This window comes from Brevundimonas sp. UYEF29 (assembly GCF_040546195.1).
Lineage (GTDB): Bacteria > Pseudomonadota > Alphaproteobacteria > Caulobacterales > Caulobacteraceae > Brevundimonas > Brevundimonas huaxiensis.
Map to the genome: position 1 here is coordinate 113,104 of NZ_JBEPNH010000006.1, position 55,386 is coordinate 168,489.

Annotated in this window: 58 protein-coding genes (2 of these 58 cut by a window edge); 23 read left to right on the forward strand and 35 right to left on the reverse strand. The window is 67.8% G+C overall.

Going from position 1 to position 55,386, the window contains the following annotated elements; all coding sequences use genetic code 11:
• The 6 genes in view from ABIB58_RS11130 to ABIB58_RS11155 are tightly spaced (at most 53 nt apart) and all read right to left on the reverse strand, a layout consistent with a single transcriptional unit that may run on beyond the window.
• Positions 1-340, reverse strand: partial view of a hypothetical protein gene (locus tag ABIB58_RS11130; RefSeq protein ID WP_354040912.1) — the 5' portion only. The gene continues 155 nt to the left of window position 1, outside the view; 340 of the gene's 495 nt are visible here — the first part of the coding sequence; the start codon lies at positions 338-340; its stop codon lies beyond the left edge, outside the window.
• On the reverse strand, positions 337-1,575 hold the full coding sequence (trpB, locus tag ABIB58_RS11135; protein WP_354040914.1) for a tryptophan synthase subunit beta: 1,239 nt from the start codon (positions 1,573-1,575) through the stop codon (positions 337-339). The genes ABIB58_RS11130 and trpB overlap by 4 nt, the downstream gene beginning before the upstream one ends.
• A gap of 53 nt (positions 1,576-1,628) precedes the next feature.
• Positions 1,629-2,270 (reverse strand): phosphoribosylanthranilate isomerase, encoded by a 642-nt coding sequence (locus ABIB58_RS11140; protein ID WP_354040916.1) that lies wholly within the window; start codon positions 2,268-2,270, stop codon positions 1,629-1,631.
• A gap of 40 nt (positions 2,271-2,310) precedes the next feature.
• Positions 2,311-3,063, reverse strand: coding sequence for a pseudouridine synthase (locus tag ABIB58_RS11145; protein ID WP_354040919.1), 753 nt, complete (start codon positions 3,061-3,063; stop codon positions 2,311-2,313).
• A 32-nt stretch (positions 3,064-3,095) separates the two neighbouring features.
• Entirely contained in the window at positions 3,096-3,995 is a 900-nt protein-coding gene (locus tag ABIB58_RS11150) for a class I SAM-dependent methyltransferase (protein ID WP_354040921.1), read from the reverse strand.
• Positions 3,996-3,999: 4 nt separating this feature from the next.
• A complete protein-coding gene (locus ABIB58_RS11155) occupies positions 4,000-4,800 on the reverse strand; it encodes an undecaprenyl-diphosphate phosphatase (RefSeq protein WP_112863434.1) in 801 nt (266 codons plus the stop codon).
• Positions 4,801-4,938: 138 nt separating this feature from the next.
• Here ABIB58_RS11155 and ABIB58_RS11160 point away from each other — a divergent pair, with 138 nt between their 5' ends.
• The 4 genes from ABIB58_RS11160 (at position 4,939) to queG (ending at position 8,694) form a co-directional block, all read left to right on the forward strand.
• Positions 4,939-5,931, forward strand: coding sequence for a cation diffusion facilitator family transporter (locus tag ABIB58_RS11160; protein WP_354040924.1), 993 nt, complete (start codon positions 4,939-4,941; stop codon positions 5,929-5,931).
• 61 nt (positions 5,932-5,992) lie between these two features.
• Positions 5,993-6,679 (forward strand): FtsZ-binding protein FzlA, encoded by a 687-nt coding sequence (gene fzlA, locus ABIB58_RS11165; protein WP_045810619.1) that lies wholly within the window; start codon positions 5,993-5,995, stop codon positions 6,677-6,679.
• Positions 6,680-6,801: 122 nt separating this feature from the next.
• The gene (locus ABIB58_RS11170) at positions 6,802-7,479 is read left to right on the forward strand and encodes a DUF6624 domain-containing protein (RefSeq protein WP_045810620.1); all 678 of its coding nucleotides are present in this window, start codon (positions 6,802-6,804) and stop codon (positions 7,477-7,479) included.
• A gap of 105 nt (positions 7,480-7,584) precedes the next feature.
• Entirely contained in the window at positions 7,585-8,694 is a 1,110-nt protein-coding gene (queG, locus tag ABIB58_RS11175; RefSeq protein WP_354040927.1) for a tRNA epoxyqueuosine(34) reductase QueG, read from the forward strand.
• 165 nt (positions 8,695-8,859) lie between these two features.
• Here the strand turns inward: queG and bamJ are convergent, their stop codons facing one another.
• Complete coding sequence (gene bamJ, locus ABIB58_RS11180; protein ID WP_354040929.1) at positions 8,860-9,375, reverse strand: BamJ family beta-barrel-assembly machinery protein; 516 nt, start codon at positions 9,373-9,375, stop codon at positions 8,860-8,862.
• Positions 9,356-10,558, reverse strand: a complete 1,203-nt coding sequence (locus ABIB58_RS11185) for a threonine ammonia-lyase (RefSeq protein WP_354040931.1) — start codon at positions 10,556-10,558, stop codon at positions 9,356-9,358. The genes bamJ and ABIB58_RS11185 overlap by 20 nt, the downstream gene beginning before the upstream one ends.
• Before the next feature lie 174 nt (positions 10,559-10,732).
• Here ABIB58_RS11185 and ABIB58_RS11190 point away from each other — a divergent pair, with 174 nt between their 5' ends.
• Together ABIB58_RS11190 and ABIB58_RS11195 are read left to right on the forward strand one after the other, a co-directional pair.
• On the forward strand, positions 10,733-11,248 hold the full coding sequence (locus ABIB58_RS11190) for a hypothetical protein (RefSeq protein WP_055807750.1): 516 nt from the start codon (positions 10,733-10,735) through the stop codon (positions 11,246-11,248).
• A 115-nt stretch (positions 11,249-11,363) separates the two neighbouring features.
• A complete protein-coding gene (locus ABIB58_RS11195; protein WP_039244035.1) occupies positions 11,364-11,561 on the forward strand; it encodes a hypothetical protein in 198 nt (65 codons plus the stop codon).
• A 15-nt stretch (positions 11,562-11,576) separates the two neighbouring features.
• On the opposite strand, the gene ABIB58_RS11200 is transcribed toward ABIB58_RS11195, so the two are convergent.
• The 5 genes from ABIB58_RS11200 to ABIB58_RS11220 all read right to left on the reverse strand — a co-directional run bounded on the left by ABIB58_RS11200 (position 11,577) and on the right by ABIB58_RS11220 (position 14,841).
• Positions 11,577-12,110: a GNAT family N-acetyltransferase gene (locus ABIB58_RS11200; protein WP_354040934.1), complete on the reverse strand. Its 534-nt coding sequence runs from the start codon at positions 12,108-12,110 to the stop codon at positions 11,577-11,579.
• Between the two features lie 167 nt (positions 12,111-12,277).
• Entirely contained in the window at positions 12,278-12,565 is a 288-nt protein-coding gene (rpmA, locus tag ABIB58_RS11205) for a 50S ribosomal protein L27 (RefSeq protein WP_039244031.1), read from the reverse strand.
• A 99-nt stretch (positions 12,566-12,664) separates the two neighbouring features.
• Complete coding sequence (gene rplU / locus ABIB58_RS11210; protein WP_045810626.1) at positions 12,665-13,219, reverse strand: 50S ribosomal protein L21; 555 nt, start codon at positions 13,217-13,219, stop codon at positions 12,665-12,667.
• 160 nt (positions 13,220-13,379) lie between these two features.
• Positions 13,380-13,913, reverse strand: coding sequence for a phosphoribosyltransferase (locus ABIB58_RS11215; protein WP_045810627.1), 534 nt, complete (start codon positions 13,911-13,913; stop codon positions 13,380-13,382).
• Positions 13,906-14,841: an MJ0042-type zinc finger domain-containing protein gene (locus ABIB58_RS11220; protein WP_045810628.1), complete on the reverse strand. Its 936-nt coding sequence runs from the start codon at positions 14,839-14,841 to the stop codon at positions 13,906-13,908. The genes ABIB58_RS11215 and ABIB58_RS11220 overlap by 8 nt, the downstream gene beginning before the upstream one ends.
• A 71-nt stretch (positions 14,842-14,912) precedes the next feature.
• Here ABIB58_RS11220 and ABIB58_RS11225 point away from each other — a divergent pair, with 71 nt between their 5' ends.
• Genes ABIB58_RS11225 through ABIB58_RS11245 form a run of 5 tightly spaced genes read left to right on the forward strand, consistent with a single transcriptional unit; the run spans position 14,913 to position 18,729 of the window.
• Complete coding sequence (locus ABIB58_RS11225; protein WP_354040938.1) at positions 14,913-15,623, forward strand: cell division ATP-binding protein FtsE; 711 nt, start codon at positions 14,913-14,915, stop codon at positions 15,621-15,623.
• Complete coding sequence (locus tag ABIB58_RS11230; RefSeq protein ID WP_354040940.1) at positions 15,620-16,534, forward strand: cell division protein FtsX; 915 nt, start codon at positions 15,620-15,622, stop codon at positions 16,532-16,534. Before ABIB58_RS11225 ends, ABIB58_RS11230 begins: the two co-directional genes overlap by 4 nt.
• Positions 16,531-17,175, forward strand: coding sequence for a YdcF family protein (locus ABIB58_RS11235; protein WP_354040941.1), 645 nt, complete (start codon positions 16,531-16,533; stop codon positions 17,173-17,175). Before ABIB58_RS11230 ends, ABIB58_RS11235 begins: the two co-directional genes overlap by 4 nt.
• Complete coding sequence (locus ABIB58_RS11240; RefSeq protein ID WP_354040943.1) at positions 17,176-17,913, forward strand: lysophospholipid acyltransferase family protein; 738 nt, start codon at positions 17,176-17,178, stop codon at positions 17,911-17,913.
• Between the two features lie 36 nt (positions 17,914-17,949).
• Positions 17,950-18,729: a MipA/OmpV family protein gene (locus ABIB58_RS11245; RefSeq protein ID WP_354040945.1), complete on the forward strand. Its 780-nt coding sequence runs from the start codon at positions 17,950-17,952 to the stop codon at positions 18,727-18,729.
• 275 nt (positions 18,730-19,004) lie between these two features.
• Here the strand turns inward: ABIB58_RS11245 and hisC are convergent, their stop codons facing one another.
• From hisC to ABIB58_RS11270, 5 genes are read right to left on the reverse strand one after another with little or no spacing between them, the layout of a single operon-like run.
• Positions 19,005-20,108, reverse strand: coding sequence for a histidinol-phosphate transaminase (gene hisC, locus ABIB58_RS11250; protein WP_354040947.1), 1,104 nt, complete (start codon positions 20,106-20,108; stop codon positions 19,005-19,007).
• A gap of 14 nt (positions 20,109-20,122) precedes the next feature.
• Positions 20,123-20,809: a hypothetical protein gene (locus ABIB58_RS11255; RefSeq protein ID WP_045810634.1), complete on the reverse strand. Its 687-nt coding sequence runs from the start codon at positions 20,807-20,809 to the stop codon at positions 20,123-20,125.
• The gene (locus tag ABIB58_RS11260; protein ID WP_045810635.1) at positions 20,809-21,867 is read right to left on the reverse strand and encodes a DUF2125 domain-containing protein; all 1,059 of its coding nucleotides are present in this window, start codon (positions 21,865-21,867) and stop codon (positions 20,809-20,811) included. The genes ABIB58_RS11255 and ABIB58_RS11260 overlap by 1 nt, the downstream gene beginning before the upstream one ends.
• A 32-nt stretch (positions 21,868-21,899) precedes the next feature.
• Entirely contained in the window at positions 21,900-22,373 is a 474-nt protein-coding gene (ybaK, locus tag ABIB58_RS11265; RefSeq protein WP_045810636.1) for a Cys-tRNA(Pro) deacylase, read from the reverse strand.
• A gap of 1 nt (position 22,374) precedes the next feature.
• Positions 22,375-25,230: an ATP-dependent DNA helicase gene (locus ABIB58_RS11270; RefSeq protein ID WP_045810637.1), complete on the reverse strand. Its 2,856-nt coding sequence runs from the start codon at positions 25,228-25,230 to the stop codon at positions 22,375-22,377.
• Between the two features lie 58 nt (positions 25,231-25,288).
• Between ABIB58_RS11270 and ABIB58_RS11275 the strand changes: the two genes are divergently transcribed.
• The 3 genes from ABIB58_RS11275 to ABIB58_RS11285 all read left to right on the forward strand — a co-directional run bounded on the left by ABIB58_RS11275 (position 25,289) and on the right by ABIB58_RS11285 (position 29,127).
• Positions 25,289-27,811, forward strand: a complete 2,523-nt coding sequence (locus tag ABIB58_RS11275) for a ligase-associated DNA damage response DEXH box helicase (protein ID WP_045810638.1) — start codon at positions 25,289-25,291, stop codon at positions 27,809-27,811.
• Positions 27,808-28,572 (forward strand): ligase-associated DNA damage response endonuclease PdeM, encoded by a 765-nt coding sequence (pdeM, locus tag ABIB58_RS11280; protein ID WP_354040951.1) that lies wholly within the window; start codon positions 27,808-27,810, stop codon positions 28,570-28,572. The genes ABIB58_RS11275 and pdeM overlap by 4 nt, the downstream gene beginning before the upstream one ends.
• A 93-nt stretch (positions 28,573-28,665) precedes the next feature.
• On the forward strand, positions 28,666-29,127 hold the full coding sequence (locus tag ABIB58_RS11285; protein WP_354040953.1) for a VanZ family protein: 462 nt from the start codon (positions 28,666-28,668) through the stop codon (positions 29,125-29,127).
• Here ABIB58_RS11285 and ABIB58_RS11290 read toward each other — a convergent pair.
• From ABIB58_RS11290 to ABIB58_RS11300, 3 genes are all read right to left on the reverse strand, one after another.
• Entirely contained in the window at positions 29,124-29,684 is a 561-nt protein-coding gene (locus ABIB58_RS11290) for an HNH endonuclease (protein WP_026108602.1), read from the reverse strand. The two genes, ABIB58_RS11285 and ABIB58_RS11290, sit on opposite strands and share 4 nt — an antisense overlap.
• A gap of 153 nt (positions 29,685-29,837) precedes the next feature.
• A complete protein-coding gene (locus tag ABIB58_RS11295; protein WP_502909748.1) occupies positions 29,838-30,497 on the reverse strand; it encodes a trimeric intracellular cation channel family protein in 660 nt (219 codons plus the stop codon).
• Positions 30,494-31,144, reverse strand: coding sequence for a DNA glycosylase family protein (locus tag ABIB58_RS11300; protein WP_161640020.1), 651 nt, complete (start codon positions 31,142-31,144; stop codon positions 30,494-30,496). The genes ABIB58_RS11295 and ABIB58_RS11300 overlap by 4 nt, the downstream gene beginning before the upstream one ends.
• Before the next feature lie 78 nt (positions 31,145-31,222).
• Between ABIB58_RS11300 and gluQRS the strand changes: the two genes are divergently transcribed.
• Positions 31,223-32,086, forward strand: a complete 864-nt coding sequence (gluQRS, locus tag ABIB58_RS11305; protein ID WP_354040956.1) for a tRNA glutamyl-Q(34) synthetase GluQRS — start codon at positions 31,223-31,225, stop codon at positions 32,084-32,086.
• On the opposite strand, the gene ABIB58_RS11310 is transcribed toward gluQRS, so the two are convergent.
• From ABIB58_RS11310 to ABIB58_RS11320, 3 genes are all read right to left on the reverse strand, one after another.
• On the reverse strand, positions 32,070-32,879 hold the full coding sequence (locus ABIB58_RS11310; RefSeq protein ID WP_039244008.1) for a TIGR02186 family protein: 810 nt from the start codon (positions 32,877-32,879) through the stop codon (positions 32,070-32,072). The two genes, gluQRS and ABIB58_RS11310, sit on opposite strands and share 17 nt — an antisense overlap.
• Positions 32,879-33,802, reverse strand: a complete 924-nt coding sequence (locus ABIB58_RS11315; protein ID WP_017506607.1) for a sulfite exporter TauE/SafE family protein — start codon at positions 33,800-33,802, stop codon at positions 32,879-32,881. The genes ABIB58_RS11310 and ABIB58_RS11315 overlap by 1 nt, the downstream gene beginning before the upstream one ends.
• A 97-nt stretch (positions 33,803-33,899) precedes the next feature.
• On the reverse strand, positions 33,900-36,758 hold the full coding sequence (locus ABIB58_RS11320; RefSeq protein ID WP_354040959.1) for an SEL1-like repeat protein: 2,859 nt from the start codon (positions 36,756-36,758) through the stop codon (positions 33,900-33,902).
• A gap of 216 nt (positions 36,759-36,974) precedes the next feature.
• Between ABIB58_RS11320 and ABIB58_RS11325 the strand changes: the two genes are divergently transcribed.
• The 3 genes from ABIB58_RS11325 (at position 36,975) to ABIB58_RS11335 (ending at position 38,631) form a co-directional block, all read left to right on the forward strand.
• Positions 36,975-37,193, forward strand: a complete 219-nt coding sequence (locus ABIB58_RS11325; RefSeq protein WP_045810644.1) for a hypothetical protein — start codon at positions 36,975-36,977, stop codon at positions 37,191-37,193.
• 61 nt (positions 37,194-37,254) lie between these two features.
• Positions 37,255-37,752: a pyridoxamine 5'-phosphate oxidase family protein gene (locus ABIB58_RS11330; protein ID WP_045810645.1), complete on the forward strand. Its 498-nt coding sequence runs from the start codon at positions 37,255-37,257 to the stop codon at positions 37,750-37,752.
• Between the two features lie 93 nt (positions 37,753-37,845).
• Positions 37,846-38,631 (forward strand): TraB/GumN family protein, encoded by a 786-nt coding sequence (locus ABIB58_RS11335; protein WP_045810646.1) that lies wholly within the window; start codon positions 37,846-37,848, stop codon positions 38,629-38,631.
• Positions 38,632-38,638: 7 nt separating this feature from the next.
• Here the strand turns inward: ABIB58_RS11335 and argF are convergent, their stop codons facing one another.
• From argF to ABIB58_RS11355, 4 genes are all read right to left on the reverse strand, one after another.
• Complete coding sequence (gene argF, locus ABIB58_RS11340) at positions 38,639-39,553, reverse strand: ornithine carbamoyltransferase (RefSeq protein ID WP_045810647.1); 915 nt, start codon at positions 39,551-39,553, stop codon at positions 38,639-38,641.
• 140 nt (positions 39,554-39,693) lie between these two features.
• Positions 39,694-40,887: an aspartate aminotransferase family protein gene (locus ABIB58_RS11345; RefSeq protein ID WP_255360404.1), complete on the reverse strand. Its 1,194-nt coding sequence runs from the start codon at positions 40,885-40,887 to the stop codon at positions 39,694-39,696.
• Between the two features lie 117 nt (positions 40,888-41,004).
• Entirely contained in the window at positions 41,005-42,030 is a 1,026-nt protein-coding gene (locus ABIB58_RS11350) for a M28 family metallopeptidase (protein ID WP_045810649.1), read from the reverse strand.
• A gap of 42 nt (positions 42,031-42,072) precedes the next feature.
• Entirely contained in the window at positions 42,073-42,903 is an 831-nt protein-coding gene (locus tag ABIB58_RS11355) for an ABC transporter permease (RefSeq protein WP_045810698.1), read from the reverse strand.
• Positions 42,904-43,176: 273 nt separating this feature from the next.
• Between ABIB58_RS11355 and gcrA the strand changes: the two genes are divergently transcribed.
• Positions 43,177-43,713 carry a cell cycle sigma 70 cofactor GcrA gene (gcrA, locus tag ABIB58_RS11360; protein WP_017506617.1) on the forward strand — a complete coding sequence of 179 codons (537 nt, stop codon included), beginning with the start codon at positions 43,177-43,179 and terminating at the stop codon, positions 43,711-43,713.
• Positions 43,714-43,899: 186 nt separating this feature from the next.
• On the opposite strand, the gene apaG is transcribed toward gcrA, so the two are convergent.
• Entirely contained in the window at positions 43,900-44,307 is a 408-nt protein-coding gene (apaG, locus tag ABIB58_RS11365; RefSeq protein ID WP_045810651.1) for a Co2+/Mg2+ efflux facilitator ApaG/CorD, read from the reverse strand.
• Positions 44,308-44,388: 81 nt separating this feature from the next.
• On the opposite strand from apaG, the gene ABIB58_RS11370 reads away from it, so the two are divergent.
• The gene (locus ABIB58_RS11370) at positions 44,389-45,414 is read left to right on the forward strand and encodes a 2'-deoxycytidine 5'-triphosphate deaminase (RefSeq protein WP_045810652.1); all 1,026 of its coding nucleotides are present in this window, start codon (positions 44,389-44,391) and stop codon (positions 45,412-45,414) included.
• 63 nt (positions 45,415-45,477) lie between these two features.
• Here ABIB58_RS11370 and ABIB58_RS11375 read toward each other — a convergent pair whose 3' ends face one another.
• On the reverse strand, positions 45,478-46,761 hold the full coding sequence (locus ABIB58_RS11375; protein WP_354040967.1) for an MFS transporter: 1,284 nt from the start codon (positions 46,759-46,761) through the stop codon (positions 45,478-45,480).
• A 66-nt stretch (positions 46,762-46,827) separates the two neighbouring features.
• Between ABIB58_RS11375 and dapE the strand changes: the two genes are divergently transcribed.
• Complete coding sequence (gene dapE / locus ABIB58_RS11380; protein WP_354040969.1) at positions 46,828-48,015, forward strand: succinyl-diaminopimelate desuccinylase; 1,188 nt, start codon at positions 46,828-46,830, stop codon at positions 48,013-48,015.
• Positions 48,016-48,405: 390 nt separating this feature from the next.
• Here dapE and ABIB58_RS11385 read toward each other — a convergent pair whose 3' ends face one another.
• A complete protein-coding gene (locus ABIB58_RS11385) occupies positions 48,406-49,707 on the reverse strand; it encodes an amidohydrolase (RefSeq protein ID WP_354040971.1) in 1,302 nt (433 codons plus the stop codon).
• A gap of 90 nt (positions 49,708-49,797) precedes the next feature.
• Here ABIB58_RS11385 and ABIB58_RS11390 point away from each other — a divergent pair, with 90 nt between their 5' ends.
• Positions 49,798-50,154, forward strand: coding sequence for a hypothetical protein (locus ABIB58_RS11390; protein WP_354040973.1), 357 nt, complete (start codon positions 49,798-49,800; stop codon positions 50,152-50,154).
• Between the two features lie 46 nt (positions 50,155-50,200).
• Positions 50,201-50,635, forward strand: a complete 435-nt coding sequence (locus ABIB58_RS11395) for an SRPBCC family protein (RefSeq protein ID WP_354040975.1) — start codon at positions 50,201-50,203, stop codon at positions 50,633-50,635.
• Here the strand turns inward: ABIB58_RS11395 and ABIB58_RS11400 are convergent.
• The 4 genes in view from ABIB58_RS11400 to ABIB58_RS11415 are tightly spaced (at most 10 nt apart) and all read right to left on the reverse strand, a layout consistent with a single transcriptional unit that may run on beyond the window.
• Positions 50,632-51,612, reverse strand: coding sequence for a type II secretion system F family protein (locus ABIB58_RS11400; RefSeq protein ID WP_354040977.1), 981 nt, complete (start codon positions 51,610-51,612; stop codon positions 50,632-50,634). The two genes, ABIB58_RS11395 and ABIB58_RS11400, sit on opposite strands and share 4 nt — an antisense overlap.
• Positions 51,613-51,622: 10 nt before the next feature.
• Positions 51,623-52,600 carry a type II secretion system F family protein gene (locus ABIB58_RS11405; RefSeq protein ID WP_354040979.1) on the reverse strand — a complete coding sequence of 326 codons (978 nt, stop codon included), beginning with the start codon at positions 52,598-52,600 and terminating at the stop codon, positions 51,623-51,625.
• Between the two features lie 4 nt (positions 52,601-52,604).
• Positions 52,605-54,272 carry a TadA family conjugal transfer-associated ATPase gene (locus ABIB58_RS11410; RefSeq protein WP_354040980.1) on the reverse strand — a complete coding sequence of 556 codons (1,668 nt, stop codon included), beginning with the start codon at positions 54,270-54,272 and terminating at the stop codon, positions 52,605-52,607.
• Between the two features lie 3 nt (positions 54,273-54,275).
• Positions 54,276-55,386: the 3' portion of a CpaE/TadZ family protein gene (locus ABIB58_RS11415; RefSeq protein ID WP_354040982.1), read on the reverse strand. Its footprint extends 485 nt past the window's final position; the window shows 1,111 of its 1,596 coding nt (coding positions 486-1,596); its start codon lies beyond the right edge, outside the window; it ends in the stop codon at positions 54,276-54,278.

Consider the following 55,386-nt stretch of genomic DNA (forward strand, 5'->3'; position numbering starts at 1 on the left):
CGCAGCCGCCGGCCTCGCGGCGCTTGATGAAGACGACGCGGTTGTCGTCGCCGCCGGCGGCCAGCCAGTTCTTGGTCTCCAGATCGGCGATATAGGCGTCGGCCAAGGCGCCGATCTGGCCCAGCTGTGCGGTCACGCACCAGGCCCGCCCCGTCAGATTGTTCAGCCCCCCGCAATCGGGCGACAGCTCCGCGCCGGGCAGCAGGCCGACGTCGGCCGGACCGCCCTGCTGCGCCGACTGCGGCGCAGCGGGGGCCGGCGTCTGGCTAGGCGTCTGGGCCTGCGCAACGGCGGCGGACAGGCTCAGAACGGCGGTCGCCGCAAGAAGGGTACGGATCACAGGTTCACTCCCAGATGTTTGGCGACCTGGAAGATGTCCTTGTCGCCGCGCCCCGACATCAGCAGGACGACGTCGCCGCCCTTGCCGACTTCGCGCGCCACTTCGCCCGTCCGCGCCAGGGCGTGGGCCGGTTCCAGCGCCGGAATGATGCCTTCCAGCTTCGAGCATAGCTGGAAGGCTTCCAGCGCCTCATTGTCAGTCGCCGAGCGGTATTCGGCCCGGCCGATGTCGTGCAGCCAGGCGTGTTCCGGCCCGATGCCGGGATAGTCCAGCCCGGCCGAGATCGAGTGCCCCTCGACGATGTTGCCGTCCTCGTCCTGAAGCAAATAGGTCCGGTTGCCGTGCAGCACGCCCGACCGCCCGCCCTTCAGCGAGGCCGCGTGATCCGGCGTATCCAGACCATGGCCGGCCGCTTCGACGCCGATCAGGCGCACGCCCTCGTCCTCGATGAAGGGGTGGAAAGCGCCGATGGCGTTCGACCCGCCGCCGATGCAGGCGACCACCGCTTCGGGCAGCTTGCCCATCCGGGCCATCGACTGGCTCTTGATCTCCTTGCCGATCACCGACTGGAAATCGCGGACCATTGCCGGATAGGGGTGCGGACCCGCCGCCGTGCCGATGATGTAATAGGTGTCCGAGACGTTGGTGACCCAGTCGCGCATCGCCTCGTTCATCGCATCCTTCAGGGTCGCGGCGCCGGCCGTGACCGAGAAGACTTCCGAACCCAGTAGACGCATGCGGAAGACGTTCGGCTGCTGCCGCTCCACGTCCACCGCGCCCATATAGACGGTGCAGGGCAGGCCGAACCGCGCCGACACGGTCGCCGAGGCCACGCCGTGCTGCCCCGCGCCGGTCTCGGCGATGATGCGCGTCTTGCCCATGCGACGGGCCAGCAGGATCTGGCCCATGCAGTTGTTGATCTTGTGCGCGCCCGTATGGTTCAGGTCCTCGCGCTTCAGCCAGATGTTCGCCCCGCCGAAATGTTCGGTCAGGCGTTCGGCGAAATACAGCGGGCTCTCGCGACCGACGTAATGCTCCAGATAACCGTCCAGTTCGGCCTGGAAACCGGGGTCCGCCTTGGCCGCCTTGTAGGCCGCGTCCAGCTCATGTATCAGCGGCATCAGGGTCTCGGCCACGAACTGACCGCCATACGGACCGAAGCGACCCTGCGCGTCCGGCCAGGCATAGGCGTTCGACAGCGGCTGGGTGGAATCGGCGGCTTGGATTGGGGCCATGATGGGAGTCTGGGCGTTCACGGTTTCGACTTTCACGCGGAGAGGCGTCGCAATTACGACCGGCGCGCATTTTGGATGAAGGCCGCGATCCGGTCGGCGTCCTTAACACCCGGCGCGCTTTCCACGCCAGAGGACACATCGACCATGGGCGCGCCCGTCATCCTCAGCGCCTCGGCCACATTGTCCGGGTTCAGCCCCCCGGCCAGGAACCACGGATGGCGAAAGGCGCGGCCGGCCAACAGGGTCCAGTCGAAGCTGTGCCCCACCCCGCCGGGCAGGGCCGACCCCTCCGGCGGCTTGGCGTCGAACATCAGATGATCGGCATGATCATCCCACGCATCGGCGGCGGCGAAGTCGTCCGCCTGGCGGATGGGCAAGGCTTTGATCACCCCCGTCCCCGTCAGCGCCCGCACCTGTTCCGCCCGCTGCGCCGTCTCAGACCCGTGCAACTGGATGAAGTCGGGCCTCAGCGTCCGGGCGATCTGTTGCAGCAGGGCGTCGTCGGGATCGACCGTCACCGCCACGATCTTCGCCCGCCCCCGCGCCCGCTCGAACAAAGCGGTGGCGGCTTCGGGCTCCAGATGGCGCGGGCTTTTTGGAAACACCACCGCCCCCACGAAATCCGCCCCGCCCTCCAGCGCAGCGTCCAGCGTTTCCGGCATGGTCAGGCCGCAGATCTTGATCTTGGTGGTCATCCCTCGACCTGCGCGTCCGATCCCGCGGGCGTCAAGAGCTTCAACCCACGCGCTCGGGCGCCGAAAAAATCGAGGCGACCTCGTCCATCGTCGCGAGGCGCCACTGACCGGGCGCCAGATCGGCAGGCAGGACCAGTCCGCCCAGCCGTTCGCGATGCAGGGTCTCGACATGGTTTCCGGCGGCGGCGAACATGCGCCGCACCTGGTGATAGCGGCCTTCCGTCACGGTCAGCAGGGCCTCGGTCGGCGAAACCACCTCCAGCACCGCCGGCGCCAATGGCTTGTCCTCGCCCTCCAGCACCAGCTCGCCCGAAGCGAACAGCGCGCCTTCCGTGCCCGTCAGCGGTCGCGCCAGACCCGCCCGGTAAACCTTGGCCACATGACGTTTGGGACTGATCACCCGGTGCAGCAGGTCGCCGTCGTCCGTCAGCAGCAGCAGACCCGTCGTCTGCTTGTCCAGCCGTCCGATGGTCGAGATGGCAGGATCGCGCGCCCGCCAGCGCCCCGGCAGGATGTCATAGACCAGGGCCCCCTCTTCCTTGTGGGAACAGGTCATGCCCAGCGGCTTGTTCAGCAGGATCACCAGCCCCTGCACGGGGTCCAGAGGCTCGCCGTCGATCTCCATCCGGCTCGGCAGGTCCGGCGTCACGGGGATGCGTTTGGACACGTCCGTCAGGTCCGCCCCATCCAGCACGATGCCGCCCGCCTTGGCCATCCGCGCCATCTCGGCGCGTGATCCATAGCCCATCGAGCCCAGCAGGCGGTCGACCCTCGACGTCGGGACCTTATTCATGCGCTACCGCCCTTCGGACTGTTTGAGCGCAGTCACTTCACCGCCTCGAACAGTTTGTAGCCGCCCGCCTCGGCGACCAGCCGGACCCGCTTGAACGCCGCGTTCAGCTCGGCCTCATACGGCAGGTGCCGGTTGGCCACGACCCAGGCGACGCCGCCCTTTTTCAGAAGCTCGGCCGCCTTGCGGATAAAGGCCTGACCCAGCCGCCGGTCCTCGGCCCCGCCGTCGTGGAAGGGCGGATTGCTGACCACGAAATCCTTGTCGCCCTCGGCCTCCAAGGTGCGGGCGTCAGACCACCACACCTTGGCGCGGTCGTCCTCGATATTGCGGCGAGCGGCCTGGATGGCGCGGCGATCCAGATCGACCATCTTCAGCTTGGTCACGGCGGGCGAGCGCAGCACCACGATCGACAGCGCGCCATAGCCGCAGCCCAGATCGACCCCCTCGCCCTTCATCGCCGGCAGATGTTCGGCCAGCAGCGCCGAACCCGGATCGATCCGGTCCCAGGCGAATACGCCGGGCTGCGACCAGGCTTCCAGTCCCGGCACGATCTGCGGCCCGCCGGCGGCGATGGCCTCGTCCAGCCCCTCGACCGTTTCGGGTCGAATGACGACGCAGCGGCGATGATGCGCCTTGGCGGTCTCGGCGACCTCCAGGCCGAACGTCTTCAGTTCCTTGCCCAGGCGTGATCCGCCCTTGTCCTTGGGCGCCATCACGTCCAGCCGTCCGCCGACCTTCAGCGCCCTCAGCGCCAGGGCCAGCACATAGCGCCGCTCCAGCACGCCGGGCGGGGCGTAGATCATGACGCTGTCGGCCGAGCCGGGGTCCTGCGCCTCCAGCGCCGCCGAGTCGGGGATCAGGGGCGAGGTCTGGATCGCATCGCCGGGCGGATCGAAGATGACCGGAGGGCGGCCATACAGAAGCGTGGTCATGGTCTCAGAACCCCGCCTGCAACAGCGCCAGACCCACGACCCCGACCACGATCCGCCACCAGGCGAAGACGCCGAAGCCCCGCTTGGATACGAAATCCAGCAGGAACCGCACCACAGCCAGGGCCGAGATGAAGGCCACGACAAAGCCCACGACGATCAGGCCGATGTCGCTGAAATCCAGCGTCTTGTGGTTCTTCAGCAGGTCATAGGCCACCGCCGCCCCCATGGTGGGCAGGGCCAGAAAGAAGCTGAACTCGGCTGCCGACCGCTTGTCGGTTTTCAGCAGCAGGCCGCCGGCGATGGTGGCGCCGGACCGCGACACGCCGGGGATCATGGCCAGGCACTGGAACAGGCCGATCAGGAAATAGATGCGCATCGGATAGGCCTCGGCGTCCAGCCACCTGGGCTTTTTGTCCATCCGGTCCAGCAGCAGCAGGATCACCCCGCCGACGATAAGGGCGATGCACACCACCTGCGGCGTCTCGAACAGCACCGTCTTGATGAAGTCATAGGCCAGGAAACCGATCACGACGGCCGGCGCGAAGGCGACCAGCAGCCCGATCAGGAACCGGCGCGCCTCGGCGTCGAAGGGCCAGCGCGTCGCCAGGGTCCATAGCTTTTTGAAATAGACGCTGACGATGGCCAGCAATGCGCCCAGCTGGATCACGATCTCGAAGGTCTTGCCCGCGCTCTCGAAGCCCATGAAGTGGCCCAAGAGCAGCATATGGCCGGTGGACGAAACGGGAATGAACTCGGTCAGCCCCTCGACCAGACCCAGAATGATGGCGGCAAGCCAGTCCGACATGAGACCCTCGAAAACCAATGCGCCCGGAACGCGCCGCGCCCGGATGCCTTCCCCCTAGAGCATGATCGTTTCGGACGGAACGACCCGTTTGGGCCAGCGGTTGGCTTTCAGCCACGATTGCGCGAGAAGAAGCCGACAATGACGACCCCCGCCCCCGCCCCCGCCTCGCTTGACGACGCCCATCTGGCCACGCGCCGCATCACCCGCCTGTCGGTCGGGGTCGCGGTGGCGCTGATCGCGATGAAGGCCTTTGCGCTCGGCGCTTCAGGCTCGGTCTCCATCCTGGCGACCCTGGCGGATTCGGTGCTGGATCTGGCGGCGTCCCTGACCACCTTCTTCGCCGTGCGCTGGGCCGCCGCCCCGGCCGACGAAAACCATCGCTATGGCCATGGCAAGGGCGAGGCCCTGTCCGCCCTGGTCCAGGCCGGACTGGTCTTCGCCTCGGCCCTCTTCATCGCGTGGGAGGGTGTGCAGCGCATCTTCGATCCCCGTCCCGTCACCGCCGGCCTTTGGGCCACGGGGGTCATGGTCGCGGCCATCGCCATCACCGCCTGGCTGGTGTGGATGCAGACCCAGACGCTGAAGAAGACCGGCTCCCTCGCCGTCGCCGGCGACCGCGCCCACTATGCGGCGGACCTCGCCGCCAACGTCATGGTGCTGATCGGCGTGATTTCGGGCGCCTTCCTGGGCGCGCCGGGACTGGATGCGGCCGCCGGCATCGTCGTCGCCGTCTGGCTGTTCTGGGGCGCGACGGGGATGTTGAAGGCCGCCGCCGATCACCTGCTGGATCGCGCCGTGCCCGAGGCCGACCGCGCCGCCATCACCAAGGCCGTCCTGGCCGACCCCCAGGTCTTTGGCGTGCACCAGCTGCGCACCCGCATGTCCGGTCAGGTGATGATGATCCAGATGCATGTCGACCTGGACGCGCACCAGACGCTGGACGCCGCCCACGCCATCGTCGTCGCCGCCGAAAACCGGGTGCTGGCCCAGTATCCCGCCGCCGACATCCTGATCCACGCCGACCCGCGCGGCCACGCCCGTCCGCAGCCCGCGCTCCCGGCCGCCGCTCCAGCCGAGCCGCAAGCCGCCCCCGCCTCGACCGGCCCCGCGCCCAAGGGGCCGTGGTCCTGACCTTGCGTCCAATTTCAATGCAGTAAACGCGCATTAACGGGTCCGGGCGCATCAACCCCTGATGGCCGACCCTTGCGTTCTCTTCCACTTCGCCTTCCAGCCCGCCTCGCGCGCCGCGCGACTGGCGCTGGGAGAGGCGCGGATCGAATGGACGGATGCGCCGGTCCGTCCGTGGGAAGACGATTGCCCGGTCAATGACTTCAACCCGTCCGGTCTGCCGCCGGTGATCCAGACGATGGATCGCGGCCGTCCGTTGGTGCTGTGCGAACTGCCCGCCATCCTGGGCTGGATAGAGGATCAGCAGAAGGGCCCTCTGCTGCTGCCCGCCGACCTCGCCGAACGGGCCGAGGCGCGCCGACTGACCGGCTGGTTCGAGCGCCGCTTCATGGACGAGGTCGACGCCGTCCTGCTGCACGAGCGGATGGAAAAACCCCTGCTCAAGCTGGGCCCGCCCGAAGCCCGCGCCCTGCGTGACGGCCGCGACGCCCTGAAATCCCACCTCGCCATGCTGGAGGACCTGGTCGCCGCGCGCGACTGGCTGGCCGGCCGCCGCCTGTCCCAGGCCGATCTGATCGCCGCCGCCCACCTGTCGGTGCTGGACTATTTCGGCGAGATCCAGTGGAAGACCTGGCCCGGCCTGAAGACCTGGTACTCCAAGGTCAAATCCCGCCCCTGCTTCCGCCCCCTGCTCGCCGACCGCTTCGTCGGCGTGCCGCCGTCGGCGTGGTATGCGGACCTGGATTTCTAGACTCAAAGCCGACGTGCTTGATGACCGCTTAGGGTGGGAAGCGGACATTACCAAACGCAGTTTTACAATCCTTGACTGCTCATCCTAAGCACCATCTGATTGGGTGTTCTAAGGAGGGCGTCATGATCCATAATCTTGCAGCGCTTACGCTTGTGGTCGCGCAGGCGACGGCGCCCGATCCCCTAACTGAAGCGGCCCTGAACGCGCTACGCGCCAGCATCGCGGAGGCAAAAGAAGCACAGAGCGCATTGCCTCCGCCACAGACGGATCAAGAACGCCTGGAGCGCATGGGGGCTATCGACCAGGCCGCTCGACAAGGTCTTTGGAAGGCTCTGGCGAACGTGCCGCCGCCCGAACGCGCGCGAGTTCGACGCGCGCTTTGGCCCGAGGTACGGGCGGTCGATGTCGAAAACCAGCAGCAGTTGTTGGCGATGGTGCCCGAGGACGGCTGGTTCAGAAAAAGTCGCTACGGCGACAACGCAGCCGCGTCGGCGTTCCTCGTTGTGCAGCATGGCGATGAGACGCTGTGGGAGCGCTTTCTGCCTATTCTCGCCGACCTTGTGCCTAGCGGGGAAGTCGCAGGTTCGGAGTACGCCATGATGTATGACCGGCTGCAGATGACGAGGGATCAACCTCAGAGATACGGGACACAGATGACCTGCCCTTACGGCACCGGTCAGTGGACGCTTTGGCGGCTTGAGGATGCGGAGCGCGTCGACGAATTTCGAGCTTTGGTCGGTCTCGGGCCGGTTGCAGAATATGTCGACAGCTTCAAAACGCGGGCTCCTCCGACCTGCTGATAAGCTCGCCGACGAAGGTCCTCTAAGGGTCGAAGGCAGACTCGAGCACAGTCTTCAAGTCGCTCCTCTCAAGACGCGTCCGCGCTCTCATGCTATCCCCGCCCCGTGTCCGACCGCCTGAAAACCTTCATCCGCCAGCGCGCGACCGAGCTGGGCTTCGATGTCTGCCGGTTCGCCTCGGCCGCCGACGCCTGGCCGGCGGGCGAGCGGCTGCGGCGCTTCGTGGACGAGGGCCGGCACGGCGACATGGAATGGATGGAGACGACGCTGGATCGCCGCCAGCATCCCACCGCCATGTGGGACGAGGCGCGGACCGCCATCGTCCTGGGCATGAACTACGGCCCCGAGGAGAACCCGCTGGACCAGCTGGCCGACCGTTCGGCCGGATACATCTCGGTCTATGCGCGCGGCGACGACTATCACGAGGTCATCAAGGGCCGGCTGAAACAGCTGGCGGGTCAGATCGCGGCCCGCAACGGGGCCGACATCAAGGTCTTCGTCGACACCGCCCCCCTGATGGAAAAGCCGCTGGCCCAGCGCGCCGGCCTGGGCTGGCAGGGCAAACACACCAATCTGCTGAGCCGCACCCACGGCAACTGGCTGTTCCTGGGCACCATCCTGACCGCCGCCGAGATCGAGCCGGACGCCGCCGAGACCGAACACTGCGGCCGCTGCACCGCCTGTCTAGACGCCTGTCCGACCAAGGCCTTTCCCGCCCCGTTCCAGCTCGACGCCCGGCGCTGCCTGTCCTACCTGACCATCGAGTTCGCCGGGCCCTGGCCAGTCGAGTTCCGCACCCTGACCGGATCGCGCATCTATGGCTGCGACGACTGTCTGGCCGTCTGTCCTTGGAACAAGTTCGCGCAAGAAGCGCGCGAGATCCGGCTGGCGCCCCGCCCGGCCTTTGAAAGCCCGCGTCTGCACGACCTGCTGGCGCTGGACGACGCCGCCTTCCGCGCCCTGTTCACCAAGAGCCCCGTCAAGCGGATCGGCCGCGACCGCTTCCTGCGGAATGTCCTCTACGCCGTCGGCAACTCGGGCGACGCGACCCTCGTCGCCCCGACGAAAGCCCTGCTGGACGACCCCTCAGCCCTTGTGCGCGGCGCCGCCGTCTGGGCCTTGTCGCAGTTGATGCCGGCTGGCGCGTTCGCGGCCCTGGCCGAGGCGACGACCGAGACCGACTCCCGGGTTCTGGTGGAGTGGCGGCGCGCTTAAGGTCTCCTCCCTGCGAAGCGGAGAGGGGGACCGCGCGTAGCGTGGTGGAGGGGCTCTTGAAGTCCCACAGGCGCCTGTGATGCGGCACAGAACCCCTCCGTCACGGCGCTGAAGACGCGCCGCGCCACCTCCCCACAAAGTGGGGAGGAGACGGATCACGCGGCCTCACCCCATCGCCGTGCCGACGCCCGATCCGCCGCCGGGCACCTTGGCGACGTCCAGCAGTTTCAGGCGGAAGATCAGTACGGAGTTGGCGGGGATCTTGGGATTGCCCTGCTCGCCATAGCCCAGCTCGGGCGGCACATAGAGCAGCCATTCGTCGCCGACGCGCATCTTCTGCAGGGCCTCGGTCCAGCCCTTGACCACTTCCTCGGGCGTGAACACCGCTGGCGCGCCGCGCGCGAAGGAGCTGTCGAACACGCTGTTGTCGACCAGCTTGCCTTCGTAGTCGACCTTCACCAGGTCGTTGCGATCCGGGCTGACGCCGCCGGCCGGTCCTGCCTGCACCACCTTATATTGCAGGCCGCTGGGCAGGGTCTGGACGCCCTCTTCGTTGCCGTTTTTGGCCATGAAGGCGGCCGCCTCGGCCTTGCCTGCGTTCGGATCGACCGGCGCGGCCTGGCCGCAGCCCGCCAGCAAGAAGGCCGCGACGATTGCCGCCTTACCCCATCCGAAGTTCATAGCCGCGTTCCTTCAAGGCCTCGCCGATCTCGTCGGCGTGGGCGCTATCGCGCGTTTCGACCATGATGTCGAACTCGGCGCCTTTGGCCGGCACGTCCAGCGCCAGACGGTTGTGGACCACGTCGATGATGTTGCCGCCCAGGCCGCCGATCACCGCCGCCATGGCCGACAACATGCCGGGTCGGTCGTCGCCCAGAATGCGATAGACGATCAATCGCCGCTCACGGACCATCTCGCGGTTCAGGACGACCGCCAGCATTCGTGCATCGATGTTTCCGCCGCACAGTTCCAGCCCGACCTTCATCCCCTTGAACCGCTCGGGATAGGCCAGAAGCGCGGCCAGACCGCCTGCCCCGGCGCCCTCGGACACGGTCTTCTCATAGGTGACATAGGTGGCGACGGCCCGTTCGAAGTCGGCTTCCTGGCAGACGAAGACCTCGTCCACCAGCGGGTCGGCCAGGGCGAAGGGGATGTCGCCAACCGCCTTGATGGCGATGCCCTCGGCGATGGTCTGGCCGGTGCAGATCGGCGGCTGGCCCGCGCGTTTGGCGGTGAAGGACGGATAGCGCGCGGCCTCGACGCCGAAGACCTTTATGTCCGGCTTCATCGCCTTGGCCGCGATGGCGCAGCCGGCGATCAGCCCGCCGCCGCCGATGGGGATGATCAGGGCCTCGACCTCGGGCGCATCCTCCAGAAGCTCGATCGCGCAGACGCCCTGGCCCGCCACGATGCCTTCGTCGTCGAAGGCCGAGACGAAGACGTAGCCCTTTTCGGCCTCCAGCCGCTTGGCCGCCTCGGTTGAGCCGGTGAAATCCAACCCCTCGATCACCACGGTCGCCCCGTGCGAGCGGGTGCCGTTGATCTTGGCGAAGGGCGTGCCCTCGGGCATGACGATGGTCACCGGCACGCCCAGCCGTCCGCCGTGATAGGCCAGGGCCTGGGCGTGGTTGCCGGCGCTGGCGGCCACCACGCCGCGCTTCATCTCCTCGGGACTCAGCATCAGCAGCCGGTTCAGGGCGCCGCGTTCCTTGAAGCTGCCGGTGAATTGCAGATTGTCGAACTTCACCCAGACCTCGGCCCCCGTCAGCTGCGACAGCTTTCTGGAATAGCGGGTCGGAGTGCGGTCGACCGCGCCGGCGATCCGGGTGCGCGCGGCTTGGATATCGGCGAAGGTGACGGTCATGCGGGGCGTTTCCGAGCTGTCGCGCCTCGACGACTGGGCGCGTTGTCGGGCCTGTTTCGCGCGTTGTCGGGTCCGGGTCCAGAGGGGGAATCTTGAGCGTGGAAGTCGCCCGGCCTGTCGTGCGATAGTGGGGGAAGTCGTCCCCCACGACCCCGAAATCCCGGAGGAAGCCCCATGTCGATCCGTTCGTTCGCCGCCCCTGGCCTGGCTCTCGCCCTGACCGCCGCCGCCCTCTCCGCCTGCGCGCCGACCGCCGGCGGCGGCCTGCCGAACGGGGGTCCGGCCGCCTTCAACGAGGCGGATTTCGGCTGGTCCCAGATGCCCGGCCGCAACAGCATTCAGGGCCAGATCGCCTTCGCTCGGGACGGCAAGGCCTTCGATTGCGTCGCCAGCGTCGGCCTGACGCCGGACACCCCCTACACCCGCGCCCGCATTCGCACCCTGTACGGCTCGACCCAGCGCGCGGCCGTGCCCGCCGCCGTCGTTCGCGCCCGCACCGTCGCCGACGCCAACGCCGATTATCGCAACTATGTCCGCTCCGAGCGGTGCGAGAACGGCCGCTTCCGCTTCGACGGCCTGCCCGACGGCGGCTGGTTCCTGATCGTGCCGGTCACCTCGGGCGATGCACCCCTGGTGCTGATGCAGTCGGTGCAGACGCGCGGCGGCCGGGTCGTATCCGTCACCCTGTGACCCGCACGCCCCGTCTCACGAAGATGCGACCCCGGTAACGCAGATCGCCATCTTCTGACCACGAGCGCCCCGGACTGATCGCTGCTTCTGTGCGAGAGTTCGGGGAGCTTTTTTCTTGTCCCAACACAACATCATAGGATCCGAGGCCTTTACGCGAGGGCCGTCGGTCATCATCCGCAAGTACAAGGCAGGCGGCATGCGGCGTCGCCGGTCCAAGACCATCGCCACCTTCATCGCTGGCGCGGGCGCCATGCTGGTGGTGGGCGCCGTCGCCGTCGCGGCCGTCTATGGCCCCGCCCTGGCGGGCGGCTGACGCCGCGGCTGGCCGTCAGGCCAGCCACACCATCATGCGCGTATCGGCCTCGGCCCGACGCGCCCGGCTCCACGCCCGGCGCGTCTCGCCGGTGTAGAGAAAGCCCGCCTTTTCCAACACGCGGCCAGAGGCCGGATTGTCGGCGAAATGCCCGGCGACCAGCGCCCGGCGCTTCCACTTGCGGCTAGCCCAGACCAGAGCGGCGTCCAGCGCCTCGGTGGCGAAGCCCCGACCCCAGTACTCACGTCCGATCCAGTATCCGGTTTCCGGCGCCCGATCCTCGCCCTCGAACAGGCCGATGACGCCGATCGGCCCCACGTCCTCATGGTCGATGACGAAGGTGTTGGCTCGCCTGGGGTCCTGCGAGGCGACCTGCAGCACGAAGTCGTCGGCGTCGCGCATCTGAAACGGATGCGGCATCCGCTTGGTCATGCGCGCGATGTCCAGGTCATTGGCCAGGGCGGCGATGCGCGGCGCATCCTGGGGCGCGGGCGCGCGCAGGATCAGGCGCCGAGTTTCGACGACAGGAGAGGTTTCGATGACGCACATGGGCGTTGCCTCGGATTGTCGACCATCTCCTTGAAGGGCTCGGACGGTCTTCGAGGCGGGGAAACGCAAACGGGGAGCCTGGTGATCCAGACTCCCCGCGGATTATTATCCCTGGTCCGGATCGGCTGCTGGCAGGAGCAACGCGATCCGGGAAGGTCCAGACTGCGTTACTCGGCGGCCATCGCCTGAGCGGCGTCGTCATTGGCCGCAAGGATCGACACGTAACAACGGCCGCCACGTTTGGTGGTGAATTTCACAGCGCCGTTCGTCAGGGCGAACAGGGTGTGGTCGCGGCCCATGCCCATGTTCTCACCGGCGTGGAAGGTGGTGCCGCGTTGGCGCACGATGATGTTGCCGGCCAGCACGCGCTCGCCGCCATACTTCTTCACGCCAAGGCGCTTCGACTCGGAGTCGCGACCGTTACGCGACGAACCACCGGATTTCTTGTGAGCCATCTTGCCGCTCCGTACTTTCTTGAGGGTCCTACCGGCCTTTCGGCCTACTTGAGGACGTCTCTCTTAACTGGTCTGGCGCGGTGAGCGCCGGTGAATGTCTTAGGCTTCGTCGCCGGCGGCTTCAGCCTTGGGCGCAGCCTTCTTCTTGGCCGGGGCCTTCTTGGCGGGAGCCGAGCTCTCGACCACGACGCCCTTGACCTCGGCGCCGTCCACGTCGGTCACGACCGTCTCGGTCGAACCCAGCGAGGACGCAGCGTCACGAGCGGCCAGGTTGCGAGCGCGCAGATTGATCTCGGCCTTGGTGGTCAGATCGACCTTGCCTTCCCACTTGGCGGTCTCGCCGGCGCCTTCGATGCCGGTGATGCGCAGGACCGATTCCATCTGGCGATGGCCGTTCGTGCGGCGATAGCCCTGGCGACGGGTCTTCTTGAAGATCTTGATCTTCTCACCCTTGCGGGTCTCGACCAGGGTCGCGCCGACGAAGGCGCCGTCGATCAGGGGGGCGCCCAGGGTCACGCCCTTGTCGCCGCCCAGCATCAGGACGCTGTCGAACTTCAGCTCAGCGCCGGCGTCGCCGTCGAGCTTTTCGACGACGATGGTGTCGCCCGGTTGGACCCGGTACTGCTTGCCGCCGGTCTTGATCACCGCGTACATGTTGAAGCCTCAGCGCAAACGCAAAAAAAGATACGCCCCCGGAGAGGGCCCCGGCGGCGAAGAGCGGCGACATATACGGAAGGGTGTCGGAGAGTCAACGCCGAACCGGGCGGAAATTCAGCCCCGGACGGATTATCCCCGCTGTCGCCGCGCCTTGAACTCAGTCGAGGGCGCAGATGTCCGGCAGGCCCCTCAGCGTCCCGGCGTGATCCAGGCCATAGCCGACCAGAAAGCGGTTGGGCGCCTCCCAACCGACGAAGTCCGGCTCGGGCGCGCGGGGCTTGGGCCAGGGCTTCCTGGCGAAGACGCAGGTCAGGACTTCGGATGCGCCGGCGTCCTTGGCGATGCGCACGGCCTCGGCCAGCGACAGGCCGGTGTCGAACACGTCGTCCAGGATCAGGACGCGGCGGCCCGCGATCGGGCGCTGGAACGGCGCATAGACGTCGATCCGGCCCCGGCTGGTCTGCTCGTCGCCATAGGAGGCCAGCCACAGGGCGTCGAAACGGACGTTGCGGCCGACGCGCGACAGGGCGCGGGTCAGGTCGGCGGCGAACCACAGGCCGCCGGTCAGCAGCACGGCGGCGACCGTGTCGTCGTCGATGACGGGCGCGATGCGCTGGGCCAGGTCGGCGACGATGCGCGCCACCTCGGTCTCGGACAGAAGAACGGTCGGCGTCGGGGAGGGATCAGCCATGATGCGAGGGCGATACCGCCTCACCATGCCCCTTGTCCACAGCCCCGACCGGTCGCGCGTCGATCGGCGCGGCCGTGTTCGGCGCCTCGGCGCCGGGCGCCGTCGCCGAGCGCAGACCCTGCGAAGTTTCGGCAGCGGGCTGCGCCGCGTGCGCGGGCGCGGCCTTCGCCTCATGGCCGCCGTGTTCAGCTTGGGGTTTTACAGGCGAAGGGCTGGCCGGCGCGAAGTCGACGCCGATCCCGGCCCCATGGCCGCCCGGATCGGGGATCAGAGCGGCGAAGCCCTGGACCTTGCCCGGCAGGACCGGCGCCGCGTCGATCTTTACGATCTTGAACCCGACCTCGGCGCCGGCGGCGTCCAGCAGGGCCACGCGAATCGGCGGTGAGACGATCTCGACGTCGCGCACATTGCGGATCGCGCCGGACACCACGACCATGCCGGGATGGTTCGGCGCAGCCCTGGCCGTCAGGGCCTCGAAGTCCAGCCCGACCGGATTGACCGGCGCGCCGAAGAATTTGTAGGCCGAAGCCGCCCGGGGGAAGGCCTGGACGATCTCGACGCGGAACAGGAAGGCCGAAACGATCAGGCCGATGAAGACGCTGGCCAGACCCGCCCAGATCACGCCCTGGGTGGCGGCGCGGCGCAGCTTCTTCTGGCGATCGGCGCGGGCGCGGAAGGCGCGAGGCAGCTCCGGCGCCGGCGTTTCGGCCAGGCTGGCCGCCGCCGGCGCGGGATCAGGTTCGGGCGGGGCTGCGGGCGCGACGGCGGCGACCACCGGCTCGGGCGTCAGGGTCAGTTCCAGCGGCTCGTCGGGGGTCGCGCGCCAGACTTCGCCGCACGATTGGCAGCGCACCTTGCGGCCTTCGGGGCCTATGGCTTCGTCACGGATGAAATAGCTGGTGGCGCAGGCGGGGCAGGTCAGTATCATGTGGCTGACTGCGAGGCTGTCGCCCCCTCCCGTAAGGCGCGACGCCGCGCCCTGTTCCTGAAACACATACCATGCCGTCCTCGCCCGCCGAACCCGCCGCTATGACCGAGACCGTTCGCCTGTCTGGCGTCGGCTTCGGCTATGTCGGCGCGCCCGACGTGCTGCGGGACGTTAACCTCATTTTGCCGCGCGGCTCTTTCCACTTTCTTACCGGGCCGTCGGGGGCCGGAAAGTCCTCGTTGCTGCGTCTGCTGACGCTGGCGGACCAACCCCGGACGGGAACCCTCCGCCTGTTCGGATCGGATGTCACGCGCATTGATCGGCGCGACATCCCGGCCTTTCGGCGGCGGATGGGGGTGGTGTTCCAGGATTTCCGCCTGCTGGATCATCTGTCGGCCTTCGACAATGTCGCCCTGCCGCTGCGCCTCGCGGGCTTATCCGAGGCCGAGTACGCCGACGACGTGCGCGAGATGCTGAAATGGGTGGGCCTGGGTCGCCGGATGGAGGCCCGTCCCCCTGCCCTGTCCGGCGGCGAGAAGCAGCGGCTGGCCATCGCCCGCGCCGTCATCACCCGCCCCGGCCTGATCGTGGCCGATGAACCGACCGGCAGCGTGGACGCCGTCATGGCCGACAAGCTGCTGCGGCTGTTCCAGTCGCTGAACAAACTGGGCGCCACCGTCCTGATCGCCAGCCATGACGAGGCCCTGGCCCAACGGTCGGGCGCGCGCGTCTTGAGGCTGGAGGCTGGACGGCTCAGCGAACTCTCGCGGGCCGCCGCATGATCCGTCTGTCAGACTTCAGCCTCTCCAGCCGCCGGCCCGGCCTGCTGCCGCCCGCCGCGGCCGGCGAGCCTTGGCTGATGACCGTCATCGCCGTGCTGTGTTTCCTGGCCTGTCTCGCCGCCGTCGCCGCCTCTGCCGCCGACCGCGCCGCGCACGGCTGGGCCCGACAGCTGGGCGCCGAGGCCACCGTCCAGGTCCGTCCCCGCGTCGGCGAAACCGGCGACACCGCCGCCGCGCGCGCGGCCGAGACCCTGTCAGGCGTCGATGGTGTGGAGGAGGCCGCCGCCCTCAGCCGCAAGGCGGCGGAGGACCTGTTGCGCCCGTGGCTGGGCGACGCCGTCCTGCCCGATCTGCCCCTGCCCCATCTGGTGACGGTCCGACTGAACGCCCAGGCGCCGGCCAGCGCCGTCACGCTAAGCCGGGCCCTGGCCGAGGCCGGGCTGGACGCCACGGTGGACGATCACAGCCTGTGGCGCGGCGAGGTCGAGCGGTCCGCCGGCATGATCACGGTCCTGGCCGGCGCCGCCTTCCTGGCCGTCGCCTTCGCTGCGGCCGCCGCCATCGCCTATGCGACGCGGGCGGGCCTGGCGGCCGGTCAGGGGGTGATCGAGACCTTGAGCCTTAACGGCGCGACCGACAGCGCCATCGCCTGGCTGTTCCAGCGGCGGTTCGGCCTGATGGCGGCCGGCGCCGGCGCGATCGGCGCCGGGCTGGCGGCGATCCTTCTGATCCTCCTGCGGTTCATCGGCGGATCGGGCGGCCTGACGGCGGCCCTGCCCATCAGCTGGAGCGACCTGGCCTTGCTCTCGCCTTGCCCGCTGCTCGCGGCTACGGTTGCGGTTCTGGCGGCGAGATTCGCCGCCATGCGCGTGCTGGCTTCAGGACGGCCGACACAGGGAGGAGGCGCATGAGACTGTTGAGCGTCATCTTCATCACCGGTCTGATCTGGCTGGTCGGCCTGTTCGCCTTCGCCCACCGGGTGCGCGAGCTGACGCCGGCCGACGACCCTGCCCGCGCCGACGCCATCGTGGCCCTGACCGGCCCGTCGTCCGAGCGGGTCAACACCGCCATTCGCCTGCTGGAACAGGGCAAGGGCGAACGGGTGCTGATCTCCGGCGTCAATCGCGAGGTGCGCCGTCAGGAGCTGCGCGAGCTGACGCCCGGCTCCAGCCGTCTGTTCAACTGCTGCGTCGACCTGGGTTTCGAGGCCGAGGACACGGTCGGCAACGCCCAGGAGATCGCCGCCTGGACCCGCGCCAAGGGCTATCGCAGCCTGATCGTCGTGACCTCCGACTATCATATGCCGCGATCGCTGGTCGAAATCCGGGGCCAGCTGCCGGGCGTGAAACTGACGCCCTACGCCATCTCCACCCCGTCGCTGGACAATGCGCGCTGGTGGCGGGCCGCGGTGACCGCGCGGCGGATGACGCTGGAATATATGAAATACCTCGCCGTCCTGGGCCGTGAGGGCGTGCGCCGCATCACCCGCGACCGGCCCGCCTCAGTCACGGCCGAGACCGAAACCGTCCCTGACGAAAAGGCCGCGTCCTAAGTGACCACCCTGCGTTCCCTGATCTTCACCGCCTGGCTCTATCTGTCGATGCCGATCATCGCCATCGGCCTGTCGCCGGTCCTGCTGCTGCCGCACCGCTATGTGCAGGGCGTGTGCAAGCTGTGGGCGAAGATCGTCCTGTTCGGCCTGCGCTGGATCGCGGGGGTCAAGGTCGAGGTGCGCGGGCTGGAGCACGCCCCGTCCGGCGCCGCCCTGATCGCGTCCAAACACCAGGGGATGTTGGACATCGTGGCCCTGCTGGCCGTCCTGCCCGACGCCTGTTTCGTTATGAAGAAGGAGCTGATGCCCCTGCCCTTCTTCGGCTGGTTCGCCTGGAAGTCGAAGATGATCGCCGTGGATCGCGCGGGCCACGCCAAGGCGCTGAAGGATATGACGCGACAGGCGCGCGACCGCCTGTCCGAGGGCCGCCAGATCGTCATCTTCCCCGAGGGCACGCGCAACGATCCAGGCGTGCCCGGCGACTACAAGCCCGGCGTCGCCGCCATCTATCGCGATCTGGAAGGCCCCTGCTGGCCCGTCGCCACCAACTCCGGCGTCCACTGGCCGGCCCACGGCTTCCGCCGCTATCCCGGCACGGTCGTGTTCGAATTCCTCGAGCCGATCCCGGCCCAGCTGAAGCGCGGCGCGATGATGGCGTTGCTGGAAAGTCGCATAGAGACGGCGTCGTTGGCCCTGCTGGAGCCAAAGGCCCAGCTTGCGCATTCTGATCCGGCCTGATCTTCCCCGCTCGGGCTCAATCCATGGAAACGCCGTATGCTCCGTCCCCTTCTGCTGTCCGTCGCCTTCGCCGCCGTGGCCGGCTCCGCTTTCGCCCAATCCCAGCCCTATGAGCAGGTGGAAACCCCGAAGACCTGGCGGGTCGAAGTCGGCGGCGGCATAACCCATGGCTTCAGCGCGACGGGCAACACCGGCGACGACATCAACTACACCGCCTGGGGCTCGGCCAGCTACAAGGACGTGATCTACGCCAACGGCCTGGACGGCGTGGGCTGGAACGCGATCAAGACGGACGATACGCGCGCCGGGGTCCAGTTGCGCCCACGCTTCTCGGCCGGAGACATCGAGGGCTCCAGCCTGGAACGTCCCGGCCTGGGCGCCGATGCCGCCCTGTATGCCTACAAGCGGTTCGGCGGCATCGTGGTCGGCGGCCGCGTCGCCCAGGATGTGTCGGGCGACGACGCCGGCCTGCAGTATTTCGCATCGGTCGGCCATCAACGCGTGACGCCAGTCGGCCTGCTTCGCGTGAGCGGATATATCGTCGGCGGCGATGACAAGCGTCTGCAGCGCTATTACGGCGTTACCGCCGAACAGGCCCCGGGCAGCGGCTTCCAGCCCTATGAGGCGTCGGGCGGGTTGTCGGGCGCAGGCGCCGTCGCGTTTCTCGCCATTCCGATCGGCGAGCGCTTCGGCGTCGGCGGCTTCGTCAATTACGAACAGCGCCTGGGCGACACCAAGGACAGTCCTCTGATCGACGACGAGGGCATCTGGCGCGCCGGCCTGATCGGCGTGGTGCGATTCTCCAGCGCGGACTGATCGTCACGCGCCGTCGCGATTACGCGCATGCCAGGCAAGGCGGGCGCGACGCGTTTCAGCCTCGCTAGCGTGCGGATCGAGGCTGCATCCATGAAACTCGCCCGGCTGGCTCTTTCCACTCGCGTCCGGGGTGGGCGGCCCTTCAATCGTAAGGCCGCCCATCGCTTCGCAACGCTGGGCAGGGTCGGTCGGCAGGGCGGCAAAGGCATGGCGCAGGCTGAAAGGCCCAACGCCATGCCACCCATCACCATGCCGGCCCGTATCATGCTCGCGGCCTACTGCGCCGCGAACTCGCTCAGCGCGTCGATGACGGCGCGGTTCTGGTCTTCGGTGCCGATGGTGATGCGCAGGGCCTGGGGCAGGCCGTAGCCCCCGACGGGGCGGACGATGATGCCCTTGGTGTTCAGATAGTCATTGGCGGCGGCGGCGCGCTCGGGGCTGTCGAACAGGACCAGCACGAAGTTGCCGGCGCTGGGCAGGACGTTCAACCCAAAGCCGCGCAGGGCCTGGGTCAGGCGCGGCTTCCAGTTCGAGATCAGATCGCGCGACGCCGTCTGGTGCGCCTCGTCCGACAGGGCGGCCGTTGCGGCTTCCAGCCCCGGCACCGAGACGTTGAAGGGCAGGCGAATGCGGTCGATGGCCTCGGCGACCTTCAGCGGCGCATAGCCGAAGCCGATGCGCAGGCCGCCCAGGCCGTGGATCTTCGAGAAGGTGCGGGTGACGACGATATTCTCGGCATCCTTGGCCAGCGGGAAGGCGGTCTCCCAGTCGGCCTCGGTCACATATTCCGCATAGGCCTCGTCCACGACCAGGATGATGTGGGCCGGCAGAGCGGCGTGAAGGCGGCGCATTTCCTCGCCCGTGTTGTAGCTGCCGGTGGGGTTGGACGGATTGGAGACATAGACGATCCTGGTGCGGTCATCGACCTGGGCCAGTAGGGCGTCGACCTCGGCCTTGAAGTTCGGCTCGGGCGCCAGCTTGACTTGGGCCTCGCAACCCAGGGCGCTGATGCGGTAGGCGAGGAAACCGTACTGGCCGCAGACGATGTTGTCGCCCGCCGTCAGATAGGTCTGGTTCAACAGGGCGAACACCTCGTCCGAGCCGTTGCCGAAGATCAGCCGCTCAGGCTCCAACCCGTGCAGTTCCGACACCGCATTCCGCAACTTGGTCGCCCGGCCGTCGGGATAGATGTGAATGTTCTTGATCGCCGCCTCATAGGCCGCACGCGCCTTTTCGCCCGCGCCCAGCATGTTCTCGTTGGAGGACAGCTTCATCGGCTCCGCGACGCCGGCGATGGACGACTTGCCGCCGACATAGGGGGCGATGTCGAGGATGCCGGGCTTGGGGGCAGGGCCGTGTGGCGCGGTCGCGTCGGTCATGGAAAGCCTTGATCTCAGAAGATGGGGGCGGCGCCGATCACGCCGCTCATTCGGCCGGGCGCGCTCTTCAGCCGCCCGTCGTCGATCTGCACATAGCCCGTCAGCATAAACAGCTTCAACCCGCCCGCCGCCGCCAGCGGATCGGCGATCAGTCCCGCGTCGCCCAAGGCGTCCACGATCTTGGTCTCGGACCAGCCGCTGTCGGTGACCCAGAAGCTGCGGTCGTCGCCCGTAGGGCCGGATGTCTCTTTGGACACGACGAAGGCCTGGGGCCGTCCGCGCCGGTTGTCCGGCAGGGCGGCGACGATCTTCAGTTCGGGCCGCGCCAGCAGGCGGCCCCACCACGGCCGGTCGGGCGACAGGTCGATCACGGCGCGCGAGCCCGCCTCAGCCGCCTTCAGCGCTTCGTCGGCAAACAAGGGTCGCGACCGCAGGCCGTAGCGGTCCGTGGCCAGGGCTTGGGCCACGCCGCCACAGACGACCAGCGCGGGTCCGGTTGCCGCCTCGATCCGGCCCCACACCGCCTTGACCGTCGCAGCCTCATCCGCCGAGGCGCCGTCTAGCAGTTGACGCAGGGCGATGGCCGAGGCGTCGGCTCGGTCGCACGGACCGGCGGCGACCCGCGCCCGCACCGCCTCGGCCAGGGCGCGATCCAGCGCCAGCAGGGCGTCGTCGGCTTCGGGTTCGTTCAGCAGCGCCATCAGAACAGCTTGGGCGCCGGGGCCAGCGGGAAGGGGCCGAGCCAGGTGCGGCCGTCGCGGAAGACCAGCGTCAGGGGCAGTTGCTCCTGTCCCGTCGCCTCGGCCGCGCCCGCTGCTGCGGCGGCCCCGGCCGCGCCGATGCGGTTCACCGGCCCCTGTCGGGTCGCCATCAAACCAGCAAGGGCGGGCAAAGGCTTTTGCGCCTGAAGTTGCACCTGGCCGGTCAGCCGGCCGTTCGCATCGGCTCGCAAGACATCGCTGGAGAGGGTCGCACGGCTGTCGCCCGCCTGCAGATCGCCGCGCACATTGCGGAACGTCCCGCCCGCCTTTGTCCAGGCGGAGAAGACACCCGCCGCATCGCCGCCGGTCTTCAGTAGGCTGGCGTGGCCGATCTCGGCCTCCAGCTGGGTCGTCAGGCGGCCGTCCTGGGCGAAGCCCTCGACGGGGCCGTCCGCCCGCCCCTGCCCATCCACCAGACGGAACATGACATCGACGTCGTCGGTCGGCGCGGTCGAGCCCTCCAGATGCGGCCGAGCATAGAATTCGATCCGCGCGGCCCGGGCGATGGGGAAGGGTTCGGCGCCGGTCTGGGCCGTGAAGACCGGATTGACCATCTCCAGCGCCAGATTGGGCCAACGCTGATCGATGCCGCTGGCGCTCATGCGGATGGCGTCGCCCTTGACCGCGACCTCGCCCTTGCCTGCGCGGGTCAGCATCAGGCCTTGCGGGGCCACCACCACCCATTTGGTCGGCTGATAGGCGTTGGCCTCTGCGGTCAGATCGGACGCCTTGATCGCATGGCCCGACGGCGCCTGAACGATCAGGTTCGTCAAGGCCACACGGGTGCGAAACGGCCAGCCATTTATAGATTTGTCGGCGAAGCGGATGTCCCAGCCGTCCTGACGCAGGGTCTGGACCTGAGCCTCAAGCCGCGTGTCGATCTGGCGCGTCAGGAAGATCCACCATCCCGTCCAGGCCGCCAGCGCGATCAGCACCAGGATGAAGGGCGCATACAGGCCCTTGCGGCTGTGTCGCTTGGTCGTCGAGACTTCGGTCATGCCGGACCTATAGCGCGCCGCACCCCGACCTTCTAGGCGGTCAGGTCGGCCAGCACCGCCTTCGCCGCCCGCCGCGCATCGTCCGGCGCCAGGCCCAGCAGAAGCCCCCGCTGACCGCCGTTGATCAGGACCTGATCGAACAGGATGGCGGTTTCGTCGATCGCAGTAGGCACGGCCTTTCGCTGGCCGAACGGGCTGACCCCGCCGACCTTGTAGCCGGTCAGACGTTCGGCGTCGGCCGGCTTCATCATCTGGGCCGACTTAGCCCCCAGCACCGCCGCCAGCTTCTTCATGCTGACCTCGCAGTCGGACGGCACGATGACGCAAGCCGGAGCGCCGTCGATCAGGACCATGAGGGTCTTGAACACCTGCTCTGGCGCCACGCCCAACGCCTCGGCGGCCTGCAATCCCACGCGCGGCGCGTCGGGATCATAGTCGTAGGGAAACAGATCGAAGGCGACGCCGGCCTTGGTCAGGGCGACGGTGGCAGGCGTGGTCTTGGACATCCTACGTCGTCTCGGGGTTCAGGAAAGTGCGGGTCAGTTCGACCGCATCGGCCAGGCCCATGCGCTGGACCTCGGTCCCGGGCGGCAGGCTGGCGAACAGGCGGGTGGGGGTGGCGGCGTCCAGCATCAGAAAGACACCCTTGTCGTCGCCGCGCCGGATCAGCCGGCCGAACGCCTGGGCGATGCGGGCGCGGGCCAGGGCATCGTCATAGCCCTTGCCGCCCAACCGTTCGCGCCGCGCCTTGTGCAGCAAATCCGGGCGCGGCCACGGCACACGGTCGAAGGCGAGCACCCGCAGCGACCGTCCCGGCACGTCAACCCCGTCGCGCACGGCGTCGGTGCCCAAAAGGCAGGAATTCTCCTCGACCCGGAACATGTCCACCAGCGCCCCGACCTCCAGCGGATCGACGTGCTGGGCATACAGAGGCACGCCCGACTTCGCCAGATCCGGCCCCAGCCGCTCATAGACCGCCTTCAATCGGCGAATGGCGGTGAACAGGCCCAGCCCCCCGCCGCCCGCCGCCAGGAACAGTTCGCGCATCGCCGCCGCCGTCTGGCGCGGATCGTCCTTGACCAGATCGTTGACGACGATGACCCGGCTGTTGGCCGCATAGTCGAACGGGCTCTCGACCTTCAGGGTGCGAGGCGGCTCGATCAAACGCGCCGAGCCGGTCCGCATCCGCGCCAGATCGAACGGGTCTTCCTGCAAGGGATCGGAGAGGGTGGCCGACGTCACCAGCACCCCGTGCGACGGCACGATCACGGCGGCCTCCAGCGGAACCGTCGGGTCGATCCAGTGGCGACGCAGCGCCACGTCGTGGATACGGCCGAACGCCGTGTCGGCCGACAGCCAATCGACGAAATCAGGATCGGGCTGATCGCCCCCGTCCTCCAGCGCCGCCAGCATCGACCGCCACCCCGGCAGGGTCATGCGCGCGCGCCGATCCAGTCCGCGCAGCGCCCCTTCGATGCGCGACCGTTGCGACCCGTCCAGCTCTGCCGCCTCGTCGTCAAGGATGTCTTCCAGATGTCGCGACAGCGCCAGCAGCGGCGCCTCGATGGCGGCCAGGGCCTGGGCCGCCGCGCGCGCCGTCTCGGCGACCGGATCGGTCACCGGCTTCAGCGCGCACTCCATGCCGAACTCGGGGCCGCCGTACGTATTGGTCTCCGCCGTGCGGGCGCGCAGCTGATCCAGCGCGGCGGCCAGGAAGGCCTCGATCGGTCCGATCGGATTGACCTCGCCTGAGGCGGGGGCGACGCGGCCCGACACGCCTTCGCCCGGCAGGGCGGCGGAGGCGCGGATGGCGTCCTGAAGCGATTTCAGCGCCGCGTCATTGTCGCCGACCATGTCGCCCAGCCGCTGCTGAAGCCCGCGCCCGCGACGCCCCCGCCCTTCCGGCCCACGAATCCAGCGACGCAGCTCGGCCGCCTCCTGGCCCGACAGACAGGCGGAAAAGGCGCTGTCGGCGGCGTCGAACAGGTGGTGGCCCTCGTCGAAAACGATCCGCTTCAGCGCCGCCGTCTCACCGTCCGACTTCTGGCCCCGCGCCGAGCGCGCGCCGTCGAATGCCGCCTGGGTCAGGACCAGGGCGTGATTGGCGATCACCAGATCCGCGCGGCGGCTGGCGCGGATCGTCTTTTCCACGAAACAGGTGCGGTAGTGCGGACAGGCGGCGTGGACGCACTCGCCGCGCCGGTCCACCAGATTGGCCGCTCCCGCCGCATGAGCCGCCGGCATGGCGAACAGGCCGGGCAGCCAGCCGGGAAAGTCCCCGCCCGTCATGTCGCCGTCGCGCGTATGCAGCGCCCATCGCCCGGCCAGCGCCAGGCCGATCAGGTCGCCATTCCCCAGCTGGGCCGCCTGGACCATGTCCTGCAGGTTCAGGACGCACAGATAGTTCTCGCGCCCCTTGCGGATCACCGCCTTCTTCTTGCGCTCGGCCGGATCGGGCCACAGCGAATGGCTTTCGCGGTCGATCTGCCGTTGCAGCGCGCGGGTATAGGTCGAGATCCACGCCGCTCCCTGGTTCCGTTCGGCCCAAAGCGAGGCGGGCGCCAGATAGCCCAGGGTCTTGCCGGTGCCGGTTCCCGCCTCGGCCAGCAGCATGCGGGGCCGCCCCTCCTCATTCCTCGGCGAAAAGGCGAAGGCGGCTTCGGCGGCGTAGTCCGATTGCGTCGGCCGCGTCTCGTCCAGGCCCGAGGCCTGAAGCAGTTTCTCCAGCCGGATGCGGGCGCTCTCGCTGTCGACCGGGGCCGATCCCGCCTCGCCGCGCGGCGCCTCGTCCTCCCATTCGGTCAGGCGCGACCAGACATCCAGCCCCGACCCGCGATGCTGGCGCGCCCTTACGCCGCCGGCCTCCAGCGCCTGAACCACCCGCTCGCCCCAGGCCCAGCCCGCCCGCTGCATTGTCAGCGCCAGGACATAGGCCGCCTCGCGCTCCCGGTAGGCCGGATCGGCCAGTTCGCGCAGCAGCAGCCCCGCCGCCTCACGCAGGCCCGCCGCCTGTTCCTCCGCCGACTTCGGCTCGGCCAGACCCAGCGACAGCGCCAAGCCCGTCGGTGACGGCGCACAAAAGCGCGCCGGTCGCACGAAGGCGTAAAGCTCCAGCACATCCATCAGATCAGTCGATCGCGGCGGCGGCGTCAGCCCCAGCCGGCGCGCCGTCAGCGAGGCATGGGCGACCAGCACCGGCCCGGTGCTGAAGAACCCCTCGGCCGCCCCGCGCCCGATCTTCCGGGTCCCCGCCTCGTCGCACACCGCCCCTGCGCCCGGCGGCGTGGCGAGCGCCGGCGGCAAGTCCGCCCACGGCTGGGCGCCGGCCAGGCGGATTTCGGAAATGACGGATTCGTCGGACACGTCCGATAGATAGCGAGCCTGGGGCTGAAACGGAACGGGAACATGCTATATCCCGTCCGTGACGACCGCCGCCGCTCCCGCAACGCTTCCGCCCCTGTTCGCCGACTGGTTCGCGTCGCGCGGCTGGGCGCCCCGGCGGCATCAGCTGGAGATGGTGGCGGCGGGGGAGGCCGGCCGCCACGCTTTGCTGGTCGCGCCGACCGGCGGGGGCAAGACGCTGGCGGGGTTTCTGCCCAGCCTGATCGACCTGGCCGAGCGCGGACCGAAGCCGGCGACCGGGCCGGGGTCGGGCGTGCATACGCTTTATCTGTCGCCGCTGAAGGCCCTGACGACGGACGTCGAGCGCAATCTGATGACCCCGATCCGCGAGATCGGGCTGAACATCCACGTCGAGACGCGCACCGGCGACACCAAACAGTCCAAACGCCAGCGACAGCGCGACTTTCCGCCCGACATCCTGCTGACCACGCCCGAGCAGCTGGCCCTGTTCTGCGCCTGGGAAGGCGCCCGGTCCTATTTCGCCGATCTGAAATGCGTCGTGCTGGACGAGGTCCATGCGATCTGGAGCGGCAAGCGCGGGGACCTATTGTCTCTAGGTCTGGGTCGATTGCAGAGTTTCGCCCCCGACATGCGCCGGGTGGGTCTGAGCGCGACCATCGAGGATCCCGATCTGATCCGGGGGTGGTTGGCTCCGGGCGGAGGGGCTCTTGATGTGGTGACTCTGGTCAAGGGCGACCCCGGCGCGCCCGCCGTCATCGACGTGCTGATCTCCGAGGGCAAGGTGCCGTGGGCGGGCCACACGGGCCAGCACGCGATCCCGGAGGTCTATGCCGCCATCCAGCGTTCGACCCTGGCCCTGATCTTCGTCAACACCCGCTGGCAGTCCGAGTTCGTATTCCAGCAGCTGTGGGCCATCAACGACGAGAACCTGCCCATCGGCCTGCACCACGGCTCGCTGGCGGCCGAGCAGCGGCGCAAGATCGAGGCGGCCATGGCGCGCGGCGACCTCAGGGCCGTGGTCTGCACCTCGACGCTGGATCTGGGCATCGACTGGGGCGATGTGGACCTGGTCATCCAGATGGCGGCGCCCAAGGGCTCCAGCCGTCTGGTCCAGCGGATCGGCCGCGCCAACCACCGTCTGGACGAGCCGTCGCGCGCGCTTCTGGTGCCCGCCAGCCGGTTCGAGATGCTGGAGTGCCAAGCGGCGCGCGAGGCCGTCGCCGACAACGCCTTCGACTGGGAGCCAGTCCATATCGGCACGCTCGACACCCTGGCCCAGCACGTCATGGGCGTGGCCTGTTCCGAGCCGTTCGACATGCAGGTCCTGTATGACGAGATCACCGGCTGCGGCCCCTATCGCAACCTGACGTGGGAGCAGTTCGAGGAGGTGGTCGATTTCGTCGCCACCGGCGGCTATGCGCTGCGCACCTACGACCGGTTCGCCCGGATCGTGCGCACGCCGGATGGACGCTGGAAGGTCAGAAACCCGCATATCGCCCAGCGCCACCGCATGAACGTCGGCGCCATCGTCTCGGCGGGAACGCTGAACGTCCGCGTCGCCAGCCGTCGCGGCGGCGCCTCGCGCCAGTTGATCGGCGGCCGCAAGGTGGGCGAGGCCGAGGAGTGGTATTTCGAACAGCTGACGCCCGGCGACACCTTCCAGTTCGCCGGTCAGACCTGGGCGTTCCAGGGCATCACCGGCACCGACGCCCTGGTCACCCACGCCAATGACAGCGACCCCAAGATTCCGTCGTGGGGCGGATCGAAGTTCCCGCTGTCGACCTCGCTGGCCGACCGGGTGCGCACCATGATCCACGACCGCGACCACTGGCGCGTCCTGCCGCCCGACGTGCAGGAATGGCTGGAGTTGCAGGAAACCCGCTCGGTCATTCCCGACGCCGAATCCATGCTGGTCGAAACCTTCCCGCGCGGCAGTCGGCATTTCCTGGTGGCCTATCCGTTCGAGGGCAATCTGGCCCACACCACCCTGTGCATGCTGCTGACCCGGCGGTTGGACCGGATGGGCGTCGGGCCGCTGGGGTTCGTCGTGACCGACTATTCACTGGCGATCTGGTCGATCAAGCCGATGGACACGATCGATCTGGACGCCCTGTTCCAGCCGGACATGCTGGGTGACGATCTGGAAGCCTGGCTGGAGGAAAGCTTCATGATGAAGCGGTCCTTCCGCAATTGCGCCCTGATCTCGGGCTTGATCGAACGCCGCCAGCCCGGCGCCGAAAAGACCGGCCGGCAGGTGACCTTCTCCACCGACCTGATCTACGACGTGCTGCGCCGCCACCAACCTGACCATCTGCTGCTGAAGACCGCCCGCGCCGACGCCGCCTCGGGCCTGCTGGACGTGGCGCGCCTGGGCCAGATGCTGGCGCGCATTGAGGGGCGCATCCGCCACCAACCCCTAAGCCGCGCCTCGCCCTTCTGCGTGCCCGTGCTGGTTCAGATCGGACGCGAGCGGGTCAGCGGAGACGCCGCCGAAATGATTCTGGATGAGAGCGCCGACCTGCTGATCGCCGAAGTCATGGACGACGCCGAGCCGCCCAGCCAGTCGGGGGCCGCCGCATGAACGCCGCCCTGCGCCAGACCCTGTCCCCCGCCCGCAAGATCTGCGGTTCGCTGAGCGTGCGGATCGCGGGCGAGGCCTGTGTGCTGCGATGTTCCGGGGCGATGTGGGTGCCGGCCCACGGCGCCCTGATCGTCGCGGACCTGCATTTGGAAAAAGGCTCAGCCTTCGCCGTGCGCGGCCAACTGCTGCCGCCCTATGACAGCCGCGCCACGCTGGACAGGCTGGAAGCCGAGATCGTCGAACTGAACCCGACCTTGGTCGTGCTGCTGGGCGACAGCTTCCATGATGCGAAGGCCATTCCCCGCATGGCGGCCGACGACCGGGAGCGGCTGGACCGGCTGGCGGCGGGGCGCGACTGGCTGTGGCTGGAAGGCAATCACGACCGCGAGGCCCTGAACCGCAGCATGGCCCGTGATGCGGAGGCGACCACCCGCCTGCCCGGCCGGATCGTCGGCGACATGATCCTCGGCGCGTTGAGCCTGACCCACGAACCGGAGGCGCTGAGCGCCGACGACGATCGTCGTGGCGAGGTCGCGGGCCACCTTCACCCCGTCGCCAAGGTCGCCGCCTATGGACGCGGCGTGCGCCGTCCTTGCTTCGTCACCGACGGATCGCGAATCGTCCTGCCGGCCTTCGGCGCCTTCACCGGCGGGCTGAACGTGCGCGATCCCGCCATCGCCGACCTGTTCGCCGCCCCGCCCCTGGCCGCCGCCCTGGGACGCGACCGGGTCCACGCCCTGGATTGGGCGATCCTGCGATAGTCTGTTCGTAAAGCGTTCAGCACGTCGCTTCACCGCATCTTGGCGGACAGCGATGCAGGATGACGGCGGATCAAGGTCACGGACACCCGCCTCATGCTCACGCCCCGCCGCATCGTCATGGCCGCCCGCCTCGGCTTCGCCCTGGCGGCTCTGGGCATGGCCGTCCTGATGTTGGGACCGTTCCAGGGTCTGGAACAGGTCTTCGGCCTGAACGACAAGGCCGCCCACGTCATCGCCTTCTATGGCGTGGCCAGCGGCCTGTTCCTGATCGCGCCCAACCAGCGCCGCGACGACCTGGCCCTCTATGTCATCGCCGCCGCCTTCGGCGCCGAACTGCTTCAGGCCCTGACCGGCCGCAGCGTTTCCGTCGTCGATTTCCTGGCGGGCGCGGCCGGCGTCGCCGCCGCCTGGGCGCCCGGACGGATCGAACAGTTGCGCCAGGCCTTCCGCCGCCACCCGGATATGACCCTGGCCGAGATCGACCGTCTGGATCGCCGCCTGCGCCGACGCCGCGTGGAAACCAGCCGCCCGGGCGTCGCTGTCCTGCGGCCCTAGGGCTCCAGCTCGATGTCCCAATAGAGGTAGTCCAGCCAGCTCTGATGCAGATAGTGCGGCGGGAAGCGTCGGCCAGCGTCCTGAAGCTGCCAGGCGTTGGGGCGATAGGGTTCGCGGCGAATCGGCATCATCGCCTGGCGCGGCGTTCGCCCGCCCTTGGCCAGATTGCAGGGGCTGCAGGCCGCGACGATATTGTCCCAGGTCGTGCGTCCACCCTGTGAGCGCGGGATGACATGGTCGAAGGTCAACTCAGCCGACTGACCGCAGTATTGGCAGGCGAAACCGTCGCGCAGAAAGACGTTGAAGCGGGTGAAGGCGGGGCTGCGGTCCTGATCCACATAGCTGCGCAGCGCGATCACGCTGGGAAGCTGCATCTCCATCGATGGCGAGCGGACGACCTTGTCATACAGGGACACCACATCCACGCGGTCCTGATAGACCGCCTTGACCGCCTCCTCCCACGGCCACAGCGACAGCGGATAGTAGGACAGCGGCCGGAAGTCGGCGTTCAACACCAAGGCGGGGAAGCCGGAGGGCGGTCGATGGAGAACCTGCATCAGGCCCTCCCGCTCAGACGGGGGGATTTTGAGGCGACAGAGGTGAGGACACGTCTCCTTCCCTAGTCTTGGCCTTGGTCTTGTCGATTTAACCTACCCCTGATTCCCGCTCATCGCCATGACCAGTGTGCAGCGTTTTCATGACGTCTTGTCTCAGACTCCGCGCGCGTGGGTTGGAAACCCCGGCAGGGTCCAGCCCCAGCGCAGGGCGGCCGCGCGCAGCAGGAAGCCTGACAGCGCCGCGACGACAGCGGCGGGCCAGACGCCGACGCCCGGTGCCCTAAGCACCATATAGACCGTCGCCGCCAGGATCGCGGCCGTGACGTTGATCTCTCGTCGCAGCAGAATCGACGGCTGGCCCGCCAGGGTGTCGCGCACCACCCCGCCGAAACAGGCCGTCAGCGTGCCCATGACGATGCAGATCAGGGCCGGCGCCCCGGCCGCCTCGGCCTTGGCCGCCCCCATCACGCCATAGGCCGCAAGACCCACGGCATCCAGCCACAGCAGGGCGCGAAACCGCCAGTCGCGCTGCCCCACCAGCCACAGGGCCGTCGAGGCGAACAGGCAGACCGCCAGATAGCGCCAGTCCTGCACCCAGAAGACCGGCAGGCCCAGTAACAGGTCACGCAGCGTCCCGCCGCCCACGCCGGTGATGGCGCCGAAGAAGGCGAAGGTGACAACGTCGTGCTTCTCGCGCGCTGCGGCCAGGGCGCCGGTAGCGGCGAAGACCGCCACGCCGGCGAAATCCAGCGCCGTCAGCACGGTCTGCGGATTGCGCAGCGGTTCGGTCAGAGCCGGATCGAGCGGGGTCACGCCGGCGCATCCAGTGCGATCTCGCCGCGCTTCACGCCCGTGTACCAGGCCCACAGCAGGTGCGTGGCGACCGCACGATAAGGCCGCCAGACCTCGGCGCGGGCATAGGCGCCCTTCTGATCGGGTCGTACCTCTGCGCCGTCGGCCCAGCGGATCGCCTCCTGCAAGGCCACGTCGCCGCCGGGGAAGACATCAAGCCGCCCCTCGCACATCATCAGATAGGCCTCGGCGGTCCACAGACCCACGCCCTTCAGCGCCGTCAGGGAGGCGATCGCCGCCTCGTCATCCAGGTTGGCCAGATGCTCCAGATCGATCTCGCCCGCGATCTGCGCCCGCGCGATCCCCTGACCATAGGTCGCCTTCTGTCGCGACAAGCCCATGCCGCGCAGTTGATCCAGATCGTGCGCCAGCAACAGCTCGGGCGTGATGCCCCCCATGCCTTCACGCAGCCGCGCCCAGACCGAAGCGGCAGAGGCCACCGACACCTGCTGCTCCACGATCATGCGGAACAAGCCTTCGAACCCGCCCACTCTCAGCCGCCATTCCAGCGGCGGCGTCTGGGCGTCCACGCGCACGAGCGCCGGATCGGCGGCGACCAGCGCGCGACGCGCGGCGGCGATGTCATCAGGCGTGGGTGCGAAGGGCATGCGCCATGCTTACGGCCCGTCGCGCTTGTCGGAAAGAGCGGGGGCGCCGTTGAGGGCCGCAAACCGCTAAGGAGCGTCTTGATGTTCGCCACCCGCTTCGCCCCCTCGCCGACCGGCCGCCTGCACAAGGGCCACGCTTCCTCGGCCCTGACCGCCTGGACGGCGGCGAAGGCGGCGGGCGGGCGGTTCGTGCTGCGCATCGAGGATATCGATCCGACACGATGCCGGCCGGAATATGAGGCGGGCATTCTGGAGGACCTGGCCTGGTTGGGCCTGGACTGGGAGACGCCGGTCCGGCGCCAGTCCGATCATCTGGGCGAGTATGCCGCCGTGATTGAGTACCTGCGGGCGCGCGGCCTGCTCTATCGGTGTTTCCGCACGCGGAAAGAGATTCTGAGCGCCATCGGCGACGCGCCGCACGGAGTGATGGAGGCGGCGAGGCCCGGTCCGCATTCAGCGGACGAGGAGGCGCATCTGCTGGCCTCTGGTGCGCCGTTCGCCTGGCGGCTGTCGCTGGACCGGGCGCGGGAGACCTTGGGCGAGGCGACCTGGAACGGCCTGAGTTTCGTCGAGAAGGGCGAGGTTCCGAACGGCGAAACCGGCGTCATCGTCGTCGATCCCGAGGCGGCGGGTGATGTCGTTCTGGCGCGCAAGGATACGGGCGTCGCCTATCATCTGGCCGTGACACACGACGACGCCTTGCAGGGGATCACCCATGTGATCCGGGGTCAGGACCTGTTCGAGGCGACCCACGTGCAGCGGCTGATCCAGACCCTGATGGGCTGGCCGGCGCCGACCTATCGTCATCACGCCTTACTGGCGGGGCCGGACGGGCGGCGCTACGCCAAGCGCGATCGCTCGATCACTCTGGCCGAGTTGAGAGCCGGCGGGCTGACGGCCGAAGCCCTGCGCGCCGAACTGGGCTTCAGCTCCGGCGGCTGAAGATGCGCGAGGCGCCATAACCGGTCAGGGCGGCCAGCACGACGCACAGCACGCCGTACAGCCACGGCCGACGGTGGGCGAACTCATAGATGTCGCGCTCCAGCCCCACCTTCTCGACCGTCAGGGTCAGGTTCGACACCGACTGCGGCTCGCCGTCCTGAAACAGCCAGACCTCGGCATAGTATTTGCCGGTGGGCGCCACGGTCGGCAGTTTGACCTCGGCGCGGAAGAGGCCCCGGTCGACGAACTCGACCCCTTCGGAGTCGGTGTCGTAGAGGGCGGCGGCCTCCTTCAGCCGGATCACCGCGCGGCGCCAGTCCAGATAGTCGTCGCCCAGACGGCTGACGACCACGTCGCGCACGCCGTAGCGGGTGACGGTGCGGCTTTCCTCGGGCGCGTCGATGCGCAGGTGATCGACGCCGACGCCGAGGCGGCGCAGCTGGCCGAAGTCGGCGATGTCGCTGAGCGGGCGCGTCGACGCGGTCATGTAGAAGCCGGGCGCGCCCTCGAACAGCACGGGCCGGCTGTTCAACCAGACACCGGACGTGCGCGTCTTCTTGACGAGGCGGATCGGCGCGTCCGGCCCTCGCACCACGACCACGACGTCCGCCGGTTCAGGCGTCGGATTGAACACGGCGCCGTAGAGGACAATCGACGCGCCCCGGAAGCTGCTGTCGACCCGGACCTGGGCGTCGGTCAGGGCTGCGGCGACGCGCAGGTCGCCGGTCGTCGCTTCGGACCGATCGAGCGGCGGGGCCGCAACAGCGGGCGGAGGGGGAGGAAGCGCCTGCATCAGTCGGCGATCCCCGGCGCGATCATGAAGATGTCGTTGGGCCGCACGAACAGATCCAGTCCCATCTGGATCCCGACTAGAAGCACGATCAGGCCCAGCGCCGCCCGCAGTTCCTCGGCGCGGAACCGCCCGGCGAAGCGCGCGCCGATCTGCGCCCCGACCACCCCGCCGAGCAGCAGGATGGTGGACAGGACGATGTCGACCGTCTGGTTACGCCCGGCCTGAAGAATGGTGGTGATGGCGGTGGTGATGATGATCTGGAACAGGCTGGTGCCCACCACGGCGCCCGCCCGCATGCGCAGGATATAGAGCATGGCCGGCACCAGGATGAAGCCGCCGCCAACCCCCATGATGGCCGACAGAACGCCCGCAAAGACGCCCAGGCCGAACGGCGGCAAGGCGCTGATATAGAGGCCCGACTTCGGAAACTTCATTTTCAGCGGCAGACCGTACAGCCACATCGGCCGCCGACGCTGCTTGTGCGGCGCGGGCAGTCCCCGGCGGCGACGCAAAATCTCGGTCAGGCTCTCGTTCAGCATCAGAATGCCGATGGCGCCCAGGAAGACGAGATAGGACAGGGCCACGACGAGATCGGCCTGGCCCAGCAGGCGCAGGTAACGAAACAGCTCGACCCCCGCCAGGGCGCCGGCCGCGCCGCCGGCCGCCATCACCGACCCCATCTTGAAATCGACCGAACCCGCCCCGGCATAGCGGATGACGCCCGACGTCGAGGAGGCCACGACATGGCTGGCCTGGCTGGCGACGGCGACGGTCGGCGGGATGCCCAGGAACACCAGGATCGGCGCCATCAGGAAGCCGCCGCCGATGCCGAACAGGCCGGACACGAATCCGACCACCGCCCCCAGGATCACCAGGGTCGGCCAGTTCACCGAAACCTCGGCGATCGGCAGATAGATGTCCAAAGGACGCGCCTTCGGCTGGAGCGGACACAAGAATCGCCGTCAGGCGGGCGAGGTCGGGGACGACCGGGCGACCGATAGCCGCCCGGCGCCTGGGAATCTAGCCTGTCGCTTGAGTCTGGGCCTGCGACTGGGCCACGAAGGCGTCGGCGGCGGTGCGGGCTGCGCGCTGGGCCGTGGCGCTGGCCGTCGGGCGCAGGCGCGTCACAGCGGCCTGGGCCTCCGCATCGCCGCCACGCGCGGCGATCATATACCACTTCAGCGCTTCGGTCGGATTCTTGGCCACGCCGTCCGCGCCGGTCTCATAGATGCGCGCGACATTGTACTGGCTGTCCGGCAGGCCGCGCTCGGCCGCGTTCAGCAGCCAGGTCAGGGCCTCGGCCTGATTGGTCGCGCCGCCGTCGCCTTCATAGAGCTGCATCCCATACAGATGCATTCCGCGCGGATCGCCGCCCTCGGCCGCGCGACGGCCCCACTGACGGCTTTGGACCGGGTCGGCGGGCACGCCATTGGCGCCGTCCAGATACAGCTGACCCAGATAGGTCTGGGCGGGGGCGTAACCCAGGTTGGCGGCGCGCTTCATGCCGTCCAGGCCCGAGTTGTCGCCGGCCTCCAGCTTGCCGATCGCCGCCTCATAGTCCGCCGCGCCGGGGCCGCCGATGTCGAAGGTCGCCTTCGGGCCGGTCGGCGTCACCGCCGACGCGGCCAGAGGCACGGCGCCGTTCGTCGTCGAGCCGCCGCCGAAGCGGGGCATCTCGAACTCTGGCGCACCGCCGTCGGTCAGGGACAGATAGCCATAGACGCCCCCGGTCAGAGCGACCGCCGTGACCGAAGCCAGAAAGGTCTTCTTGACCGTCGATCCGTCCTTGGACGCCTGCCGATCCAGCCGTTCCTGCAGCTTGGACTTGCCGCCGCGCTTCAGGCCGAAGCCCGACCGGGGCGCGGGTTCCGGCTCGGACGGCGCGGTGATCGCGGCGCGGGCGGCGTCGATGGTGTTGCGGGTCGAGGCGGCGCGGCCGGCGGCGGCCGCGGCTTCCATGCTGGAGCGCAGCCGGCGCGGATCCACGAACTCGGTCTCGCCGCCGAAATCGTCATCGTCCGCGTCCAGGGCAGCCGCGCTGCGCTTTTCGGCCGGTGCGGTCGAGAAACCCGGCGACGTCGCCTCCAGCGCGTCCTCGACGTCGGCGCCGCCGAAACCGCTGAAGGGCTGGATGATGGGTTCGACGCCGTCGGGATCGACCTGGCGCATCGGCATGTCGTCAGCCAGCGCCTCAACGGGCTCGGCCTCGGCCTGGACGACAGGCGACGAGGGGAAGGGCGCGGCGGTCGCGACTTCGGGCGTCACCGGATCGCTGGACCAGGCGTCCTGGTCGGTGAAGGTCTCATCGGGGAAGGCGGCGGCGCGCCAGTCGCCTTCGATGGATGCGGACTGGATCGGCGCCTGTATCGTCGCCGGAGCGGCGCGTTCCAGCACCTGTCGCGCCGGGGTCCACGCCGGCTCATTGTCCAGCGGCTTGTCACGGATCGGCGTCGGCGCGCGGGCGTCGATGCTTTCGCGGGCCTCGGCCAGCAGACGGGCGGTGCGTTCCTCGCTCAGACGCATCCGCTCGGCCAACTCGCCGGAGGCGCGGTCGTAGCGCTGCTCGATCTTGTCCGAGCTTTCCGACAGGCGTCGGCCGATGTCTTCCAGCGCCTGCTGCGAGCGGCGCTCGGACTGGGCGATGCGATCGCTCAGCTGGTCCGAGATGCGGGTAATCTCGCCGCCCAGCTTCTCCAGGGCGATGGCGTGGCGATCGTCGCTGGCGGTCAGGCGTTGGTCGACGCGGTCGACGTGGCGGGCGAATTCTTGATCCAGACGCGCGGCGCGGCGGGCGATCTCGGTTTCGATGGTCTGGCTGACGACGTCGGCGGCGGCGCGGGCGACGGCGTCAGTGCGACCGTCGTTGTCCGTCTCGACCTTCTTGACGCGCGCATTCAGGTTGCGGGCGATGCGCAGGACCTCGCGGCCCATGGCCTCAAGGCCGATGGCGCCCTTCTCTTCGGACGCCTTCAACTGATCGCCGACGGCCTGGACGGCGCGTTCAATACGGTCGATGCGCGCGCCGGTTTCGGCGGCGTCCAGACGCTGCATCATCTCGGCGCGATTGTTGTCGATCTGACGCGACAGGCTTTCGGCCAGCTTCTCGAAACGGGCCAGGTCGCGCGCGCCTTCCGGCTCGACGCGGCTTTCGGCCGTCCGCATCCGCTGGTCCAGCGCAGCGAACGAGCGTTCCAGCGTCTTCAGGGCTTCGGTCGTGCGGTTCTGGGCCTCGTCCAGACGCGCGCTGACCTGAGCCAGCATTTCCGTGCCGACGCCGGGGCCGGCGGCCTTCTCGACCGCCTCCATCCGCTCGCGCAGATCGCTGACGCCCAGACGCTGGCGTTCCTCGATGTCGTACAGGCGCCCGGTCAGGGCGCCCAGGGAGGTCTCGATCTTGCCGAAGGCTTCCTGGGTCGACGGGCCGGTGTCGCGTTCGAAGGCGCGCAGGCGGCGATGCCCTTCGCGCAGCTCCTCGGCGATGTCGTCGATGCGGCGGGCGGCGCCCTGGGCCTCGGCCTCCTGGCCGTCGAGCCGGCGCATCAGGCCCGCGACGGCCTGGTCCACGCCCTGAATGGCGACGGTCGAGCGACGTTCGGCGGCTTCCAGCCGCGCGGCGATCACATCGATGGAGGCGCTGATCCGCTGCTGGCTGTCTTCGACCTCATAGGCGTCGTCCAGACGGCGGCTGCGGTTGCGGCGTTCGTATTCGGCGGCCTGGGAGCGACGCGGCAGGGTGGCGTAGCCCTCCTCCTCGTCTTCCATGATCATGGAGTTGAGCCATTCGCCCAGCGTCATGCCGGACCGGCGCGCCAGATCCTTGGCGACCTCGCGTGCTTTGGGATCGATTCCCTTAACGCTCCACGGCGCTGCAGCGCTCACTGATTCGTCTCCCAGCCCATGTGACGAAGGCTATACCGTCAATATCGAGGGTGTAAACTGATGGTTAACCGCAACATCTAGCAGCGGTATCCCAATCCTGTGGACATCGCGCCAGACAGCCGGATTTGTGAATCATCTCGGTTAACGCGACATGAAGATTAACCTCCCGGCAAGGGTTCGCTTGCCAAGCGGCGCGGCTTTCGCCACCTGCGGCGCATGAGCCTGACCACCACCCTCGTCCTGCTTGGCGTCGCCCTCGCCGTCATGGTCTTTTGCGGATGGCGCGGCGCCCGGCCGCCGGATCCGTTCAAGGGACCGCGCCTGATGCCGTGGCGGTTCCTGATGGTCGGCGCGGCGGCGATCGCCATGCTGCTGCTGATCCACCTGGCGACGCTGTTCGGCGCCGAGCGTGCGCCCTGGATACCCGGCGCCTAGAGGCGGGAACCCGATCACGGCCGGTCGGTTGAACCTTGCGAACCACTCAAGGAGAGACCGCGTGTCCGACAAACTGACCCCCGCCGAGGCCGAGAAGGAATTCTGGAAGAGCCTGAAGGAGTCCAACACCGGCATGCTGGGCATCGATCGCCCCGGCTATCACCACCAACCCATGACCGGTTTCGGCGAGGACGAGACGGGGACCATCTGGTTCTTCACCCGCGACGACACCGATTTCGCCCGTGACGTCGCCGGCGGTGGCCAGAACGGCATGTTCTGCTACCAGGCCAAGGACGGCAAGGTTCAGGCCTGCATCCACGGCCGCCTGGCCATCGATCAGGACCGCAGCCGCATCGAGAAATACTGGAACCCCGTCGTCGCCGCCTGGTATCCGGACGGCAAGGACGACGCCCACCTGACCCTGGTCCGTTTCGACGCCGACGACGGCCGCGTGTGGGTGTCCGACAAGGGCGCGCTGGGCTTCGGATACGAAGTCCTCAAGGCCAACCTGACCAAAAGCGTCCCAAATGTCGGCGGCGTGTCGGACGTGAAGCTGTAAGAAGACTGACGCAAGTAAGCAGTCCCAGCCCACCACAATTCCGCCCTTAAGGTTGCGTCTTTCGCAACTCGATAGCCTCAGGGGGATGTGAGAATGCTGGGACTGCTGAGCGCGGCCATCATGACCTGTTCGCCGCCGGATGGGACGACCGCGCTCTTGGAAAGGCCCGAACGGGTCATCATGATCGGCGAGTTGCACGGGACGGAAGAGGCGCCGCGCGCCGTCGGCGAAATCGCCTGCGCTGCCGCGGAGCAAGGGCCCGTGGTTGTCGCACTGGAACTTGAAGACACGCTCCAACCCACCCTTGATGTGTTCATTTCACAGACGGACGAGGCGAGTGCATTGGCCACGTTGAGTGGCAGCTCTCTTCTGAACCGCGCTCGTCAGGATGGACGCACCAGCAAGGCTCTTCTGGCTTTGTTGCAAAAGGTGCGGATGCTCAAGGCGTCGGGACGCGATATCTCGGTCCACCTTTTCCAGCCCAGCATGACCCGAGCGCATGAACTGGATCAGGCGTGGTACGAGCTCAACATGGGTCAGCTTCTCAGCGAGGCGCGCCAGAACAGACCCGATGCGCGCGTGATCGGACTGGCCGGCAATATCCACGCGCGCAAGACCCCTCTCGCCAGATATCCGGACATGGGCATTCCCGCGACCGGCCATTTGCCTGCGAGAGAAACGTTGAGCCTCCGGATCGCACAGCAAGGCGGCTTTGCTTGGAATTGCGGGCGGGATGCCTGCGGCGTGAATCCTTCGTTCGCCAGCGATGACAACCAGATGAAAGGCGTCGTTCTGACCCCAGTAGAGGACGGCGCCTACGACGGTCTGCTGGCGTTGGGACCGTCGACAGCCTCGCCGCCGATCAGCGGCGAGGACTGAGCGTAGATCATCCCCCGAAGCACCAGGCCAGAACCGCCTTCTGGGCGTGGATGCGGTTTTCGGCCTCGTCCCAGACCAGAGAGCGCGGCCCGTCGATGACGGCGTCGGTGACTTCCTCGCCACGGTGGGCGGGAAGGCAATGCAGGAAGACCGCTTCGGGATCGGCGAGATTCATAAGGGCTTCGTCGACGCCGTAGTGTTCGAACGCCGCCAGCCGCGCCTCATAGTCCTGGTCCCCCATGGAGACCCAGGTGTCGGTGACGACGACGTCGGCGCCCTTGACCGCCTCGCGCGGATCGCTGGTCAGGGTGACGGCGTCGCCGCCCTTGGCCAGGTCGCGCAGGTCCGGGTGGTATTCCGCCGGACAGGCGACGTTCAGATGGAAGCCGAACTTGGGCGCCGCGTGCATGAAGCTGTGGCAGACGTTGTTGCCGTCGCCGATCCAGGCGATCGTCTTGCCGGCGATCGGCCCGCGATGCTCCTCGATCGTCTGCAGATCGGCCAGGATCTGACACGGATGCGACCGGTCGGTCAGGCCGTTGACCACCGGCACGGTGGAGACGCGGGCGAACCGCTCGACATCCTCGTGGTCGTTGGCGCGGATCATCACGGCGTCGACCATACGCGACAGGACCCGGGCGGTGTCCTCCACCGGCTCGCCGCGCCCCAGCTGCATGTCCGAGGCCGTGGCGATGATGGACGAGCCGCCCAACTGGCGGATCGCCGCGTCGAAGCTGAACCGCGTGCGGGTCGAGTTCTTCTCGAAGATCATCGCCAGAACGCGGTCCTTGCCCGGCGCATCGGCGTCGGCGCGCCCCTGGGGCCAGCCCTTGCGGGCGGCCTTGCGGGCATGGGCGTCGTCCAGGATGGCGCGCAGATCCGCCGCGTCCAGCCGGTGGATGTCGAGAAAGTGCCGGACCATATGTCTAGCTCCGCTCATCCCCGCGAAGGCGGGGACCTAGTGCTGTGGGCGACAGCCGCCCGTCGGGTGTTTCATCCGTTGATCCCGCGTTCTCGAAAGAACTGGGTCCTCGCTTTCGCGGGGATGAGCGGATGTCGGGCTCAGGCCGCCAGTTTTTCGCGGGCGACCTCGCAGGCCGCTTCGAAACGGGCCACGGCTTCGCGGGCCTCGTCCAGCGTCAGGTTCAGCGGCGGCAGCAGGCGCACGCAATTATCGCCGCCGCCAGCGATCAGCAGTTGCTGCGTGTCGCGCGCCAAGGCCATGAACTCGCGATTGTTCGGCACCATCTTGATGCCGATCAGCAGACCCTTGCCGCGCACGTCCGCGATTACATCGGGGAAGCGTTCCTGAAGGCCGGCGAACTGCTGCTTCAGATAGCCGGCGACCTCGTTGACGTTGTTCAGCGTCTCGGGGCTGTTGATCAGGCTCAGCGCCTTTTGACCGACGGCCATGGCCAGGGGGTTGCCGCCGAAGGTCGAGCCGTGCACGCCGACTGTCATGCCCTTGGCCGCCTTGGCCGAGGCCAGGCAGGCGCCGATGGGGAAGCCCCCGCCCAGAGCCTTGGCCACCGCCATGATGTCCGGCGCCATGCCCGCCCATTCATGGGCCCACAGCTTTCCGGTCCGGCCCATGCCGCACTGGACCTCGTCGAAGATGATCAGGACGCCGTGTTCGTCGCACAGTTCGCGCAGACCCCGCAGGCACTGTTCGGGCATGGCGCGGCAGCCGCCCTCGCCCTGCACGGGCTCGACGATGATGGCGGCGGTCGTGGGCTTGGCGATGGCGGCCTTGATCGCCTCGTGGTCGCCCCACTTCAGCTGGTGGAAGCCCTGCATCGGCGGGCCGAAGCCCTCGGTATAGCTGGGGTTGGCGGCGGCGTTGATCGCGCCATAGGTTCGACCGTGGAACGAGCCGTCGAAGCCGTAGATGTCGAGCCGCTCAGGCGCGCCGTTGGCCGAGTGGTATTTGCGCGCCGTCTTCAGCGCGCATTCGACGGCTTCGGTGCCCGAGTTGGTGAAGAACACCACGTCGGCGAAGCTGGATTCGCACAGGGCGTCGGCCAGCGCTTCCTGACCCGGAATGCGGAAGATGTTGGAGACGTGCCACAGCTTCTCGGCCTGATCCTTGACCGCCTGGACCAGTTCGGGGTGGGCGTGGCCCAAGCCGTTGGTCGAGATGCCGGCGACGCAGTCGAGATATTCGGTCCCGTCGGTCGCCCACAGACGCGCGCCTCGGCCGCGTTCCACTTCCAGCGGCGCGCGATTGTAGACACCCATCAAATGCTCAGTGGACACGGGACCAAGACCTCCAAAAGCGAGACGGGCCCGCCGCGTGTGCGACGGAGCCGGATCAATACGGTCAGGCGTTGTCGGATTAGTGACGGTGTTAGTCAACACCGAGCACCAAGCCGCTTAAGGGTTGCCGGCGTCCGGCGCGGGCGTGCTGGCCGCAGGGGCGTCCGGCGCCGTTTCGGCGGCGACCGCTTCGTCCTTGGCCTGGATTTCGACCAGCTTCTTGTCCAGGGCCAGGCCCAGGTCGGCGATGAACAGGCCAAAGCGGGCGACGTCGACGCCCTTCAGATAGGACAGCTTGTCGTCAGTCGTATGGATGCGCTGGAAGACGGGCGGGACGAAGCCCTCCTTCAGGCCGTTGTCCTTGCCGCCGTTGAAGGCCAGCCACATCTGGTGGGCGCCGACCGCATCCTGGGTGCCCATCGACACCACCGGCACGCCTGCGGCCGAGAAGGCGCGGTCGTCGCTGGGCGGATAGGTCGGATAGGGCATGCAGTCGAAGCCGCGTTCGGCGCACAGGCTGCGCAGCGTCTCCAGCACGAAGGCCGATTGCGGCCCGTTGTTCTCGCCATACATGACCGTCTGGCCATAGGCGGCGACATCGGCGTTGATGACGGCGGCGATCCGGTCCTTGCCGTGTTTCGCCAGGAAGGCCTTGGCGCCCAGAAGGCCCAGCTCTTCCTGGTCGGTGAAGACGAAGACGAAGCGGTGAGCGACCGGCTGGCCTTCCAGCGCCATGTCCAGCGTCTTGGCCGCCTCCATCATCGCCATGACCGAGCCGACGTTGTCGACGATGCCCTGGGACAGCGTCCCGTCGCGCAGTTTCACCGCGTCATAATGGGCGGTCAGGACGATGTCCTTGTCGCCCTCGCCCACCGTGACGACGACATTGGAGCCTTCCATCGGGCCGGTGGCCTGGTTGCCGCCTTCAAAGGTCTGGATTTCGGGCGTGAAGCCCAACGTCCTCAGGAAACCGACCAGAACCTGGGTCCGTTCGGCGTTGGTGGGCTTGATGAACTGGGCGGCGCCGGCGGCGATGTCGGGGCGATCGCCGGCCTGGGGCGTCGCTTCCTGAGCGAAGGCGGGACCAAAAGCGGATGTGGCGGCGAACAGGGCCGTGGCGGCGACGAGCGAACGAAACAGCATGAAGCGGACCTCTCGGGGGAGCGATCCGCAACAGGTAGCGATCTAGCTCTTAAGACGCCAGCCCGAGCGGAACACCAGCCAGCAGACCACGCCCATGACCGCCATCAGCACGGCCGACCCTATGACGCCGACCGTCAGATTGCTTTCGGCATGGCCGATGAAGCCGTAGCGGAAGCCGTCGATCAGATAGAAGAAGGGGTTGTATCGGCTCAGCGCCCGGAACGGCTCGGGCAGGTTCTCGACCAGATAGAAGGTCCCCGACAGGAAGGTCATCGGCATGACGATGAAGTTCTGGACCGCCGACAGGTGGTCGAACTTCTCGCTCCACAGCCCCGCCAGCACCCCGGTCATGCCCATGATGAAACAGGCGGCCAGGGCGAACCAGACGATGGCGAAGATATTGGCGATGCCCAGCGGCGCGAACGGCAGCACGCAGATCGCCGTCACCAGACCGACCGCCAGGCCGCGCGTCGCGGCGCCCAGCGTAAAGCCCAGCGTCAGCTCCAGCGGGCTGAGCGGCGGGGTCAGGAAGTCGGTCGCCGTGCCCATGATCTTGGCCTGGATCAGGCTGGACGAGGCGTTGGCGAAGGCGTTGTTCAACATGGCCATCATGATCAGGCCGGGCGCGACGAACAGGGCGAACGGCGTGCCGTGCAGCGGCGGCCGCGCGTTCTGAAGCGCCACCACGAACACCAGCATATAGAGCAGCGTCGTGACCACCGGCGCCGCCACCGTCTGTGCGCCCACCTTCCAGAAGCGACGCACCTCGCGCAGATACAGGGTCTGCACCCCGATCCAGTTGATCCCCGGATAGCGACGCGGCTGCGGCAGGCCGGCAGGCCGGGTGGAGATCAGATCGGGCGTATCGGTCATGGCCCGCCAGATGCGCTCGACCGCCGCGCTTCGCAAGGCCGAGGTGATTGATGAATCGTGACTGTCCTGCGCAGTCGTCCTGACTCACCAGTCACGCGTCGCCATTCACCAATCCGCCTTAACCTTAACGATGATTCAATATCTGGTTTCTGTGGACAGGATGATTCGCACATCTTGCGTCTCTTAACGGCTGGTTTACGATTAGTTGTAGGTCAAGACCCCGGAGGGGGAGCCTGGACCTAGATATTGAATCCAAACTCGCTGGAGGGTGGCATGACCGCAGGCTGGACCGACGACCGCGTAGGCGCGCTAAAGAAGCTCTGGCTTGAGGGCCAGTCCGCGAGCCAGATCGCCAAACAACTGGGCGGCGGGGTCACCCGCAACGCCGTGATCGGCAAGGTGCACCGTCTGGGCCTGTCGGGCCGGGCCGCCCCGTCGCAACCGGCGCGCACCGTCGCCGCGACCTTCCGCACCGCGCGTCCGCGCCCGGCGCCGGCCGCTCCGGCGCAGCAACCTTCGGCCCCGCGCCGTCTGGAAGCCGTCCAGCCCAAGCCGGTCGAACCCGCAGCCCCCGTCCCCGCCCCGATCCCGGATTTGCCGGGCACGGCGACCGTGATGACCCTGGGCGCCCACATGTGCAAATGGCCGATCGGCGACCCATCGTCGCGCGAGTTCAGCTTCTGCGGCCGCCGCTCGTCGGAAGGCGTCTATTGCGTCGAACACGCCCGCGTCGCCTACCAGCCGCAAGTCCGTCGCGGCTCCAAGGAAAGCGGTTCCGATCTGGCCCGCAGCCTGCGGCGTTACATCTAAAGAGCGCTACGCTCACGACGCGGTCGCTCGCGACTTGAGCGCGGCGCTTCGCGCGGGTCATGCCCGCGTCACAGATGCTCTCCATTGAGCTCACTTCCCCCTCGCCGGTTCGCGCAAGCGGCCGGCGAGATTTCAGGGGCGGGGCTGCGGTTCATCCGGGTTGACGCAGCCCCATCCGCCCTTCGATCAGTTCAGCACCCGCCGCGCATCCGGCGTATCCAGCGAAAACGCCGGGATCTGCGCCTTGAAACTGCGCCCGTCCGCATCCGTCATATAATAGGCGCCCACCATCGACCCGCTGTCGGTGCCCAGCGGACAGCCCGAGGCGTAAGCGTAGCTGCCGCCCGGTTCGATCACCGGCTGTTCGCCGACCACGCCGGGACCGCGCACCTCCTCGACATGGCCGTGGCCGTCGGTGATGGTCCAGCGTCGCGCCATCAACTGCACCGTCGATCCCGTCAGGTTCACGATCTCGATCTGATAGGCCCAGACCCAGCGCCCTTCGTCGGGATCGGACTGGCCCGCCAGATAGCTGGGCCGGACCCGGATCAGGATGCCGTTCGTCTCGGCGGTATAGGCAGGACCCTCGTGCATGGGCTATATGCTCGCCCCGCCGCGCGCGGGCTGCAAGCGCGACTTGGAGATAAGTCGTGAAAACCGTGTGAGACAGACGCCATGAGCTCCTTCCAAGCGCCCCGTCCCGGCATCCTGCCCGCCCAGTCCATCGAGACGTTGATCGCCGCCGGCGCCGTCACGTCCGACACGCCCTTCGACCACGACCAGGTCCAGCCGGCCAGCCTGGACCTGCGGCTCTCGGATCAGGCCTGGCGGGTCCGCGCCTCCTTCCTGCCCGGCCGGCGCAAGGTCGAGGACCGCATCGCCGACGTGGCCATGCACGCCATCGAGATCACCGAGGCCGGCGTCGTGCTGGAAAAGGGCTGCGTCTATATCGTGCGCCTTCAGGAGCGGCTGAAATTGCCGAAAGGGTTGATCGCCCGCGCCAATCCGAAAAGCTCGACCGGCCGCGTCGATGTCTTCGTGCGTCTGCTGACCGATCAGGGCGCCAGTTTCGATGATGTGGCCGAGGGTTATGACGGCCCTCTCTATATGGAGGTCGCGCCCCAGACCTTCTCCATCCTGGTCCGCCCCGGCACGCGCCTGAACCAGCTACGGCTCAAGGCCGGCGATCCGCCCAAGCTGGAGACCCGCTCGGTCGGCGTCGATCTGCAGGGCGGCGACATCGTCGGCTTCCGCGGGCGTCGCCATGCGGGCGTGGTCGATCTGGACCACATCGACGGCCACGACCCGCGCGACTTCTGGGAGCCGTTGAGCCTCCGCCGTGGCGAACTGCTGCTGGATCCGGGCGAGTTCTATATCCTGGCCTCGTCCGACGACGTCGAAATCCCGGTCGACCAGGCCGCCGAAATGACGCCCATCGATCCGTCGGTCGGCGAGTTCCGCGTCCACTACGCCGGCTTCTTCGACCCCGGCTTCGGCACCGACGAGGCGCATGGCGCGGGCTCGAAAGGCGTGCTGGAAGTCCGCACCCACGACACGCCGTTCCTGCTGGAACACGGCCAGATCGTCGCCCGCCTGGTGTACGAGCCCCTGACCGAACGCCCCAGCCGCCTGTATGGCGAAAGCGGCAGCCACTATCAGAACCAGGGCCTGAAGCTGTCGAAGCACTTCAAGGCCTGGTGAAACGTGATCGGTGACTGGTGAATCGTGATTGGCGCGTGGTCGTCACGATTCACCGCTCACGACTCACGTCAACCGATCCGCCTTCCTCAGCCCCGGGAACATCGTCGCCCAGGCCCCGGTCGCGGCCAGGGCGCCGAACCCGCCGAATACCGCTGCGCCGACCGCGCCCAGCAGCCGGACCATGACGCCGGAATAGGCCTCGCCCAGTTCGTTGGAGGCGCCGATGAACAGCATGGACACCGAGGACACCCGGCCGCGCATGTGATCGGGCGTGGCCAGCTGGATCAGGGTCTGGCGCACATTGACGCTGATCATGTCCGCCGCCCCGCCGATGAACAGGGCCAGGCCCGACAGCCAGACGATGCGCGACAGGCCGAAGGTGATGGTGCACAGGCCGAACACCGCCACCGCCGCGAACATCCAGCGCCCGCCGTTCTGACGGATCGGATAGCGGCTCAGATAGATGGCCATGACCATGGCCCCCACGCCGAAAGACGCTCGCAAAAGGCCGAACCCCTGCGGCCCGACATGCAGGATGTCGCGCGCGAAGATGGGCGTCAGCAGGGCCACGCCCGCCAGCAGCACCACCACCAGATCCAGCGAAATGGCGCCCAGCACGATCTTGGTCTTCCACACATAGGCCAGGCCCTCCTTCACCGAGTCGACCGGCGACAGCGGATTGGCCTGGGGCGCTGGCTTGCCGCTGGTGCGGATCAGGATGAAGGCCGCGACGGCCAGCAGGAACATGCCCAGGGACACCGCATAGGCCAGGGGCACGTTCACCCCCACGATCACCCCGCCCAGGGCCGGGCCGGCGATGGCCCCGGTCTGGAACGCGATGGACTGGGCCGCAATGGCCGGCGGCAGGGCCTTGCGCCCCACCACCATCGGCAGGAAGGCCTGGCTGGCCGGCGCCAGAAACGCCCGCGCCGCGCCGAACAGGGCCGCGACCGCCAGCAGACCCCACAGCGGCGGGTTTCCATGCAGGGCCATGGCCAGGAACGATCCCGCGCAGGCCGCCTCGACCAGGATGGAGATCCACACCGTGCGCTTCCTGTCGCGCCGATCCGCCATCGCCCCGGCGGGAAGCGTAAAGGCCAGCAGCGGCAGGAACTGACACAGCCCCACCAGCCCCAGATACAGGCTGGCCTCCTCGACCGGATGATCGCGCCGGGCGATCTCATAGACCTGCCACAACAGGGCCGAGGACTGGATCTGGATCGCCAGCACCGCCACCACGCGGCCGAACCACAACAGGCGGAAGTCGCGAATGCCCCACGGGCTGGACGGGCCTTCTGGCGGAGATGGCGGGGCGGCGGGGCCGGCAGCGATGGATTCTTTGGTCAAGGTCTCGGCTTCGGCAGGAGCGCACCGTCTTCTCGCAGACGCGGATTATCCCTAAAGCATAGCCGCATGAGCCGCGCATCAACTCCCGTTATCGATCCTGTCGAACTGACCCGCGACCTGATCCGCATCCCGTCCGTCACCCCCGCCGACGAAGGGGCGATGGATGTGCTGGAACGGCATCTGACGGCGCTGGGCTTCACCTGCCGCCGCCTGGCCTTCGAGGGACCGGGCGGCGAGGGCGTCCATGCGCGGATCGAGAACCTGTACGCCCGTCGCGGGACCGCCTCGCCCAACCTGTGTTTCGCCGGCCATACGGACGTGGTCCCGACCGGCCCGTCGGATCAGTGGTCGTCGCAACCCTTCAACGCCGAGATCAAGGACGGCGTCCTGTACGGTCGCGGCGCGGTGGACATGAAGGGCGGGATCGCCGCCTGGGTCGCCGCCGTTTCCCAGGTGCTGGCGGACGGTGAACCCGCCGGCTCCCTCTCCTTCCTGATCACCGGCGACGAGGAAGGCCCCGCCCTGCACGGCACCAAACGCGTGGTCGAGGCCCTGGCCGCCGAGGGCGAGGTCATCGACGCCTGCGTGGTCGGCGAGCCGTCCTCGTCGCATCAGCTGGGCGACATGATCAAGGTCGGGCGGCGCGGCTCGTTGAACACCTGGATCACCGTCCAAGGCAAACAGGGCCACGTCGCCTATCCCGAGCGCGCCGCCAACCCGGCCCCGGTGATCGCGAAGCTGATGGCCCGTCTGAACGATCATGTGCTGGATGAGGGCTACGAGAACTTTCCCCCGTCGAACCTCGAAATCACCACCATCGACATCGGCAATCCGGCGACCAACATCATCCCGGCCCAGGCGACGGCGCGGCTGAACATCCGCTTCAATCCCAGCCATACCGGCGATGCCCTGATTGACTGGCTGAACCGCGAGGCCGGGGCCATGCAGGCCGAGACTGGGCTTCAGATCACGCTGGAGCACCTGTGCTCCGGCGAGGCCTTCCTGACCGAGCCGGGCGCCTTCGTGGAGGCGGTTCAGGACGCGGTCGAGGCCGTGGCGGGCCGCCGCCCCGAGGCCTCCACCACCGGCGGCACCTCCGACGCCCGTTTCATCCGCGCCCTGTGCCCAGTGCTGGAACTGGGCCTGGTCGGCCAGACCATGCACCAGATCGACGAGCGCGTGCCGACGGCGGAGTTGGAGACGCTGACGGCGGTCTATCGCCGGGTGATCGAGACGGTGTTCGAGCGGTTGTAGGTGCGGCCGTGGATACTCAATCTAGCCCATTTGGCTCACCTCAAACCGGACCCGCCGATAAGCCCGAAATGGGTGGATAGCTGACCTCCCGGATGCAAATCTATCAGCATGTGGAAAGCACAACGCACACCGCAAGACGTTGCCCGATATCTACGGGACTTCATCGAAGGCACTGGCGGCGATTGGGATTGGGACGACTTCACAAGCGTCACGATCAAAGATCGAGCGCTTGAAAGCATCCGCCAGCGGGCCACTCGAACTGAGCCGATGAAAGCTGACATTCAGCAGCTTCGGCAACTATTGGCTGAAGCTGAGGCGCTCTGTGAGAGGCCTTGTGATGTCCAATAAAGGTCGGTTTTCGACATCTCCGGACGCTGCAATCGCCATCGCCTAACTCCGCTCCAAGAACCGCAATGCCGTCAGCACATGCGTCTTCACGCCCAGCGGCAAGACCTTCTCGTTCGGCGAGAATTCCGGCGAATGGTTGGGCGCGGAGGTGGCGGGATCGACGCCGTCAGGACTGGCCCCGAGATGGTAGAAGACGCCGGGGATGACCTGCTGAAAATAGCTGAAGTCCTCGGCCACCGTGGTCGGAGGCGTGGCGGGGTTGACGTTCCCCGCGCCCGCCGCCTCGGTCAGGACCGGGGCCAGCCAGGCGGACAGGCCGGGGTCGTTGAACACCAGGGCCGCGTTCTGTTTGACGCCGAACTCGGCGATGGCGCCGTAAGCCTCGGCGACATGGTCGATGGCGGTCTCAGCGCGGGCGACCAGGGCGTCGCGCTGGGCCGTATCGAAGGTGCGCAGGGTGCCTGACAGCGTCGCACTGTCGGGGATGATGTTGTAGCGGACGCCGGCGTTGATCGTGGCGATGGTGAAGACGGTCGGGGTCGTGGTCGGATCGACCGTGCGCGCCGTCAGAGTGTTGACCGTCTCGACCACCTGGCCCGCCACCGCGATCACATCGACCCCGCGCCAGGGCCAGGCGCCGTGCGTCTGCTTGCCCTTCAGGCGGATGTCCACGCGGTCGGAGGCGGCCATGAACCCCTCGGGCCGATAGAAGACGCTACCCGGACGGCCCGGCACGACGTGCAGGCCGAAGATGGCCTCGGGCTTGGGATCGTTCAGCGCCCCTTCGGCGATCATCAGGGCCGCGCCGCCCTTGGGCTCTCCCGGAGGCGCGCCCTCCTCGGCCGGCTGGAAGACGAAGACCACCGTGCCGGCGATCCGGTCCTTCATCCCCGCCAGCACCTCGGCCGCGCCCATCAGCATGGCCATATGCATGTCGTGGCCGCAGGCGTGGGCCACCGGCACGGTGTTGCCCATATAGGTCCCGGTCGCGCTCGAGGCGAAGTCCAGGCCCGTCGCCTCCTGCACCGGCAGGGCGTCCATGTCGGCGCGCAGGGCCACCGTCCGGCCCGGCCTTGCGCCGCGCAGCACGCCGATCACGCCCGTCTTGCCGACCCCGGTGCGGACCTCCAGCCCCAGCGACCGCAGATGCTCGGCGATCACGCCGGCTGAGCGGGTCTCGGCAAACCCCAGTTCGGGATGCTGGTGAAAGTCGCGCCGCCAGGCGACGACCTCTGGCATGACGCGCTGCACGGCGGCGTCCACGCTGGCCGTATCGACCTGAGCCTGAGCGGCGCCGGCGGCAAGCAACAGCGCGAGTGTGGAGGCGGCGAACAGTCGGCGCATGTGAAGGTCCCGTGAAATTTTCAGCCCGACGACAGGTGACGGCGCCGCACCCGCTTGTGCAAGCCGTCGCGAACGCCGATTTCTGTCCGCATGGGTGAGAAGGCCTTCAAGAGCGCAAAGACCGAATGGCGCGACGTCGTTCTGGTCTGCCGCAAATGTTCGAAAAAGCTGGACGGCGGTTTCGGCCCCGGCGGCGATCTGACGCTGAAGAAGGCGTTGCGCAAATATCTGCACCTGAAGAAGGGCAAACAGGGTCGCAAGGGTGAGCTGACCGTGGTCGGCGCCGACTGTTTCGACATCTGTCCCAAGGGCGCCGTCGTCGCCGTCAACACGGCCCAGCCCAAGAAGCTGCTGATCATTCCCGCCGGCGCCGACCTGTTCGAGGTCAAGACGCGGCTCGCGCTGGATGACGGGCGGCGGTTGAAGCGGATCGACGGGGCCGACTGAGGCTCGGCGCCTTTCTTCCGTCGGCCAGCCGTGTCACAGCGAAATCATGGATGACACTCGTATAGAAAAACGCGTCGGCGTTCAGGCGACCTCAGACCGCATCTGGGATTTGGTCGCGGACCTGTCCGGCTGGGGCGCCTGGAATCCGATCGACAGAGACGTGTCGGGCGCCATCGCCTATGGCGGTCGGCTGAGCATGATCGAGGCGTGGCCTGGCCTGGCCGAACGCCATGCGGCGGCCCAGGTGGTGGAATGGCAGCCACGCGCACGGCTGGTCTGGGCCGAAAGGCGCGGATTCCTGTTCCAGAGCCTGCGTTACATCCAGATCGAGGAGCTGGCGCCCGGCAACTGCATCGTCGCCATCGGCATCCGCTTCTCGGGCATTCGCGGCGAGCTGTTCCATGACAAGCATCGCCCGGCGATCAAGGCGGCGTTCGAAAGCGCCGCCCATGGGTTGAAGGCGGCGGCGGAGCGCGCCTAGCGCCCGTCCTTCATCATGTCGATGACGTTCAGGATCGCCGGACCCAGGATGACGATGAACAGGACCGGCAGGAAGAACAGGATCATCGGCACGGTCAGTTTGGCCGGCAGGGCCGAGGCCTTTTTCTCTGCGGCGGACATCCGCAAATCGCGATTTTCTTTGGCCATGACGCGCAAAGCGGTGGCCAGCGGCGTGCCATAGGTCTCGGCCTGCGTCATGGCGGTCGCGACCGACTTCACGCCCGGGTGGTTGGTGCGCTTGCCTAGGTTTTCGTAGGCCATGCGGCGATCAGGCAGATAGCTGAGCTCAGCCGACAGCAGCGACAGTTCTTCGGCCAGATCGATCGACGACGGCCCCATTTCCTGACTCACCTTGGTGATCGCCGCCTCGATCGACATGCCCGCCTCGACGCAGATCAGCAGCAGGTCCAGCGCATCTGGAAAAGCCTGCATGATCGAGGTGCGACGCTTGTCGATGCGGTTCTTCAGATACAGGTTCGGCGCATAGAAGCCGGCCACCGCCGCCGCCATCGTCGCGGTCACCTTGTTCATCGTGGGCCAGTCCACGACCTTGATCACGAACAGATAGAAGGCCGCCACGATCATGAAGATGAAGGGCGAAGTGAAGCGGAAGAAGTAGAAGGTCGTCAGCGGACGCGGTCCGCGATAACCGGCCTGCACCATCTGCCCCGCGACCTTGGGATCTTCCAGCAGCTTGGACAGATTCAGCCGATCTACAATCCGCTTCTTGAACCCGTCGTCGGTGTGACGCAGCGCCCCCTGACCGCCGGCCATGTTCGCGCGTGACCGGCGTTTCAGGTCGTCGCGGCGTTCCGCAACCGCCTTCATTCGCTTGTCTAGCGCAACCCCGCCCGTCATCGACGACAACAGGGTGACGACCGTGGCGAAGACCAGCACACCCACGCCGATGCTAAGCAGGTTCTGCGGGTCGGTGATGAAACGGATAAAGCTTTCCATGATCCCGGCCTCAGAACTTGAACGAGATCATGCGTTTCATCACGAAGATGCCGGTCGCCATCAGCAGCGCCGCCATCAGCAGCATGAAGTTGCCGCGGAAATCGGTGAACAGCGGCATCATGTAAGAGGGGGTGGTGAACATGACCATCGTCATGACCGCCGGCGGCAGGGAGGCGATGATGCCGGCCGAGGCCAGGGCTTCGGACGACAAAGCCTTGATCTTCTCGCCCATCATGCGACGAGCGCGCAGCACGGCCGACAGATTGCCCAGCGCCTCGGCCAGATTGCCGCCGGTTTTCTGCTGGATGGCGATGACGATGGTGAAGAAGCGCAGTTCGGACGTCGGCATCCGGCCGTACATCTTCTCCAACGCCTGCTCCAGGGTCAGGCCGACGCCCAGGCCCTCGACCAGCGTCTGAAACTCCGGCCCCAGCGGCGCCGGGCTCTCGCGGGCGATGATCTTGAAACATTCGTGGACCGGCAGGCCCGACTTGATGCCGCGCACGATCACGTCGACGGCGTTGGGGAACTCCAACGAGAACTTCTTCATCCGCGACTTGCCGAGGAAACCCACGATCCAGCGCGGCAGTCCCAGACCGAAGACCAGGGCGATGCCGATGACCACCAGGATCGGCAATCCGAAGATCAGCGCGCCGAGGCCGGTTACCAGCCCGACCACGGCCGAGATGATGTAGAAGGTCGTCACGCTCAGGCTCAGCCCGGCCTGTTTCAGGCGCGACGCCAGGGTCGTGCGCGCCTTGCGCTCACGGCGGTCGGCATCCTGCAGCTGAATCAGGATCTGCTTGCGGCGTGCCTCGGGCGTATTGGCGGCAGCGGCCTTGCGGGCGATCGCGGCGCTCTTCTTGGGTTCGCCCAAGCTTTGCGCGCGCTTGACGGCCTGGGCCGACGAATCGTCTCCACCGACGAAGACCCAGCCCAGTCCGCCGATAGTGATGAAGGCCAGAACGGCGGCGAGAATCGGAAGCATCGTCCTACTCCGCCGCGTCCAGGGCGTCGGCCAGCTCGCGCTCCAGCCCGTAGTATCGGGCGCGGTCCCAGAAGCGGGGACGGGCGATGCCGGTCGAGCGGTGACGGCCGATGATCTTGCCGTTCTCGTCCTCGCCAGTGATGTCGTAGACAAACAGGTCCTGGGTCACGATCACATCGCCTTCCAGGCCCACGACCTCGGTGATGTGGGTGATGCGGCGAGAACCGTCGCGCAGGCGGGCGGCCTGGATGATGACGTCGACCGAGCCGACGATCATCTCGCGAATCGTCTTGGACGGCAGGCCGTAGCCGCCCATGGTGATCATGGACTCCATCCGGCTGATGGCTTCGCGCGGGCTGTTGGCGTGCAGCGTGCCCATCGAGCCGTCGTGGCCCGTGTTCATGGCCTGCAACAGGTCGAACGCCTCGGGTCCGCGCACCTCGCCGACGATGATCCGCTCGGGACGCATCCGCAGGCAGTTCTTGACCAGATCCCGCATCGTGATCGTGCCCTGGCCTTCCAGGTTCGGCGGGCGGGTTTCCAGACGCACGACGTGCGGCTGCTGGAGCTGCAGCTCGGCGGCGTCCTCGCAGGTGATGACCCGCTCGGTCGGGTCGATGAAGGCCGTCAGGGTGTTCAGCAGGGTCGTCTTGCCCGAGCCGGTGCCGCCCGAGATGACCAGATTGCATCGCGACGCGCCGATAACGCCCAGGACACGCGCGCCCTCGGGACTGATGGAGGCGTACTCCACCAGATTCTTCATCGTCAGCTTGTCTTTCTTGAACTTGCGGATCGTCAGCGTCGGGCCATCGATGGCCAGCGGCGGGGCGATGACGTTGACGCGCGAGCCGTCCGGCAAGCGGGCGTCGCAGATGGGGCTCGATTCATCCACGCGGCGGCCGACCTGGCTCACGATCCGCTGGCAGATGTTCATCAGCTGGGTGTTGTCGCGGAAACGCACATTGGTCAGCTGGACCTTGCCCGCGACCTCGATGAAGACACGGCCCGCGCCATTGACCATGATGTCGGCGATGTCGTCGCGGCTCAGCAGCGGCTCCAGCGGACCATAGCCCAGGACGTCGTTGACGATGTCCTGAACCAGATGCTCCTGCTCGGCGACCGACATGGAGACGTTCTTGATCGCCACCAGTTCAGCGACGATGTCACGGATCTCTTCCGACGCCGCCTTCTGGTCCAGATGCGCCAGTTGGGCCAGGTCGATAGTGTTCATCAACGCGTTGAAGATCGTCGTCTTCGTCGCGTGATAATAGTCGCTCTGTTCCCGGACGATCTCGGCGACCGCTTGAGCCTTCTTTAGCTGTTCAAGACCCGCCGTGGCCTTGGGGCCCGTGCCGGCGACATTGCCGGTGGGACGCGGCGCTTCAGGCGCCGGCTTGGGCTTGGGACGCGAGGCCAGGGCGTCCAGACGATCGGCTGGCGCAGGCTGGGTCGGGGCAGACGCGCGGTCGAAGGCGTCGGCCGCCGGTTCCAGATCCTCGTCGGCATAGGCAAAGGCCGATGCGTTGGTCGCCGCCGCCATCGGCGCAGCGGCTGGCTGCATGCTGAACACGGACACAGGTTCGCCGCCGGGCGCGGATGCCGGCGCGGGGGCCGGGGCCGGCCGCAGGGGCGCAGGGGCGGCTCCGGGCTGACCTGTGCGTTTGCCAAACATGCGTCAGCGCTTCTTGAACATATTGGCGAAAAGGGATTTCGACGCCCCATCCGCCGGTTTGGTCTTCTCGGCCTTGCCCGCCTTCGCCGGCTTGGCCTTGGGTCCCGCCACCATCGGCAGTTCGCGGCGCGACACGATCTGGGCCAGGGTCTGGAAGGCCTCGGCCGACTTGGTCTTGGCGCCGGCGTCCAGGATCATCTGGCCGTTGTTGGCGGCCGCGCCAAAGGTCTTGGCGTCGAACGGAATGATCAGGCTGGGATGCACGCCGAGCGCCGCCCCGAAGTCCTTGGCCGGGATCTCGGGGCGACCCGGCACGCCGACCTGGTTCAGCACCAGTCGCGGCGGCGCGTCATTGGGGCGGCCCTGACGGATCAGGTCAATCATGTTCTTGGCGTTGCGCAGGGACGCCAGGTCCGGCGTGGCCACGACCACCACCTCGTCGGCGCTGATCAAGGTGCGGCGCATCCACGGCGACCACAGATGCGGAAGGTCCAGCACGACGAAGGGGGCCGTGGCGCGGATCTGGTTGGTGACCTCCTCGAACGCCTCGGTCGAGATGTCCCAGTCCGTGTCCAAGCTGGCGGGCGCCGCAAACAGGCTCAACTTGTCGGTGCAGCGGACCATCATCCGGTCCAGCAGCGTCGAATCCAGCCGGTCGGGCTGGCCCAGGGCATCGGCGACGCCATTCAGCGGATCCTGGTTGAAATCCAGGCCGGCGGTGCCGAACGGCAGGTCGTAGTCGACGATGACCGTATTGGCGCCGATCCGCTCGGAAATCGCATAGGCGGTGTTGTGCGCCACGGCCGAGGCTCCCGCCCCGCCCCGCGCGCCGACGAAGGCGATGGTGCGCCCGACGAAGGGCTGGGCCGGATCGTTGAACAGACCGCCGATGGCCGCAATCAGTTGCAGCGGCTGTACCGGCGCGACCAGATATTCACTGACGCCGCGCCGCATCAGCTCGCGGAACAGGATGATGTCGTTCGTCGCGCCGATCACCACGACCTTCGTGCCGGCGTCGCAGACCTCGGCCAACTGATCGACTTCCCACAACAGCGTTTGGGGGTCTTTCAGGCACTCGACGATGATCAGCGGCGGCGTCGGCTCATGCTGATAG

Coding starts and splice junctions, on each gene's coding strand:
- pdeM (WP_354040951.1), top strand. CDS start 27,808: ATGAACGCCGCCCTGCGCCAGACCCTGTCCCCCGCCCGCAAGATCTGC.
- ABIB58_RS11235 (WP_354040941.1), top strand. CDS start 16,531: ATGAGACTGTTGAGCGTCATCTTCATCACCGGTCTGATCTGGCTGGTC.
- ABIB58_RS11190 (WP_055807750.1), top strand. CDS start 10,733: ATGTCGATCCGTTCGTTCGCCGCCCCTGGCCTGGCTCTCGCCCTGACC.
- ABIB58_RS11395 (WP_354040975.1), top strand. CDS start 50,201: ATGGATGACACTCGTATAGAAAAACGCGTCGGCGTTCAGGCGACCTCA.
- ABIB58_RS11155 (WP_112863434.1), bottom strand. CDS start 4,800: ATGTCGGACTGGCTTGCCGCCATCATTCTGGGTCTGGTCGAGGGGCTG.
- ABIB58_RS11385 (WP_354040971.1), bottom strand. CDS start 49,707: ATGCGCCGACTGTTCGCCGCCTCCACACTCGCGCTGTTGCTTGCCGCC.
- ABIB58_RS11170 (WP_045810620.1), top strand. CDS start 6,802: ATGATCCATAATCTTGCAGCGCTTACGCTTGTGGTCGCGCAGGCGACG.
- trpB (WP_354040914.1), bottom strand. CDS start 1,575: ATGGCCCCAATCCAAGCCGCCGATTCCACCCAGCCGCTGTCGAACGCC.
- ABIB58_RS11185 (WP_354040931.1), bottom strand. CDS start 10,558: ATGACCGTCACCTTCGCCGATATCCAAGCCGCGCGCACCCGGATCGCC.
- ABIB58_RS11325 (WP_045810644.1), top strand. CDS start 36,975: ATGAGCCTGACCACCACCCTCGTCCTGCTTGGCGTCGCCCTCGCCGTC.
- gcrA (WP_017506617.1), top strand. CDS start 43,177: ATGACCGCAGGCTGGACCGACGACCGCGTAGGCGCGCTAAAGAAGCTC.
- ABIB58_RS11255 (WP_045810634.1), bottom strand. CDS start 20,809: ATGGCGCTGCTGAACGAACCCGAAGCCGACGACGCCCTGCTGGCGCTG.
- hisC (WP_354040947.1), bottom strand. CDS start 20,108: ATGACCGACGCGACCGCGCCACACGGCCCTGCCCCCAAGCCCGGCATC.
- ABIB58_RS11220 (WP_045810628.1), bottom strand. CDS start 14,841: ATGATACTGACCTGCCCCGCCTGCGCCACCAGCTATTTCATCCGTGAC.
- ABIB58_RS11140 (WP_354040916.1), bottom strand. CDS start 2,270: ATGACCACCAAGATCAAGATCTGCGGCCTGACCATGCCGGAAACGCTG.
- ABIB58_RS11145 (WP_354040919.1), bottom strand. CDS start 3,063: ATGAATAAGGTCCCGACGTCGAGGGTCGACCGCCTGCTGGGCTCGATG.
- dapE (WP_354040969.1), top strand. CDS start 46,828: ATGAGCCGCGCATCAACTCCCGTTATCGATCCTGTCGAACTGACCCGC.
- ABIB58_RS11370 (WP_045810652.1), top strand. CDS start 44,389: ATGAGCTCCTTCCAAGCGCCCCGTCCCGGCATCCTGCCCGCCCAGTCC.
- ABIB58_RS11260 (WP_045810635.1), bottom strand. CDS start 21,867: ATGACCGAAGTCTCGACGACCAAGCGACACAGCCGCAAGGGCCTGTAT.
- ABIB58_RS11290 (WP_026108602.1), bottom strand. CDS start 29,684: ATGCAGGTTCTCCATCGACCGCCCTCCGGCTTCCCCGCCTTGGTGTTG.
- ABIB58_RS11160 (WP_354040924.1), top strand. CDS start 4,939: ATGACGACCCCCGCCCCCGCCCCCGCCTCGCTTGACGACGCCCATCTG.
- ABIB58_RS11300 (WP_161640020.1), bottom strand. CDS start 31,144: ATGCCCTTCGCACCCACGCCTGATGACATCGCCGCCGCGCGTCGCGCG.
- rpmA (WP_039244031.1), bottom strand. CDS start 12,565: ATGGCTCACAAGAAATCCGGTGGTTCGTCGCGTAACGGTCGCGACTCC.
- ABIB58_RS11355 (WP_045810698.1), bottom strand. CDS start 42,903: ATGACCGATACGCCCGATCTGATCTCCACCCGGCCTGCCGGCCTGCCG.
- ABIB58_RS11350 (WP_045810649.1), bottom strand. CDS start 42,030: ATGCTGTTTCGTTCGCTCGTCGCCGCCACGGCCCTGTTCGCCGCCACA.
- apaG (WP_045810651.1), bottom strand. CDS start 44,307: ATGCACGAGGGTCCTGCCTATACCGCCGAGACGAACGGCATCCTGATC.
- ABIB58_RS11390 (WP_354040973.1), top strand. CDS start 49,798: ATGGGTGAGAAGGCCTTCAAGAGCGCAAAGACCGAATGGCGCGACGTC.
- ybaK (WP_045810636.1), bottom strand. CDS start 22,373: ATGTCCAAGACCACGCCTGCCACCGTCGCCCTGACCAAGGCCGGCGTC.
- ABIB58_RS11215 (WP_045810627.1), bottom strand. CDS start 13,913: ATGGCTGATCCCTCCCCGACGCCGACCGTTCTTCTGTCCGAGACCGAG.
- ABIB58_RS11245 (WP_354040945.1), top strand. CDS start 17,950: ATGCTCCGTCCCCTTCTGCTGTCCGTCGCCTTCGCCGCCGTGGCCGGC.
- ABIB58_RS11400 (WP_354040977.1), bottom strand. CDS start 51,612: ATGGAAAGCTTTATCCGTTTCATCACCGACCCGCAGAACCTGCTTAGC.
- argF (WP_045810647.1), bottom strand. CDS start 39,553: ATGGTCCGGCACTTTCTCGACATCCACCGGCTGGACGCGGCGGATCTG.
- ABIB58_RS11285 (WP_354040953.1), top strand. CDS start 28,666: ATGCTCACGCCCCGCCGCATCGTCATGGCCGCCCGCCTCGGCTTCGCC.
- fzlA (WP_045810619.1), top strand. CDS start 5,993: ATGGCCGACCCTTGCGTTCTCTTCCACTTCGCCTTCCAGCCCGCCTCG.
- ABIB58_RS11200 (WP_354040934.1), bottom strand. CDS start 12,110: ATGTGCGTCATCGAAACCTCTCCTGTCGTCGAAACTCGGCGCCTGATC.
- ABIB58_RS11150 (WP_354040921.1), bottom strand. CDS start 3,995: ATGACCACGCTTCTGTATGGCCGCCCTCCGGTCATCTTCGATCCGCCC.
- ABIB58_RS11225 (WP_354040938.1), top strand. CDS start 14,913: ATGCCGTCCTCGCCCGCCGAACCCGCCGCTATGACCGAGACCGTTCGC.
- ABIB58_RS11410 (WP_354040980.1), bottom strand. CDS start 54,272: ATGTTTGGCAAACGCACAGGTCAGCCCGGAGCCGCCCCTGCGCCCCTG.
- ABIB58_RS11405 (WP_354040979.1), bottom strand. CDS start 52,600: ATGCTTCCGATTCTCGCCGCCGTTCTGGCCTTCATCACTATCGGCGGA.
- bamJ (WP_354040929.1), bottom strand. CDS start 9,375: ATGAACTTCGGATGGGGTAAGGCGGCAATCGTCGCGGCCTTCTTGCTG.
- rplU (WP_045810626.1), bottom strand. CDS start 13,219: ATGTACGCGGTGATCAAGACCGGCGGCAAGCAGTACCGGGTCCAACCG.
- ABIB58_RS11230 (WP_354040940.1), top strand. CDS start 15,620: ATGATCCGTCTGTCAGACTTCAGCCTCTCCAGCCGCCGGCCCGGCCTG.
- ABIB58_RS11310 (WP_039244008.1), bottom strand. CDS start 32,879: ATGCAGGCGCTTCCTCCCCCTCCGCCCGCTGTTGCGGCCCCGCCGCTC.
- ABIB58_RS11335 (WP_045810646.1), top strand. CDS start 37,846: ATGCTGGGACTGCTGAGCGCGGCCATCATGACCTGTTCGCCGCCGGAT.